42 protein-coding genes and 1 tRNA gene are annotated in these 52937 nt (G+C 35.7%); 29 read left to right on the forward strand and 14 right to left on the reverse strand.

The window, feature by feature from the left end; genetic code table 11:
* Positions 1 to 187: 187 nt before the first annotated feature.
* From leuS to AAKU52_RS12510, 3 genes are all read right to left on the reverse strand, one after another.
* On the reverse strand, positions 188 to 2995 hold the full coding sequence (gene leuS, locus AAKU52_RS12500) for a leucine--tRNA ligase (RefSeq protein ID WP_354333941.1): 2808 nt from the start codon (positions 2993 to 2995) through the stop codon (positions 188 to 190).
* Positions 2996 to 3061: 66 nt separating this feature from the next.
* A complete protein-coding gene (locus AAKU52_RS12505) occupies positions 3062 to 3490 on the reverse strand; it encodes a hypothetical protein (RefSeq protein WP_354333943.1) in 429 nt (142 codons plus the stop codon).
* Between the two features lie 118 nt (positions 3491 to 3608).
* Positions 3609 to 4856, reverse strand: a complete 1248-nt coding sequence (locus tag AAKU52_RS12510) for a PAS domain S-box protein (protein WP_354333945.1) — start codon at positions 4854 to 4856, stop codon at positions 3609 to 3611.
* Between the two features lie 584 nt (positions 4857 to 5440).
* On the opposite strand from AAKU52_RS12510, the gene AAKU52_RS12515 reads away from it, so the two are divergent.
* From AAKU52_RS12515 to AAKU52_RS12590, 16 genes are all read left to right on the forward strand, one after another.
* Entirely contained in the window at positions 5441 to 6034 is a 594-nt protein-coding gene (locus AAKU52_RS12515) for an RNA polymerase sigma factor (RefSeq protein WP_354333948.1), read from the forward strand.
* 89 nt (positions 6035 to 6123) lie between these two features.
* Complete coding sequence (locus tag AAKU52_RS12520) at positions 6124 to 7389, forward strand: FecR family protein (RefSeq protein ID WP_354333950.1); 1266 nt, start codon at positions 6124 to 6126, stop codon at positions 7387 to 7389.
* Positions 7390 to 7634: 245 nt separating this feature from the next.
* On the forward strand, positions 7635 to 10949 hold the full coding sequence (locus AAKU52_RS12525; RefSeq protein WP_354333952.1) for a SusC/RagA family TonB-linked outer membrane protein: 3315 nt from the start codon (positions 7635 to 7637) through the stop codon (positions 10947 to 10949).
* Positions 10950 to 10959: 10 nt separating this feature from the next.
* Positions 10960 to 12759, forward strand: coding sequence for a RagB/SusD family nutrient uptake outer membrane protein (locus AAKU52_RS12530; protein ID WP_354333954.1), 1800 nt, complete (start codon positions 10960 to 10962; stop codon positions 12757 to 12759).
* A gap of 167 nt (positions 12760 to 12926) precedes the next feature.
* The gene (locus AAKU52_RS12535) at positions 12927 to 15902 is read left to right on the forward strand and encodes a PVC-type heme-binding CxxCH protein (RefSeq protein ID WP_354333956.1); all 2976 of its coding nucleotides are present in this window, start codon (positions 12927 to 12929) and stop codon (positions 15900 to 15902) included.
* A 30-nt stretch (positions 15903 to 15932) separates the two neighbouring features.
* Positions 15933 to 16811, forward strand: coding sequence for a sugar phosphate isomerase/epimerase family protein (locus tag AAKU52_RS12540; RefSeq protein WP_354333958.1), 879 nt, complete (start codon positions 15933 to 15935; stop codon positions 16809 to 16811).
* A 30-nt stretch (positions 16812 to 16841) separates the two neighbouring features.
* Entirely contained in the window at positions 16842 to 17789 is a 948-nt protein-coding gene (locus tag AAKU52_RS12545) for a ThuA domain-containing protein (RefSeq protein WP_354333960.1), read from the forward strand.
* 208 nt (positions 17790 to 17997) lie between these two features.
* The gene (locus AAKU52_RS12550; RefSeq protein ID WP_354333962.1) at positions 17998 to 18504 is read left to right on the forward strand and encodes a hypothetical protein; all 507 of its coding nucleotides are present in this window, start codon (positions 17998 to 18000) and stop codon (positions 18502 to 18504) included.
* 138 nt (positions 18505 to 18642) lie between these two features.
* The gene (locus tag AAKU52_RS12555; protein ID WP_354333964.1) at positions 18643 to 19521 is read left to right on the forward strand and encodes a cell division protein FtsX; all 879 of its coding nucleotides are present in this window, start codon (positions 18643 to 18645) and stop codon (positions 19519 to 19521) included.
* A complete protein-coding gene (locus tag AAKU52_RS12560; protein WP_354333967.1) occupies positions 19521 to 19745 on the forward strand; it encodes a DUF3098 domain-containing protein in 225 nt (74 codons plus the stop codon). Before AAKU52_RS12555 ends, AAKU52_RS12560 begins: the two co-directional genes overlap by 1 nt.
* 9 nt (positions 19746 to 19754) lie before the next feature.
* A complete protein-coding gene (locus tag AAKU52_RS12565; RefSeq protein WP_354333969.1) occupies positions 19755 to 20549 on the forward strand; it encodes an undecaprenyl-diphosphate phosphatase in 795 nt (264 codons plus the stop codon).
* A complete protein-coding gene (truB, locus tag AAKU52_RS12570; protein WP_354333971.1) occupies positions 20549 to 21274 on the forward strand; it encodes a tRNA pseudouridine(55) synthase TruB in 726 nt (241 codons plus the stop codon). The genes AAKU52_RS12565 and truB overlap by 1 nt, the downstream gene beginning before the upstream one ends.
* Positions 21244 to 22107: a YitT family protein gene (locus AAKU52_RS12575; RefSeq protein ID WP_354333973.1), complete on the forward strand. Its 864-nt coding sequence runs from the start codon at positions 21244 to 21246 to the stop codon at positions 22105 to 22107. The genes truB and AAKU52_RS12575 overlap by 31 nt, the downstream gene beginning before the upstream one ends.
* 9 nt (positions 22108 to 22116) lie before the next feature.
* Positions 22117 to 23052: a bifunctional riboflavin kinase/FAD synthetase gene (locus AAKU52_RS12580; RefSeq protein ID WP_354333976.1), complete on the forward strand. Its 936-nt coding sequence runs from the start codon at positions 22117 to 22119 to the stop codon at positions 23050 to 23052.
* Positions 23053 to 23114: 62 nt separating this feature from the next.
* Positions 23115 to 25343: a monovalent cation:proton antiporter family protein gene (locus AAKU52_RS12585; protein WP_354333978.1), complete on the forward strand. Its 2229-nt coding sequence runs from the start codon at positions 23115 to 23117 to the stop codon at positions 25341 to 25343.
* A 15-nt stretch (positions 25344 to 25358) separates the two neighbouring features.
* Positions 25359 to 26396 carry a DUF2157 domain-containing protein gene (locus AAKU52_RS12590; protein ID WP_354333980.1) on the forward strand — a complete coding sequence of 346 codons (1038 nt, stop codon included), beginning with the start codon at positions 25359 to 25361 and terminating at the stop codon, positions 26394 to 26396.
* Here the strand turns inward: AAKU52_RS12590 and AAKU52_RS12595 are convergent, their stop codons facing one another.
* Both AAKU52_RS12595 and uvrA read right to left on the reverse strand, forming a co-directional pair.
* A complete protein-coding gene (locus AAKU52_RS12595) occupies positions 26397 to 27020 on the reverse strand; it encodes a LysE family transporter (RefSeq protein WP_354333981.1) in 624 nt (207 codons plus the stop codon).
* A 14-nt stretch (positions 27021 to 27034) separates the two neighbouring features.
* Positions 27035 to 29836, reverse strand: a complete 2802-nt coding sequence (uvrA, locus tag AAKU52_RS12600; protein ID WP_354333983.1) for an excinuclease ABC subunit UvrA — start codon at positions 29834 to 29836, stop codon at positions 27035 to 27037.
* 262 nt (positions 29837 to 30098) lie between these two features.
* On the opposite strand from uvrA, the gene AAKU52_RS12605 reads away from it, so the two are divergent.
* The 4 genes from AAKU52_RS12605 to recA all read left to right on the forward strand — a co-directional run bounded on the left by AAKU52_RS12605 (position 30099) and on the right by recA (position 32840).
* The gene (locus AAKU52_RS12605; RefSeq protein ID WP_354333985.1) at positions 30099 to 30674 is read left to right on the forward strand and encodes an RNA polymerase sigma factor; all 576 of its coding nucleotides are present in this window, start codon (positions 30099 to 30101) and stop codon (positions 30672 to 30674) included.
* Between the two features lie 97 nt (positions 30675 to 30771).
* A complete protein-coding gene (locus AAKU52_RS12610) occupies positions 30772 to 30963 on the forward strand; it encodes a hypothetical protein (protein WP_354333987.1) in 192 nt (63 codons plus the stop codon).
* A gap of 59 nt (positions 30964 to 31022) precedes the next feature.
* Positions 31023 to 31682: an endonuclease III gene (gene nth, locus AAKU52_RS12615; protein ID WP_354333989.1), complete on the forward strand. Its 660-nt coding sequence runs from the start codon at positions 31023 to 31025 to the stop codon at positions 31680 to 31682.
* A gap of 141 nt (positions 31683 to 31823) precedes the next feature.
* On the forward strand, positions 31824 to 32840 hold the full coding sequence (recA, locus tag AAKU52_RS12620) for a recombinase RecA (protein WP_354333992.1): 1017 nt from the start codon (positions 31824 to 31826) through the stop codon (positions 32838 to 32840).
* Positions 32841 to 33092: 252 nt separating this feature from the next.
* Here recA and tsaD read toward each other — a convergent pair whose 3' ends face one another.
* Entirely contained in the window at positions 33093 to 34094 is a 1002-nt protein-coding gene (gene tsaD / locus AAKU52_RS12625) for a tRNA (adenosine(37)-N6)-threonylcarbamoyltransferase complex transferase subunit TsaD (protein WP_354333994.1), read from the reverse strand.
* A gap of 152 nt (positions 34095 to 34246) precedes the next feature.
* Between tsaD and AAKU52_RS12630 the strand changes: the two genes are divergently transcribed.
* The gene (locus AAKU52_RS12630; RefSeq protein WP_354333997.1) at positions 34247 to 38578 is read left to right on the forward strand and encodes a translocation/assembly module TamB domain-containing protein; all 4332 of its coding nucleotides are present in this window, start codon (positions 34247 to 34249) and stop codon (positions 38576 to 38578) included.
* Here the strand turns inward: AAKU52_RS12630 and AAKU52_RS12635 are convergent.
* The 3 genes from AAKU52_RS12635 to AAKU52_RS12645 form a co-directional block, all read right to left on the reverse strand.
* On the reverse strand, positions 38575 to 39786 hold the full coding sequence (locus AAKU52_RS12635) for a bifunctional 3,4-dihydroxy-2-butanone-4-phosphate synthase/GTP cyclohydrolase II (protein ID WP_354334000.1): 1212 nt from the start codon (positions 39784 to 39786) through the stop codon (positions 38575 to 38577). The two genes, AAKU52_RS12630 and AAKU52_RS12635, sit on opposite strands and share 4 nt — an antisense overlap.
* Before the next feature lie 133 nt (positions 39787 to 39919).
* Complete coding sequence (locus tag AAKU52_RS12640) at positions 39920 to 41353, reverse strand: LptF/LptG family permease (protein ID WP_354334002.1); 1434 nt, start codon at positions 41351 to 41353, stop codon at positions 39920 to 39922.
* Positions 41354 to 41383: 30 nt separating this feature from the next.
* A complete protein-coding gene (locus tag AAKU52_RS12645; RefSeq protein ID WP_354334004.1) occupies positions 41384 to 41764 on the reverse strand; it encodes an START-like domain-containing protein in 381 nt (126 codons plus the stop codon).
* A gap of 103 nt (positions 41765 to 41867) precedes the next feature.
* Between AAKU52_RS12645 and AAKU52_RS12650 the strand changes: the two genes are divergently transcribed.
* Positions 41868 to 41941 (forward strand) — tRNA-Met (locus tag AAKU52_RS12650).
* 261 nt (positions 41942 to 42202) lie between these two features.
* Complete coding sequence (locus AAKU52_RS12655; RefSeq protein ID WP_354334006.1) at positions 42203 to 42928, forward strand: SOS response-associated peptidase; 726 nt, start codon at positions 42203 to 42205, stop codon at positions 42926 to 42928.
* Positions 42929 to 42987: 59 nt separating this feature from the next.
* Here the strand turns inward: AAKU52_RS12655 and AAKU52_RS12660 are convergent, their stop codons facing one another.
* Positions 42988 to 44151 carry a lycopene cyclase family protein gene (locus tag AAKU52_RS12660; RefSeq protein WP_354334008.1) on the reverse strand — a complete coding sequence of 388 codons (1164 nt, stop codon included), beginning with the start codon at positions 44149 to 44151 and terminating at the stop codon, positions 42988 to 42990.
* 349 nt (positions 44152 to 44500) lie between these two features.
* Here AAKU52_RS12660 and AAKU52_RS12665 point away from each other — a divergent pair, with 349 nt between their 5' ends.
* The 5 genes from AAKU52_RS12665 to AAKU52_RS12685 all read left to right on the forward strand — a co-directional run bounded on the left by AAKU52_RS12665 (position 44501) and on the right by AAKU52_RS12685 (position 47682).
* Positions 44501 to 45094, forward strand: coding sequence for a pentapeptide repeat-containing protein (locus tag AAKU52_RS12665; protein WP_354334010.1), 594 nt, complete (start codon positions 44501 to 44503; stop codon positions 45092 to 45094).
* Positions 45095 to 45717: 623 nt separating this feature from the next.
* Positions 45718 to 46116, forward strand: a complete 399-nt coding sequence (locus AAKU52_RS12670; RefSeq protein WP_354334012.1) for a c-type cytochrome — start codon at positions 45718 to 45720, stop codon at positions 46114 to 46116.
* Positions 46117 to 46259: 143 nt separating this feature from the next.
* Positions 46260 to 46673, forward strand: a complete 414-nt coding sequence (locus AAKU52_RS12675; protein WP_502931030.1) for a DUF7133 domain-containing protein — start codon at positions 46260 to 46262, stop codon at positions 46671 to 46673.
* Between the two features lie 11 nt (positions 46674 to 46684).
* Positions 46685 to 47209: a HEAT repeat domain-containing protein gene (locus tag AAKU52_RS12680; protein WP_354334016.1), complete on the forward strand. Its 525-nt coding sequence runs from the start codon at positions 46685 to 46687 to the stop codon at positions 47207 to 47209.
* A 5-nt stretch (positions 47210 to 47214) separates the two neighbouring features.
* Complete coding sequence (locus AAKU52_RS12685) at positions 47215 to 47682, forward strand: hypothetical protein (RefSeq protein WP_354334018.1); 468 nt, start codon at positions 47215 to 47217, stop codon at positions 47680 to 47682.
* A 143-nt stretch (positions 47683 to 47825) separates the two neighbouring features.
* Here the strand turns inward: AAKU52_RS12685 and AAKU52_RS12690 are convergent, their stop codons facing one another.
* Positions 47826 to 48374 (reverse strand): lipocalin family protein, encoded by a 549-nt coding sequence (locus AAKU52_RS12690; protein ID WP_354334021.1) that lies wholly within the window; start codon positions 48372 to 48374, stop codon positions 47826 to 47828.
* A gap of 181 nt (positions 48375 to 48555) precedes the next feature.
* Here AAKU52_RS12690 and AAKU52_RS12695 point away from each other — a divergent pair, with 181 nt between their 5' ends.
* Positions 48556 to 48804, forward strand: coding sequence for a hypothetical protein (locus tag AAKU52_RS12695; RefSeq protein ID WP_354334023.1), 249 nt, complete (start codon positions 48556 to 48558; stop codon positions 48802 to 48804).
* A gap of 7 nt (positions 48805 to 48811) precedes the next feature.
* On the opposite strand, the gene AAKU52_RS12700 is transcribed toward AAKU52_RS12695, so the two are convergent.
* The 3 genes from AAKU52_RS12700 to AAKU52_RS12710 form a co-directional block, all read right to left on the reverse strand.
* Positions 48812 to 50113 (reverse strand): ABC1 kinase family protein, encoded by a 1302-nt coding sequence (locus AAKU52_RS12700; protein WP_354334024.1) that lies wholly within the window; start codon positions 50111 to 50113, stop codon positions 48812 to 48814.
* A 3-nt stretch (positions 50114 to 50116) separates the two neighbouring features.
* Positions 50117 to 50767, reverse strand: coding sequence for a TetR family transcriptional regulator C-terminal domain-containing protein (locus AAKU52_RS12705; RefSeq protein WP_354334026.1), 651 nt, complete (start codon positions 50765 to 50767; stop codon positions 50117 to 50119).
* A 167-nt stretch (positions 50768 to 50934) separates the two neighbouring features.
* The gene (locus AAKU52_RS12710; protein WP_354334029.1) at positions 50935 to 52683 is read right to left on the reverse strand and encodes a S8 family serine peptidase; all 1749 of its coding nucleotides are present in this window, start codon (positions 52681 to 52683) and stop codon (positions 50935 to 50937) included.
* Between the last annotated feature and the right edge of the window lie 254 nt (positions 52684 to 52937).

Raw genomic sequence — 52937 nt, forward strand, 5'->3', positions numbered from 1 at the left:
TAAAATACATAAAAATATCCTAAATAACAAAAAAAACAAGTGTAATTTATTGTTAATCAATTAGTTAAATCACATATTGCCTTGCAACGGTCTTATATTATAACTTTCTCCCATTCAAAATAACGGCAAAAAAATAGCAACAAGAGCTAACTTGTTGCTATTTAATATTTGTAGTGATATTGCTAATTTAAACCACCAGGTTTACAATTCTTCCTTTAACCACAATCACCTTTTTCGGCGTTTTACCGTCCAGGTATTTTTGCACCTGCTCATTGGCCAAAACAACAACTTCAATTTCTGCGGCTTCCATAGTAGAACTCAAACTCAGGTTTAACCTGGTTTTTCCGTTTACAGAAATTGGATAGCTGAATTCATCTTCCACTAAATGGTTTGGATTAAAAACAGGATATGCAGTGTAAGATAAACTACCTGCCTCTTTACCGAGTAAAGTCCAAAGCTCTTCGCAAATGTGGGGTGCATAAGGAGATAAAACAACGGTAAGATCAGTTAAAATGCTTTTATTGTTACATTTTAAGTCCGTTAACTCATTAACAGCAATCATAAAACTGGAAACAGAAGTATTGAAAGAAAAACGTTCCACATCGTCCTGCACTTTTTTAATGATTTTATGTAAAGCTTTTAATTCTGCTTTTGTAGGCTCTTGCGCTGAAACTGTAAATTGCCACTGGTCGTTATGGAATAAGCGCCAGAATTTACGAAGGAATTTGAATACACCCTCGATGCCGTTGGTGTTCCATGGTTTACTTTGTTCCAGCGGACCAAGAAACATTTCGTACATCCTTAAGGTATCTGCGCCATAGCTTTCAATGAGTACATCAGGGTTAACGACATTGAATTTAGACTTAGACATTTTTTCCACTTCCACACCGCAGATGTATTTGCCATTTTCAAGGATAAATTCTGCATCCTGAAATTCTGATCTGAACAATTTAAACTGAGGTATGTTCAGGATTTCATTTTCAACAATGTTAACATCCACATGCAGAGCAGACGTTTTGTATTGGTTTTTTAAGCCATAAGATACCAGGGTATTGGTGCCCCTGCCCTGTTCATCAACCACACGGTACACAAAATTACTTCTCCCTTGTATCATGCCCTGGTTAATCAGTTTTTTGAAAGGCTCTTCCTGCTGTACATGACCTAAATCTTTTAAAAACTTATTCCAGAAACGGCTATACAATAAATGACCGGTTGCATGTTCAGCACCACCAATATATAAATCTACATCCTTCCAATAATCAATCGCTTCTTTTGAGGCAAATTCATGTTTATTATGCGCATCCATATAGCGATACCAATACCAACTTGAACCTGCCCAACCTGGCATAGTGCTCAGTTCGTATTCATAATGCTGTGCATAGGTCCATTTTTCGGCCCTTCCCAATGGCGGTTCGCCTGTTTCTGTAGGCAGGTATTTATCAATTTCAGGAAGCATTAATGGCAATTCCTCTTCTTTGATTAAGTAAGGTAAACCATTTTTAAAGTATACAGGAATAGGTTCTCCCCAATAACGCTGGCGACCAAAAACAGCATCGCGCATGCGGTAATTGATTTTTGCTTTACCTACATTTTCCTCTTCCAACCAGGCGTTTAGTGTTGGTATTGCTTCACTATAAGCCATACCATTAATAAAGTCGGAGTTGATATATTTCCCTTCTTTAGTAGGATCGGCTTGGGTATCGAGGTTTTGCTGCGCATCCAGAATTTGCACTATTGGTAATTTAAAGTGCGTGGCAAAAGCCCAGTCACGAGGGTCTCCACTCGGCACACCCATCACGGCACCCGTTCCATAGCCTGCCAATACGTAGTCGGCAATCCATAAAGGCACTCTTTCACCGCTAACAGGGTTAATAACAAAACTTCCGGTAAAAGCACCAGATACAGTTTTGGTATCCGCCATGCGGTCTAATTCAGATTTTTTCCTGGTTTGGGCAATGTAGTTGAGTACCTCCTGTTGTTGCGCTGATGTTGTTAATGAAGCCACCAACTCATGTTCAGGTGCTAAAACTAAATAAGAAACCCCAAAAATTGTATCCACACGTGTGGTAAAAACTTCTATATAATCTGTGTTTATAGCGGCGGTAAGGGCAGATTGCTCGATGGTAAACCTAACACTGGCACCCACACTTTTACCAATCCAGTTACGCTGCATTTCTTTAACCGGCTCTGGCCAGTCAATGGAATTTAAACCTTGCAATAAACGTTCTGCATAGGCTGAGATGCGCATACTCCACTGCATCATTTTCTTTTGCTCTACGGGATGGCTTCCGCGTTCAGAATACCCATCTTTAACCTCATCATTTGCCAAAACGGTACCTAAAGCAGGGCACCAGTTTACGGTACTTTCTTTTAAATAGGTAAGACGGTATTTAAGTAGTTCAACTTGTTTATCTTCGAATGACATTGTGGCCCAATCGCTTGGCAAAAATGTTTTCACATCTTCGTCACATACGGCTTTTACACCTTCGTTACCATCGGTACCGAATTTTTCTACCAGGGTTGTAATGTCTTCTGCCTGATCAGTTTCCAGGTTATACCAGGAGTTGAAAAGCTGCATAAAAATCCACTGGGTCCATTTATAATATTCAGGGTCGCTGGTGCGTACCTCGCGCGACCAGTCAAAAGAAAAGCCGATCTGATCAAGCTGCCTCCTGTAGGTATTGATATTCGTTTCGGTAGTAATGGCAGGGTGCTGCCCTGTTTGAATGGCATATTGCTCTGCTGGCAAGCCAAAAGAGTCATATCCCATTGGGTGCAATACATTGTAACCTTTTAATCTTTTATATCGAGAAAATATATCTGATGCAATGTAACCCAAGGGATGGCCTACATGTAAACCAGCACCCGATGGGTAAGGGAACATGTCTAATATATAAAACTTTGGTTTCTCTGCATTTTTTTCTGCTTTGAAAGTTTGGTTTTTCGCCCAAAACCCCTGCCACTTTTTCTCTATGTCTTTAAATTGGTAATCCATTCCGCTTTCCTTATATCAGGCAAAAATAATGAAATATTTTACCAATTGACAATCTGATGTGAATCGCTAGCGCTTCAGGTAATAAGTTTCGGTTACCTTCGGACTAGATTTATCTACTGTAGCGGTAAACTGGAAGGTAGTTTCATTTAGCATATCAGCATTACAATAAAGCAGTTTGTCTGAAAGGCTGATGTTAAAACTCTGCCCCATTAAAACCACATAATTACCCATCACGCGGTTTCCAGAACCCAAGTTGATTTCCAGTTCATCGTTTTCATTATTCTTAAAATCGATGTAATCAGTATCGGTATAAGGAGTGGTTGATGAGGAAGCAACCGTAGTGCCATTGGCATCATAGGTTTTTTTCTCAATTTTATTTACTTTCCACCTGCCGGATATCTTCACTTTAAAGGTATCACTATCCTCCTTTTTACAGGCAGAAAATAATGCTACGGCTAAAAAAAGTGCTACTATAGCTAATAACTTTGTTTTCATATTCTATGATTTTGTTAACGTCTTTGTTACACGCTTATGTGGAATTTAACGGAAAACAAAACAATTTATTACAGAACATGACACAGATTGTATAAAAGGAATTTACTTTTACACACAATTAGTGAGGTAAATCAATGCTTCCCATCACCTTACCTATATCCCTGGTAAGGACATCTAATTCTTTTGAGCAAACGCCTATATGGCCATTAATTTCTTTCATCTCCTGTAAAGTTGCAGTATCTTCGCTTAAACTGACTAAGCTTAACAGCGATGCAACAGGCTTTCTTATGGCGTGTGAATTAGTCCAGGCCAACCTTTTAAGGAGTTTATACTGGCGCTTTATTTTATCCTCACTAAGCTTTCGTTCAGTAATAATATTCTGCACAGCTATATACCGAATAACCTGCCCCTCCTCATTATAAATGGCAGAAATAGTAAGCTCTACCCAATACTCCTTTCCTGCTTTTGTGTAGTTTAAAATCTCAAAAACCGAAAAATCATTCTGGCGCATAGCTTCCATGATCTTAGCCTGCATTTCGGGATCAGTTTTTCGTCCTTGAAGAAAGGCACTTGTTTGACCAACGACCTCAGCTAAGGTATAGCCCGTAAAATTAACAAAGGCCTGATTTACCCAAATAATCCGACCAAGGGTGTCAGTAATCATGACCATGTTGTATATCCTGTCAATCACTTCTGCTAACCTTTGCTTTTCTTCTAAGGATTGCTCGATGAGTTGAATGTTTCTTTCTAATTCCTCTTTAAGTGCTCTTTCTGTGGAAAACAATAATTTAAGCTGCCTTTCCTGCTCCAATTGTGTTGTTACATCCTGGGCCATAACCATAACACATTCCTTGTTATCGAATATTGTTTTATGTGAACTGATGTAAGCAGTTAGTTTAGCACCGTCCTTCTTGAAATGTTCCCAATTGCCAGAAATATTTACTGTATCAGCTATTTTATGAATAGATTCAATTATTTTTTCATGATCCTCTTCCTTGCGAATATCCAGAATAGTCATTGTTTTAAACTCCTCTTTAGAATAACCATATACCACTATTGCAGCATTATTCACATCAAGAAATTTTAAGGTGTTTCGATCGTAAATCCACATCGGTGTAGGATTTGAATAAAACAGATTTCTGTATTGTTTTATAGAATCAAGAAGTAATTGCTGTTGACTGTTTATAGCAACATATAAAAGAACAGCTGTAACTAAGACTAAAAAAACATCTTTAATTATTTCCAAAGTTTCCCTACCAAAAGGAAAAATAAACGTTAAAAGCGTAATTAAAGCACTTCCAAATAAAATCCAGGTTAGATTAAAAAGTAAATAGAGAATAACAATCTTAATAGGCTTTACCTGCATTAGTTTAATAATTTGTAATGGTGTTATTCAATAGCACAAGAATCATGCAGTTTATCAAAAATATAAGGTTACCTATTTCACAAAATCCGTTCAATTTCAGTTTAATTTTTGACAAAAAACTCTTAAACAAGAAAATAACAAAAAAAATTATTTGCAATTACATATAATGTATTTCAAGCAAAATATGCTATGCCTTAAGATTTAACAAAAAGCTATACAATTTCCCTAATCCTAACTCCTAATTAATTTCCTTAAATGAAAAGCCGGTTTCCGGCCGCAGATAGTTTTTCCATCTCCAGCGATCACCTCCCCGGAAAGTTTTGCCAGGGATTTTCACCCAGTCACTGAAACATCGGCTTAAATATATAAAAAAAGAATCACTTCAGGAGGATATAGATGATGCACTCGGTTGGTTTTGCGCGTATCTTTCAAAGCGATTTCGCTATTCTAACAACCCAGATAATAGCCGACCTAAGATAAAAATGCTATTTTTATAACTTATGGAGTAGGTTTTTTAATTACCAAGTAATGTCGAAATAATTATTCTTATATTGTAATGCCAAATATTACATAAATCATAAAAAATGACCAAACATTATGATGAAAAGGAACTGATTACCCGTATTATTAATAGTGACCGTAAAGCATTTTCTCTCCTGTATTCACACCATCTTAATAATCTTTATCGCTATATATATTTGTTTACAAAGTCAAGGGAAACAAGCGAAGAAATAGTGCAAAACGTATTTATAAAGATTTGGGAACACCGGGAAAATCTAAAAAACATTAATTCTTTTAAGGCTTATATTTATCGCTGTGCTAAAAACCAATTGTTAGATAAGATAAGGAGGAATCAAGCTGAAACAAAAATGTTTTTTTCAATAAAACCAGATACTGAAGAGAGTGAAGAAAAATCAGATAATAACATTATATATAGTCAATATTACCAAATAGTTCAGGATGCTATAAAACTTCTTCCTGAAAAAAGAAAGAGGATTGTTGAACTTAGAACACAAGAGGACCTTACATTAGATGAAATTGCAGAAAAACTATCTATTTCCAAATTTGTGGTTAAAAAGCAATTGTATGCAGGACTGCATTTTGTAAGAGAATATCTTCAAAAATACGGAGAACTTTCCTCTGTTCTTATACCTTTTCTTAGTCTTTTTTATTATTAAAACTTTTTAAGAGTTTTTAATCTACTAAATTTTTAAAAAAAAGTTAAAACAGAGGGGTTCTTCTATGCTGTTCGTTCGTCTTATATTTAATGATGGATGAAATAGTGCTTAAAACGTTTCTAAAAAAGTTCGCTGACAATCGTCATACAGAACATGAACATAAGGTGTTTATTAATTGGCTTAATACTGCTGATATTGAACAGGTAAAAAAGACGTTTGATCTATATCAAATTATTTTTGAAATACAGGCTAATAAAAAGGATGTTCAGTATCCACAGTTAGTAGTGAATATTGAAAAAAGACTTAATGAATTAGATTGTGAAAACGTTCGACCAGAATATTCTTTCCGCTTATGGCAAAGCTTCAAAAGTATAGCTTCCATTGCAGCTATACTTGTTCTTATCACTATTCTTGGTATATATTTTAATTTTAATAGAAATCTTAATAAGCCGGTTATAGTTGAAAACAGGAAAGAAGCTCCTGCTATTGAAATAGCTCCTGGTAGAAATAAGGCAATCTTAACGCTTTCTAATGGCTCCAGAATCAATTTAGACAATGCAAAGAATGGACTTCTAGTCTCTCAAACAGGCTTAAACATCCGAAAATCTGTTGCAGGACAGATTATATATGAAAAATCCCGATTTCCTCTCCAAAATTCAAGACCTGCATACAATGTGGTCACAACGCCAAGAGGAGGGCAATATCAGATAATTTTGCCTGATGGTAGCAAGGTTTGGCTTAATGCGGCTTCATCTTTAAAATTTCCTACTTCTTTTTCGAACAAGGAACGTATAGTGGAGTTAAGAGGGGAAGCTTATTTTGAAATTTCAAAAGTTATGTCCTCGTCATTCAGAGGACTGAAAGGAAGCCGTATTCCATTTAAAGTAATCTCTGGAAAGCAAACTTTAGAAGTTTTTGGAACGCATTTTAACATAAATGCTTATCCTGATGAATTAACAATAAATACAACTTTATTAGAAGGAAGTGTAAAAATATCGCAAAATAAAACGCTCCATTCAACATTTTTAAAGCCAGGTCAACAAGCAAAAGTTGGGGCTAACGTACAAGTATCAAATGTTGATGTAAATGAAGCTATAGCATGGAAGAATGGATATTTCATTTTTTCACATGAAAATATTCAAAGCATTATGCGAAAGATTTCACGATGGTACGATGTAGAAATTGAATATGAGGGTAAAATAACAAAAGAAGGATTTGTTGGATCGGTATCGCGGTTTGAAAAAGTTTCTCAAGTACTTGAAATGTTGCAGTTGACTGGTTCTGTACATTTTAAAATTGAAGACATGTCCAACAAAGATGAACTAGTAGAGAGGAGGATTATAGTTCTGCCTTAAATTTTGATTTTATAGATAAGGCAGGTTTCTAAAAAACGACATTGTTCTGTGATATAACCAAAATAAATTTTAAACCAAATTCTAACCAAATTTATTAATGTATGAAAATTTTTACTCAAGTTAGGTGTAAGCTTAGTGCATATGTCCTAAAAAAAAATCTAGTTGTGAATTTGAAGTTTCCCAGATTCATTTCCACTAATAAAATAGGCCCTTTTATTCGAATTAATTTCATTTTTATTTTTTTGATGACCACCCTTCACCAGATCAGTTATGCAGTAGATGGCGAAAGGGTAACTCTTTTAAAAAAGAATGCTTCTCTTGAATATGTTTTTGAAGAAATTAAAAAGCAAACAGGATACAAATTCCTGTATACGGATGAGATGATGAAAGAAACAAAACCGCTTGATGTAAATTTTGAAAATTATACACTACATGAAGCACTTAAACAAAGTTTTGTAAATCAACCCTTATTTTATACCATTAACTATAAGACAGTCATCATAAAAAGAAAGCCTCTAACTATTAAAAAGGATGTGCCACCTCTTACAATTACTGGGAAAATAACTGACAATACCGGAGGTGCTCTTCCAGGGGTAAGCGTTAAACTTAAAGGGGCATCAATAGGGGCAACTACAGATATCTATGGTAATTATACGCTAAATGCTCTAGAGAACAATCCTGTTTTGGTATTTACTTATATTGGGTTTGTAACTCAGGAGGTTGTGGTGAATGGAAGAGCAGTGATTGATGTAGTTTTAGCAGCAGATGTGCAGAAGTTGGATGAAGTAGTGGTTGTGGGTTATGGTACACAAAAGAAAGAGACCTTAACAGGCTCTGTTACTACCGTTAAAGGCTCTGAAATAATAAAATCTCCTGTTACAAATGTAAGCAATAGTTTATCAGGACGTTTAGCCGGTGTTACTGTTGTTACACGGGGTGGAGAGCCAGGAAATGATGGATCTACTATAAGGATTAGGGGATCTAATACCCTCGGGAATAATGGTGCTTTAGTTGTTGTTGATGGTATTCCTGGACGTTCATTGGATAGGATTGATCCTAATAGTATAGAATCTATTACTGTGCTTAAAGACGCTTCAGCAGCTATTTATGGATCTCAGGCAGCAAATGGAGTAATCCTAATTACTACGAAACGTGGAAAAATCAGTAAGCCTAAAGTAGTAGTTAATTTAAATAGTGGATTTAATCAGCCTACGAGAATTCCTAAAATGACTAATGCGGCTCAATATGCTACAGCTTTAAATGAACTAGACTTTTACGCAGGTTATCAACCCAGGTATACAACTGAAGATATTCAGAAGTATTCGGATGGCTCTGACCCATGGGGACATCCCAATACAAATTGGTTCGATGCCGTTCTTAAGAGCTGGTCTAATCAAACGCAAGGGAATATCAACATATCAGGTGGCGGTGAATTTATGAGGTATTTTATTTCTTTAGGAGCTAAAACTCAAGATGCAAATTATAAAAACAGTGCTACTAAATATAAACAATATGACTTTCGTACAAATTTAGACGTGGATGTTACTAAAGATAAGAACATAACTTTTGGATTCGATGTAGTTGGGCGTTTGGAAAACAGTAATTTCCCAGGACGGGGTGGTAGTGGAGGTGCCATATTAGGTGCATTACAAAGGGGTAAACCTACCATGCCTGCTTATTGGCCTAATGGATTGCCTGGCCCTGATGTTGAAAGAGGAGAAAACCCTGTGGCGTTAGCTACAAACCTAACAGGTTTTACTGATAATAAGTATTACGTTTTAAATACCAATTTTAAATTAAACATAAATGTACCATGGATTAAAGGGCTTTCTTTAACTGGAAACGCTTCAATTGATAAGGGTATCCGATTTAATAAAAACTTTCAACAACCATGGTATCTATATGCATGGGATGGAATTTCCTATGACGCAAATAACATACCTGTTTTGGTAAAAGGCATGAAAGGCATAGCTGATCCCAACTTGAATGAATACATGGAGGATAACTATGATTATCTGCTTAATGGACTTATTAACTATAAGAAAACAATTCTTACTGATCATAATATTAGCTTTTTAGCAGGAATTGAAACCAGAACTGGGGGTAGCAATAACTTCAGCGCATACCGGAGATATTTCGTTTCAACTGCTCTACCTCAGTTAAATGCAGGCGGATCCAATGCATTGAATAATAGTGGTACCGCTTATAGTAATGCCCGGTTTAATTATTTTGGCAGGGTTAATTATAATTTTAAAGAAAAGTACCTAGCAGAATTTGTATGGAGGGTTGACGGATCATATATTTTTCCTGAAGCCGGACGATTTGGTTTTTTCCCGGGTATTTCGGTAGGGTGGCGATTGTCAGAAGAAAATTTCTGGAAAAACAATCTAGGTTCCATCAGTGATAATATTAAGTTACGTGCATCATATGGGGAAACTGGTAATGATCGTATAGATCCGTGGCAATACCTTTCCACTTACGGTTTTAATAGCACTAACTATATATTTGATATTAGTAACGAGGCACGTACACTAAGTGAAACTCGAATACCTAATCCAAATGTAACCTGGGAAGTGGCGAAGCAGATGAATGTGGGTATAGATGCAGGTTTTTTTAAGAATAAGTTATCTATAACTGTTGATTATTTCGATTATAAACGTTCAAACATATTGTGGGTAAGAAATGCATCTGTTCCAACAAGTACAGGGTTAACATTACCAAGAGAAAATATTGGAAGGGTTAGCAATAAAGGTTTTGATTTTGATGTTGCATACAACAATCCGATAGGCGATTTTAAATATACGATTGGTGTAAATGGAGGGTATGCAAAGAATGAAATTACATTTTGGGATGAATCTCCAGGAGCACCTGTTTATCAACAATCAACAGGACATCCAATTCCAAGTAATCCAAATAATCCAGATAATGATCTGTATTATCAGGCGCTAGGTATATTTAGGGATCAAGCAGCATTAGATAAGTATCCCCATTGGCCAAAAGCACGTCCGGGTGATGTAATTTTCGAAGATGTTAACGGGGATGGTAAAATTAATGCCCAAGATAGGGTTAGAAATGATAAAAACGAAGTACCTACTCTTACAGGCGGATTGAATTTAGGCTTGCAATACAAGCAATTTGATCTTTCTGTGCTTTTTCAGGGTAATGCCGGTGCTGTTCGATACCTTAGATTTGAGGCTTCCGGTAATTTTGGGAATTATCTTTTATCTGACTATGAGGATCGTTGGACACCCCAGAATATTGATGGCACTAAGCCTAGAATATTTGATCGTATCGATCAATACTATAGGTCAGAAAGAAGTACATATTTATTGCAAAAAACTGATTTTATCAGACTTAAAAATGTGGAACTGGGGTATAATTTATCAGCCAATCTCCTCAAAAGTTTGAATATTCAAAACTTTAGAGTTTTTGCTAGCGGATTTAATCTTTTAACCTATAGTCCAGGCTTAAAAGATTTAGATCCGGAGGATAATAATCAAGGAGGTATAAATTATCCTCTTCAGAGAATAGTAAATTTTGGTGTATCAATTACTTTATAAATTATTTATAATGAAAAAGAAACTATATATAATTTCAGTAACGCTGATTTTGTTAAACATAAGTTCATGTAATAAAGATTCTCTTGACTTAAAGCCTTTAGATCAGTATGATTTGGAATCAGTTTGGAATGGTACTGATGCTTCCCTTATTCAGTCTTTCATAAACAATATTTACTTAGGATTACCTGACGGCTTCATAGGAGACAGATTCATAACCTCAAGTTATGTAGATGAGACTATGCTTGTGTTTAATCGCAATACCAGTTCTATTAACCAAAGCCTTATAAGTCCTAGTTCTTTTCACGGCTTTGATAATAATGAAGGTTCGAGCGACAATTATGTATGGGAGAACGCTTATAGAAATATTCGGGCTTGTAATGTTTTCTTTGATAATATTGAAACTTCATCAGCAGTTACTGCTGTACAAAAAGATCTGTTAAAGGGTGAAGTACATTTTTTGAGAGCCTATTTGTATCAAATGCTGGTATCTGTGTACGGGGGAGTCCCTATAATTACAAAAGGGTATAAGCTTAATGAAGATTATAAAGTACTACGTAACACTTATGCAGAATGTATTAAATTTATTGTTGAGGAATGTGATCAGGCTGTGACTTCTTTGCCGTTAAGAGCTGCTCAAAAAGGTCGCGCTTCAAAAGGCGCTGCCTTAGCGCTAAAATCAAGAGTCTATTTAGATGCTGCTAGTGATTTACATAATTCCAAGGCTTCATGGGCAGGTAGCTATGCTCATCCTGAACTGGTTGGTTATGTAAGTGGCGACAGAACTGCTCGTTGGCAGTCTGCTAAAGATGCTGCAAAGGCAGTTATGGACTTGGGCCTTTATAGCCTTTACAAGCCAGATCCTCAACCAGGTGATGATATCGCTAAAAACTATGCTGATATTTTTTTGCTAAACGAGACTTCTGAGGATATTTTTGTTAAATATTATCTGTCAAAAATTGGTATAAATAATATTGCTCGTTATAACGCCCCGAATGGATTTCACTGCTATGGAGGTAATACTCCTATAGGGCAATTGGTTGATGCTTATGAAATGAAGGATGGTAGCAAATTTTCCTGGAACAACCCTGTTAATGCAGCTAAGCCATATTTAGATCGTGAGCCACGATTCTATGCTTCAATTTTGTATGACGGTGCATATTTGAGGCCACGTCCAGTAGATATCCAAGGTAGTGATCCCTTAGGTATTGTCCAGACCGGAAAATTTGAAAAGTGGAATTCAACTACAAATAAAATTGATATTATTCCTGGTCTGGATACCAGGCAAAGTGCTATAGAGAGCTGGAATGGAACTTATACGGGATACTATTTAATGAAATTCATGAACCGGTCTGTTAATGGTCAGTTTGATTGGCAGGATAATCCTTGGCGATTTATTCGATTTACTGAAATATTAATGAATTATGCCGAAGCATGTTTAGAACTTGGGCAGGAGGAAGAAGCCACCAAGTATATTAATATGATTCGAAAGAGAGCAGGGTTACCTGGCGTAACTACAAGTGGGCAAGCACTTGTTGAAAGTTACCGGCATGAACGACGTATAGAATTAGCTTTTGAAAATAATAGATTTTTTGACATACGCCGCTGGATGATAGGTGCACAGGCATATACAGATGTTCAGGGTATTGATATTGTCTATAAGCTTAATACCGATAAAATTACAACAACGCCAACTTATAAAGTTATTCCATCAGTTATTGCAAGGGCCTGGAATCCCAGCTTCTATTTTCTTCCTATTAAATTAGATGAATTAAATAAGAATAATAAACTCATTCAGAATCCTTTATATTAATTTTTATTTAAAGGATTAGACTATTTACTAAAAATAAGAAAAAAATGAAAATCGACGTGAAAAAATGTTTATTAGCAATTAAAATTGTTATGGTACTGTTTCCGATAGTATTAGTTCTAAAAGCATGTAATTCAGCATCAAGTCAACAAATGCGGAGTAATAAGTATATGATTGATACACCACTTACTGATAAGCAGAAACATTTGCCTGAAAATGCATTGAAGAGTCTTTTAGTTGCCCCAGGACTAAAAGTGCAAACCATGGCGACTGAACCTATGTTAATAAACCCAACGAATATAGATGTTGACGAACGTGGAAGAGTGTGGGTAACTGAGGCATATAATTATCGGTTCGAAATTAACAAGAATAAACCAAGGCCAGAAGGTGACCGAATCTTAATATTAGAAGACAAGGATGGAGATGGGGTTATGGAAACAAGTAAAGTTTTTTATCAGGGGCCTGAAATGAATGCTCCTTTGGGTATTTGTGTTTTAGGAAACAGGGTACTTGTTTCACAAAGTCCGTATGTCTGGGCTTTTTATGACGATAATGGGGATGATAAAGCTGATCGGAAAGAAATACTGTTTCAAGGAATAGGGGGAGAACAGCATGATCATGGCATGCATACTTTTGTTTTTGGTCCGGACGGTAAATTATATTTTAATTTTGGAAACTCAGGGTTAACACTTAAGGATAAGAATAACAAGGTAGTATTAGACCAGGATGGTGATGAAATTGGTCCCAAAAAGTACAAAGATGGTATGTTGTTCCGCTCTGATCCTGATGGCTCTAATGTTGAGTGTCTTGGATATAACTTTAGAAATCCTTACGAACCTGCTGTAGACAGTTACGGGAACATATGGCAAAGTGATAATGACGACGACGGAAATAAAGGCGTTAGAATTAACTATATTATTGAATATGGTAATTTTGGATTTAAAGATGAAATGACTGGAGCTACCTGGAGTACAAACCGTGTAAATCTTGAAGATTCTATACCTGTGCGGCACTGGCATCAAAATGATCCTGGTGTAATACCTAATCTTTTGCAAACAGGCTCCGGTTCTCCAACTGGTATGGTAATTTATGAGGGTTCTTTGTTGCCAAAGCAATTTCAGGATCAAATAATTCATGCAGAGCCTGGTCATAATGTTGTTCGTTCTTATCCTGTTAAAAAGAATGCTGCAGGTTTTAGTGCAGGGATTATAAACATTTTAACTGACGATAAAGATCAATGGTTTCGTCCTTCCGATGTTTGCGTGGCTCCGGATGGATCCCTAATTATTGCAGATTGGTATGATCCCGGTGTTGGTGGGCATAGAATTGGAGATCTGCAACGTGGCCGTATTTACCGTGTTACATCAGAGGCTTCAAGTTCTACCTATAAAATGCTCGTTCAGGATTACGATACTCCAGAAGGCGCCATTAATGCCTTGCAAAATCCTAATCTTGCTGTTCGTCACCATGCTTTTATCGCTTTACAGGAAATGGGTACAAAAGCAATTCATGGTTTAGAAAAATTATGGCGTTCGTCTCCTAATCCGCGGATGCGGGCAAGAGCCTTATGGGTGCTGTCAAAATCGCCAAATGCAAAGAAATATTTATCTGAAGCTATTAAAGATCTCAATCCTGATTTAAGAATAACCGGATTAAGAGCAGCTAGGCAAGTGAATATTAATGTAATTAATTATGTAAAAGAATTAATAAATGATAGCGATCCGCAAGTGCGAAGAGCGTGTGCAATTGCTCTTAGACATAATAAAACACCTGAGGCTGCAAATTTATGGGCATCACTTGCCGCCCAGAATGATGGGAATGACAGATGGTATTTAGAGGCTTTAGGTATTGGTGCAGATAAGCAATGGGACAGTTTTTTAGCTGCTTATTTAAAAAAAGTAAAAAGTCCTTTATTAACTGCCGGAGGAAGGGATATTATATGGCGTGCCCGTACTGACAATACGCTCCCTTTTCTTGCACAACTTGCTTCTGATGCAAATGTTCCCATGAGGTCTCGCCTAAGATATTTCCGTGCATTTGATTTTATTTCAGGATCAGAGAAGACAAGAACCTTATTAAGGTTATTGGAAGAAAATAATAGTAAAGATATTGAAATGAGTACAATAGTTTTAAGATTATTGGATGCTAAAGATGCGGCTAATTCGCCGGTTGTTGCCATTGCAATTAAGAATGTTTTAAACGCTTATTCCGGTACTCAAGAATATTTAAACTTGTTAAGACAATATGGCATTACAACTGAGGGGGCTAAACTTTTGGATATGGTGATAGCAAAAGGAAAAGATCCTATAGGGGTTGATGCGGCAAGACTGATATTTGAGTCGAAGGATGGGCAGCGTTTTCGGGATATAATAAGTACCAAGGAACCTAGTAAAACTCTTAATGTTTTAGCTGCACTTGGAATTGTAGGAAATACTGAGTCAGTAGAAATATTATCAGGTGTAGCTTTATCTGAGTCCTATAGTCAAGCATTTCGTCAAAAAGCTATCGAAGTGCTTGGGAAGAGTCGTGCAGGGGAAGATCGAGTTATGGAATTGCTTCGAGGTAAAAAATTGCCTGCAGATTTGATTCCACCTGTTGTTTCTGGACTAAGTGAAACTCGTACAAAAGCTGTATATGAAGAGGCAAAAACTTTTTTATCCAGCGCATCAAAAGCAAAGCCCGAAAAGAAAGCTTTAATAATAAACTTCAAGGAACTGCTTGCTTTAACAGGTAGTGCTGCAAAAGGAAAGGGTGTATTTAATAAAACTTGTTCTGCATGCCATCAAGCGAATGGACAGGGCTATGATTTTGGCCCAAATTTATCCGAAATAGCATCTAAATTACCTAAAGAGGGGCTTTTTGATGCTATTATTAACCCTTCTGCGGGTATTAATTTTGGTTATGAAACCTGGCAGATTGATATGAAGGATGGATCAAATCTTCAAGGAATCATTTCCAACAGAACGAAGACGGATATAGAACTGAAATATCCCGGAGGTGCAACTCAGAAGATTAAAACTAATGATGTTAAAATGCTTAAAGAATTACCTGGATCCATGATGCCAGAAGGATTGCATGAGATATTGTCAAAACAGGAACTAGTAGATCTGGTTCAATACCTTTCTTTGTTAAAGAAAAAGGAATAATAATTCTTATAATCAATTTAATTAAAAAGGATGATTGATCATTATTTAAACAAAAAACAAATGAATTTCGGTATAAACACATTTCTATTTACCTCTCCTTTTACTAACGATAGCATTTCCTTATTTCCTAAATTTAAAAAGTGGGGTTTCGATTCGGTAGAAATAGCACTCGAAGATGTTTCACATATAGATCCTTCATTTATAAAAAAAGCATTAGATCAAAACGGGCTAAATTGTAATTCTATTTGCGCTGCAATGGGGCCGGGGCGTGACTTGCGGGGTACAAATGAAGAACAGAATATTGCAATAGAATACATTAAAAGTGTTTTAAATATCATGCCTGAATTGGGTTGCCCAATTTTGATCGGCCCGCTTTACTCTACAGTGGGCAGGGCGGAACCGGTTGAAAAAGAACAATATAAAATTCAGTGGAATACAGTAGTAGAACATTTAAAAATGCTATCCGAATATGCAGAAAAATCAGGGCTGAAGCTTGCTATTGAACCCCTAAACCGCTATGAAACTGATTTTATTAATACTTGTGAGCAGGGATTAAAAATGATTAACGATGTCGCTAGTGATGCACTTATGCTGCATCTGGACACCTATCATATGAATATTGAGGAAAAAGATCAGTCGAAAGCTATTTTAAATGCAGGAATCAAACTTGGACATTTTCATGCTTGCGGTTCTGACAGGGGTACACCTGGAGGAGATCAGATAAATTGGAAAAATATCCGTGCTGCGCTTAAAAAGGTTAATTATTCAGGGAGTGTTGTAATTGAATCATTTACTACTGATGTTAAAGTGATTGCCAAGGCTGCCTCTATATGGCGTGACTTTGAACCTTCACAGGAGGATATTGCAATCAAGGGCCTAGAATTTTTAAAATCTTTTTTCAAAAATTAGCTTATGCATTATAACATTAATTCAATAATTATGGACAGACATTTTAATATTATTATAGCAGTTATAGCTTTTTTTAGCTGCTCAGTGTTTACAGCACAAAGTGAAGTAAATCATAAATCAACAAATTATAACAATACTAAGGCGCAAAAAAAGAAGATAGTTTTTGTAGCTGGAAAAGATAGTCACGGCCGGGGCGAACACGAATTTAAGGCAGGATGTTATTTATTAGCAAGACTATTGAATGAGAGCAGACCCGATATAGATGCAGTTGTGACGGAAAATGGCTGGCCCGAAGACCTCACTATATTTGACGGAGCAAACGTTATTGTAATGTATAGTGATGGTGCGAATGAACATATGGTTATTCCACATTTAGAAGAAGTTGATAAACTAGTAAAGAAGGGAATTGGGATTGTGGCTATGCATTATTCGATTGAAGTTCCTAAAGGAAAGGCAGGTAATTATTTTTATAACTGGATCGGCGGTTATTTCGAAGCCTATTATTCCGTTAATCCTTTTTTTATACCCGAAATGGTCAAGTTGCCTAAACATCAAATTACTAACGGCGTCAAACCTTTTAAAATAAGGGATGAATGGTATTACCATTTGCGTTTTGCAAATACAAAAAAGATCACTCCTATATTAAGTACATATCCTCGACTCACAACACTGCTGCCGGAAGAAAACAGCATTCGTGGTAATAATGAGTTTGTAAGAAAGGATCTTCAGGACGGAAAGATTCAAACTATGGCATGGGCTTTTAAGAGAACAGATGGTGGAAGAAGTTTTGGTTTTTCAGGTGGCCACACTCATTCTAATTGGGTTAATGATGATTTTCGGAAATTAATCTTAAACGCAATTGTATGGACCGCAAAATTGAAAGTTCCTGATAGTGGTATTGTTACCAAGACGCCATCTGCAGCTGAAATGGAATATTTACTTAAAGCTCCAAGACCTCCGAGAACAACACATGGTTAGAAGAAGGGTCCCCCGCATGTTAGTTTGGAACCTCTGCAGGAAGACCTATTTAAGGTTTTGTGCCAATTCTTCAATGGCAAGACATTAGATGGCTGAGATAGCGATTTTAAATTCGATTTCCCTGCAAATTAGTTTGAGGAATGAACTAAAAATATAATTTAACCTTATATTTGAAAGGTAACCTATAATATTCATTAAACGCTCTCCAATGACACGTTTCAAAAACACCATTTATGTTGCGCTTTTTTTTGCAATTTCGATGAGTATATTTAATGCTGTTTATTTTGATATTAAATACGCATTATTATCATTCCCCATCTCTTTACTGGTTTTTGGTTTCCCAATTTATTATTTTACCAAATCAACAGTTTTCACCAGGCATGCAGAAATAGATACTGCCGGAAAGGCCATTCTTTATGCTGGTCCAGCTAATCATTTTTTAAATGGATTAAGTATAGGTGGGAAGCTTTATTTATTAGATGACAAAATTCAGTTCCAATCTCACCAATTCAACATTCAAAATGATAGTCATGTGTTGAAATTGGATCAAATAGGTTCAGTAAAAAGTTACAAATCACTCGGTATTATACCAAATGGACTTTCGATCACCACTATAAATGGAGAAACACAACAATATGTGGTCAATAACATCAGGTACTGGAAAAATGAAATCGAACGATTGTCGCAACAGAAAAAGAATGAAAACAATCTTTAAATTCTTAATCACTTTCAATTTATAAACTAATTTACTTAAACTTTCGTTGTACTTTTATGATTAAAAGGCGGGTAAAGGCAAGTAATTTATTTTAGTTGCTTTTATTTTTTTATTTTCGCAAAACATAAATACAAATATATGGAAGAATTTGAAGTTAGCGATGCTTCTAAGAAGACAAAGACGATATATATATCTACGATATTTAGTATTACATTAGTTCTGTTAATGCTAGGGATGTTGGGTCTGATTTTGGTGCATGCCAAAAACCTTTCCAATTACGTGAAGGAAAACATTGTACTTAACATTATTGTTGATGAGGGCACTAAGGAAGCTGATGTATTGCAGTTTCAAAAAGAATTGAATGGAAATATAGCTGTCAAAAACACTCAATATGTGAATAAAGAAATTGCCGCTAAAAACCTAACCCAGGATCTTGGAGAAGATTTCGTCAATTTCCTCGGCTACAATCCTTTATTGTCAACTATTGATGTTTATTTAAAAGCAGATTATGCAAATAATGAAAGTATTGATGCCCTAAAAGCGGAGATCAGCAAAAACCCAGCAGTAAAAGAGGTGATTTACCAGAGTTCTTTAATTGATATGGTAAACCAGAACATCAATACCATTGGTTTGATCATTTTAGCTTTTGCAGCTATTTTATTGGTTATTTCTATTGCTTTGATCAACAACACCATTCGACTGGCAATTTACTCACAGCGCTTTTTAATTAAAAGCATGCAATTGGTGGGTGCCACTAAAAACTTTATCCGCAAGCCTTTCATTTTATTAGCTGCCTTGCATGGTTTAATCGCTGCATTTATTGCCGTCATTATTTTATTAGGGATATTGTATTATGCACAAAAACAAATACCAGAAATCATCATCTTAAGAAATTACACGGAGTTTGGCTTCGTTTTATTGTTTATGGTTGGTCTGGGGATTTTCATCACTGCAATTAGCACGGCTATGGCCGTAAACAAATATTTACGTTTAAAAATTTACGATCTTTACAGATAATGACAGAGAAAAAAACTGTGCCTGCAAATCAGGATAGAAAAAGCGAATTGGTTTTTACCAGAAAAAATTACCAACTGCTCATCATTGCCATTGCTATTGTTGTTTTGGGATTTATTTTAATGGTCGGTGAAACAAATATCTACGACTTTAGAAAAACCTTTATTGCACCAATGGTCGTACTTTTTGGTTTCGGATTTGGTGTTTATGCCATTTTAAAGAAATAAGCGTAATTCATGAATTATATTCAAGCCCTAATTCTTGCTATAATAGAAGGATTAACAGAATTTCTACCGGTATCTTCTACCGGACACATGGTAATTGCCAGCTCTTTAATGGGTATTGGTAAAGATGAATTTGTTAAGTTATTTGAAGTTGCTATACAGTTAGGCGCTATTTTAGCCGTAGTAGTTTTATATTGGAAAAAGTTTATTGATTTCAGTAAATGGCAATTTTACCTAAAACTATTTATCGCCGTTATACCAGCCTTGTTTTTTGGTTTTTTATTGAATGATTTCATCGACAACACCCTTGGCGACCCGATATTTATTGCGGTTGTTTTATTATTAGGTGGTATTGTTTTATTGTTTATCGACAAGTTCTTTAAAAATCAAAGTATTAACAATGAACAAGAGATGAGCAATTTAACTGCATTTAAGATTGGTTGCTTCCAGGTTTTAGCCGTTGCTTTACCTGGCTTAAGCAGAAGTGCGGCAACCATTATCGGCGGTATGCAGCAAAAATTAACCCGACACGCAGCGGCAGAGTTTTCGTTTTTCCTTGCCGTGCCCACGATGTGTGCAGCAACAGGATATAAATTATTGAAAGGTTACCACCTGCTGGATGCCGAGAATATTAAGTTGTTACTTTTTGGAAATTTGGTCGCCTTTATTGTTGCCATCATTGCTATCAAGTCATTTATAGGATTTTTGTCAAAACACGGCTTTCGTGTTTTTGGCTGGTATAGAATAATAATTGGTGTGGTTATTTTAGTGTTATATTTCGCTGAAATACCATTGACCGTTGGATAATGAAAGATAGAGATTTTAATTTTGTAGAGGGTGAGTTTTTGCTGATTAACAAACCTTATAAATGGACTAGCTTTGATGTGGTGGGCAAAATCAGGAACTCCTTGAAACCCTTAAAAATCAAAGTGGGTCATGCAGGCACCCTTGACCCGCTGGCTACTGGCTTGCTGATTATATGCACAGGCAAATTGACCAAGCAGATTGATACTTTTCAAGCACAGGAAAAAGAATATACGGGTACCATGGTACTTGGTGCTACTACTCCTTCTTTTGATATGGAAACGGTAATTGATCAGGAGTTTAACTTGGACGGCCTTTTAGAAGAACAGATTCATGCAGCTACAGTGCCTTTTACAGGTGACATACAGCAGTATCCACCTGCGCATTCTGCTGTTAAAGTTAACGGAGAACGTTTGTATGTAAAGGCAAGAAGAGGCGAAGAAACTGAATTGCGCTTACGCTTTGTTTCTGTTCCAGTGTTCCAAATTACCAGGATTGAGTTGCCGGAAGTAGATTTCAGAATCGTGTGCAGTAAGGGAACGTATATCAGGTCACTGATTTCAGATTTCGGAAAAGAACTGAACAATGGAGCCTATTTATCAAAGCTGACGAGGACTCGAAGTGGCAATTTTCGTTTAGAGGATGCGCTGGAGGTTGCAGATTTGGTGTCGTACCTTAAAAACAAGAAAGAAGAGCAATGCGTAGACAACCTAAATCCAGTAAGTTAAACTTCTTAAAGAACATTTTCTTAATTGCTTGTGGTGTTGGTTCTGCATGCTTTGGGTTGAAAAGCTTTTTGCTGCCCAGCGGTTTTATTGATGGTGGTGTTACTGGAATATCCCTATTAGTAAGAAACTTAACAGGAATTGAGCTCCCCTACCTCATCGTACTCATTAATATTCCATTTGTTATATTGGGTTACAAGCAAATTGGCAAACTTTTCGCCATTAAAACTGCACTCGCCATTGTAGTATTAGCGCTATTATTAATCGTAGCTCCCTTCCCCCCCATTACCCATGATAAATTGCTTATTGCTTTCTTTGGCGGCTTCTTTTTAGGTGGTGGAATTGGTTTATCAATGCGTGGTGGTGGTGTAATTGATGGCACAGAGGTTCTAGCTTTATTTATAAGTAAGAAAAGTTCCCTCACAGTAGGAAATATTATTTTGATCCTTAATGTTATCATTTTTTCTTTTGCAGCTGCTTTTTTAAATATCGAAACCGCCCTCTATGCTATTTTAACCTATTTATCGGCTTCAAATACCGTAGATTACATTGTTAATGGTATCGAACAATATACAGGAGTAACTATTATTTCTGAAAAGAATGAAAACATTAAAAAGTTCATTATTCATCAAATGAAGCGTGGGGTAACTATTTATAAAGGTGAAGGTGGTTATGGTATAAAAAAAGACATTGACATACTTTATACTGTAGTAACCAAACTTGAAATGAGCAAATTACAAACTGCAATCAGATCAATAGATCCCGATGCTTTTGTAATACAACAACAAATTGCTGACATTAAAGGTGGTGTTGTAAAACGCCAGTCCTTACATTAATTTAAGATCTTGAAAATATATCATCACCTTTCTGAATTCAAAAAATTAAACAATGCTGTGGTCACCATTGGAACCTTTGATGGCGTACACTATGGCCATCAAAAGATTGTCAAACGCTTATGCGAACTGGCAAAAACAACTGGTGGGGAAAGTGTAATTTTAACTTTCTTCCCTCATCCAAGGTTAATCCTTGACCCAGAGAATCAGGATTTAAAAATGATTAACACCATTTCAGAAAAAGCAGTAATATTAGCTGACTTAGGGGTTGATCATTTAATCATTATCCCTTTTACCAGGGATTTTTCCAACTTAAGTGCAAAAGAATATATTAATAATGTATTGGTAAATACCCTAGGCACTAAATATATTATTGTTGGTTATGACCATCGTTTTGGAAAAGACAGAAAAGGCGGCATGCCAGAACTGGAAGAATACGCCAAGGTTTACGATTATAAAATTGAAGTAATTAAGGAACAAGACATCAATGATGTTGCGGTTAGTTCTACAAAAATACGGCAAGCATTATTAGAAGGCAACGTAGCACTAGCTGCACAATACCTGGGCTATCATTTTTCTTTAGAAGGACGGGTAATTAAAGGTGATAAAATTGGCCGCACTATTGGCTTTCCTACGGCAAACATATTTATAGAAGAAACCTATAAATTGATTCCTTCGGATGGCATTTATGCCGTTACCGTTAAAATGGAGAACGATCTTTATAAGGGTATGGCCTATATAGGACAGCGCCCAACCATAAATGGAATGACCCGGAATATTGAAGTGAACATTTTTGACTTTAACCAGGAAATTTATGGTCAGGTTATTAAAATGTCTTTTCTTCAGTTTCTGCGACATGATGTTAAATTTACAGGACTGGAAACGTTAAAAGAACAGTTACAAAAAGACAAGGAAAATACCTTGAATTACTTCAGTAAACTGGTCTAAAACAGCAGTTTATTCGTATATTTAACAAAATGAGGGATGGACTTTTAATTTAAAGCAACTTAATGATACACCTTCCAGTACTCATTTCAGACTTAGGACTTATACTTGCCGCTGCAGGGATTACGACACTATTATTTAAAAAAATAAAGCAACCCTTAGTTCTTGGGTATATTCTTGCAGGTTTACTTGTTGGACCTCATGTTGATTTTATTCCTACCGTTTCTGACAATAAAAGCATCACGATATGGGCTGAAATTGGTGTTATATTTTTATTATTTAACCTGGGTTTGGAATTCAGTTTCAAAAAACTAGTAAAGGTTGGTGGATCTTCATCCATCACGGCCATCGTAGAGGTTATATCAATGTTACTGATTGGTTTTGCTGCTGGAAAATTAATGGGCTGGTCTACCATGGACAGCATCTTTTTAGGAGGTATACTTTCTGTTTCCTCCACTACCATCATTATCAGGGCTTTTGAAGAACTCGGCGTTAAGCATAAAAAATTCGCCGGATTAGTATTTGGGGTCTTAATTGTGGAAGACCTTGTCGCCATTTTATTATTAGTACTCCTTTCCACACTTGCTGTGAGCCAACAATTTGCGGGTGCTGAAATGTTAAATTCCATCTTAAAATTAGCATTTTTTCTGGTACTCTGGTTTATTGGAGGTATATTTTTAGTGCCTACTTTTCTTAAAGCAACAAAGAAACTGATGAACGATGAAACCATGCTGATCGTTTCAATAGCGCTGTGTTTATTAATGGTGATGTTGGCAGTTAAGGTTGGTTTTTCTGCAGCATTGGGGGCTTTTATTATGGGATCCATTTTAGCAGAAACTACACAAGCTGAACGTATTGAACATTTAACCAAATCTGTAAAAGACCTTTTTGCTGCAATTTTCTTTGTATCAGTTGGCATGCTGATAGATCCAAAGGTGTTGGTAGATTATATAGGCCCGATAGCAATTATTACTTTGGCCACTGTATTTGGTAAATTTTTAAGTTCTGGTTTAGGCGCTCTACTTTCAGGGCAACCACTGAAAACAGCTGTTCAATCTGGATTAAGTTTGGCTCAAATTGGCGAATTTTCTTTTATCATTGCTACTTTGGGCCTCTCGTTAAAAGTAACCAGCGATTTCCTTTATCCTATTGCCGTTGCAGTGTCTGCTATAACAACTTTTACTACACCATACCTGATAAAATCTTCTGAACCTATTTACCTGTTTATAGAGCGCAATTTACCTGAGAAATGGACTGCAGGTATCAACAGATATAGTTCCGGTACAGCAGGGATAACAACTTTGAGTGATTGGAAAATCTTTCTTAAAGCGTATACTTTTAACACCATAATTCATTCGGTGATCTTGATTGCCCTTGTTTTTATAGGCTCAAAATGGTTACAGCCACTTATAGAAAACAATCTTATAAATGGTGATAAAGGCACAATCGTTAGTTTGTTATTAACTTTTATAATCATGATGCCTATTTTATGGGCCCTTGCTATCCGAAGACTGGCAAGAAAATCTTATAGTAATTTATGGCTCAATAAGAAATACACCCGTGGTCCACTTATAGCTTTAGAAGCTTTACGCATTGGTCTTGCTGTATTTTATGTAGGTTTCCTTATTTTTCAATTCTATAACACCATGATTTCGATTAGCATTGCTTCTTTGCTGATATTGCTGGTAATGATTATATTTTCTCGTAAACTCCAGGCATTTTACAGTCGCCTGGAAAGTCGCTTTCTGAATAACCTCAATGAAAGAGAAGCATTAAAAGTAAAACCGGAAATTTTACCCTGGGACACTCATCTTGTTGAATTAACAATTGCTCCAGAATCAAAGCTTGTAGGCAAATCACTGGTGGAACTTTCCATCAGAGAAAAATATGGTGTAAATATAGCGATGATTGAGCGTGGTAAAATTAGTATTCCTACGCCAGGAAGAGATGAAAGACTCTATCCTTATGACAAGATTTTGGTGATTGGTACAGACGACCAGCTGGCCTCTGTTCAAGAGCTTTTCGATGGCGTAACAGAAGAAACTGAAGAACCTAGCTTTCCAAAGCAAGACATGACCTTGCAAAAAATAGTTATCAACAGCAAATCACCGGTATACGGTTTCAGCATACGTAATTCAGGGATACGTGAAATTACACAGGGTTTGGTGGTAGGAATTGAACGTAATGGGAAAAGAATTTTAAATCCAGATTCAAATTTAGTGTTTGAAAATGATGATGTTGTTTATATAGTTGGCAACAATAAGAAAATACCGGAACTGCTTAAGAAAGTTTAATCTAATAGGAGTTAAATGAAGCTAGACCAAGAAAAAAGCGAGTTTTTAGATGAAATGCTTAACCAATGGCAAGAACAAAACTTGTTAACGGCAGAAGAGGTAAAGAAACTACAAGGAACTTATGAGACTAAAACCTTCGACTGGCGCCGTTTAGCACAGTATTCATTTTGGATTGCTATGGCCTGTGGCGTAATTTCTCTAGGTGCCTTGTTGGTTGACAAAGCTATTTTAATCTATCTCGAAAAGCTGTTTGATACGCCGGATAGCCTTATTAGCATTTTTTCTGCTGTTGCTGCAGGCATATTGTATTACATAGGATTTAAAAGAAGCAAGACCCATCAAATGCAAATATTTAGCAATGATGCTATAATTTTTACTGCAGTTATGCTTACTGCAAATTCGATAGCCTATTTAGGCAAGGCTCTTGGCAACAACAATTCACACTTTTCCCTGCTTATATTATGTTCGGTATTGATTTATGGCATATTAGCTTTTATATTCAAATCCAGGTTAATATGGGCTTTTGTAATCCTGTCCTTTGGTGTTTGGTTCGGGACAGAAACGGGCTATTTATCAAGGTGGAACTGGTATTTCTTGGGCTTAAATTTCCCACTTCGTTTTGTATTTTTCGGTATAGCCCTTATTGCATTCGCCTTATTTTTCAAAAACCATAAGAAGTTTGGCCTATTTTACAACACCACTTATATTGGTGGTATGATTTATCTCTTTGTTTCCCTATGGCTTATTTCTGTATTTGGTAATTATGGTTCAATTGAGGAATGGTATAAAGTAAGCCAAATCAGTTTGTTTTACTGGGCACTGCTGTCTGCCGCTGCATGTATGGTTAGCATTTTTTCAGGGCTGAAATATCGTGATGATGTTGCTAGGGAATTCGGAATAACGTTTCTCTTTTTAAATTTATATACCCGGTATTTTGAATACTTTTGGGACAGCTGGCATAAAGCATTGTTCTTTTGTGTATTGGCCGCTTCCTTCTGGATTATTGGAAAAAAAGCAGAAAGAATCTGGAATTTAGAATTCTTAAAAAAGTAATTACGCTTTAATAAAGTGCACATAAACAACTTTAACGATGTGATAGGAGGATAAGCTGAAAAACAAAATAGCAATACTCTTATTGATCAAATAGCTGCTTATATCAAACTTTTCCTTAATATAACCTGCAAATCGGGCAAAACCATATAAAGTAAGTACTGCGCCAATACCTGAACCCAAACTAAAAATACTTAAAGAAAGGTAACCTGTAGCCACCCATTCATGAGAAATGACATAGGTACCTACAAATAACCAATAGGGAACTTGCATAGGGTTTAATACACCGAGTAACAAGCCATATTTGATACTGTCTTTATGAGAATAATCTTCTTTAGGCAATTGCTTACGTGATTTCCAAGTAAAAATACCCAGAATAAGAAACAAAAACACCATCGCCACATCTATGAAATTGTCGAGTTCAATGCTTAATGATAACCATTGAACAAAACGCATGACCACCATAGTAAAGATGATTTCCACAAAACCAAAAGCACATATAAAGTAAAGTGCTTGCTTGAAACCTCTATTTATAGTTATTTGTACGACCGTGAGGTTAATATTACCAGGAGGAATGTAACCTATTGCATTCAGGATTACCCCTAGTAAGAATGTTAAAAAAAGCATGGACGAAGATACAATTATTTCAAATGTGCTTTTAAATACTTTGCAGTATAGGAATTCCCCTCGGAAACAAGGTCTTCGGGTGTGCCTTGAAATACCAATCCACCACCCAGATCGCCACCTTCAGGGCCAATATCAATCACCCAATCGGCAGATTTAATCATGTCCATGTTATGCTCAATAACTAAAATGGTATTACCTTGTTCTATCAATGTATTTAAAGCGATAAGTAGTTTTTTTATGTCGTGAAAATGCAATCCGGTTGTAGGTTCATCAAAAATGAACATTGTTTTATTGGCATTATTTCCTTTAATCAGAAAGGATGCCAATTTGATTCTTTGCGCTTCCCCGCCCGACAAAGTATTAGAGGATTGACCTAAATGCACGTAGCCCAGTCCCACATCAACCAGCGGTTTGAGTTTATTCAATATTTTAGGCTCCTTTTTAAAGAAATCAACGGCATCTTCAATAGTTAATTCGAGGATTTGAGAAACATTTTTATCGAGATAAGTGATGTCTAATACTTGCTGTTTGAATCTTTTACCACCACAAGCTTCACAAGGCAAATAGATGTCTGCCATAAATTGCATTTCTATTTTAACCTCACCCTCTCCCTGGCAAACATCACAACGACCACCTTCAACATTAAAAGAAAATGCTGAAGGTTTTAACCCTGAGGCTTTTGAAGCAGGTAACGCAGCGAAAAGAGCCCTAATATCATCCCACGCTTTAACATAGGTAACAGGATTAGAACGGGAAGACCTTCCAATTGGATTTTGATCTACCATTTCTACCTGGCTAACCAGGTCAAGGTTTCCAAAAATACCATCATAAGCACCGGTTTGCTCACCTGCATAATTACCAATTGCTTTCTGTAAAGCCGGGTATAGAATTTTTTTAATTAAACTAGTTTTTCCAGAACCCGAAACACCACTTACCACTGTAAAAATACCAAGGGGAAATTTAACATCAATATTTTTCAGGTTATTTTCCCTTGCTCCTTTTAAAAGGACATGGTCATGCCAAGGCCGTCTTTTAATTGGAACAGCAATACTTTCCTTTCCGGACAAGTATCTTCCGGTAAGACTCTTTTTATCTTTTAAGATTTGCTCGAAGGTTCCGTTAAAGACTAAATTACCGCCATGAGTACCTGCTTCCGGACCAATATCAATGATATAGTCTGCAGCTTTCATCATTTCTTCTTCATGTTCTACTACAATTACGGTATTGCCTACATTTCTTAAGCTTTCTAATACGCCAATTAATTTATGGGTATCCCGGGGATGTAAACCAATACTTGGCTCATCTAACACATAAATAGAACCCACTAAACTACTGCCAAGAGAAGTTGCCAGGTTTATTCTTTGAGACTCCCCACCAGACAAAGTGTTGGAGAGGCGATTTAAAGTTAAATAGCCCAAGCCAACATTATTAAGGTATTCTACACGGTTTGAGACTTCAGCAAGTAAGCGCTTAGCAATCTTTTGATCGGTTTTAGAAAGGGTCAAATTGTCAAAGAAACCTAATATGGTAGAAAGAGGCATTAATACAAAATCGATAATGGATTTATCTGCAATCTTAACATAAGAAGCATCCTTGCGTAAGCGCGAGCCTTTACAATCCGGACAAATCGTTTTCCCACGGTAACGGGAGAGCATCACCCGGTATTGAATTTTAAAAGTTTGCGTTTCAAGCTCCTTAAAAAAGGTATCAAGCCCATCGAAATGTTTGTTGCCAGTCCACAGTAATTTTTGTTGTTTCTCTGTTAACTCATGATATGGCCTGTGGATAGGGAAATCAAATTTATCGGCTGTTTTAATCAGTTTATTCAACCATTCGCGCATTTTTTCACCGCGCCATGGAGCGATAGCACTATCATAAACACTTTTGCTTTTATCAGGAATTACCAGATCTTCATCAATTCCAATAACATGTCCATAACCCTCGCACCTTTTACAGGCACCATAAGGATTATTAAAACTGAAAAAATTAGGCGTAGGAATTTCAAAGTCGATGCCATCCAATTCAAAGCGGTCGCAGAAATGAGTGGTTGTACCTTCATTCTCTACATAACAATCCCCTTTACCTTCAAAAAAAGCTGTTTGTGCAGAATCAGCAATCCTGCCAAGAGTTTCTTCTTCATCATTAATTACGATACGGTCTATTAAAATCATGACCGTACTTTCACTAACGAGCTCCTCATCAACAAAATCTTCATCTTCCAATATGGCTTCAATTTTACTGATTTTACCAGCAATAAACACCCTTAAAAAACCTTTTTGTAATAAAACTGCAAGTTCTTCTTTGATGGTTCTGTTGTTATGCGGAAACAGTGGACAATAAATGGTTACCGTACTATCTGTTGCCAGTTTAGAGATATAGTCAACCACTGTGCTAACCGAATCTTTTTTTACAATTTTACCTGAAACCGGGGAATAAGTTTTTCCTATTCTAGAAAACAGGAGCTTCAGATAATCATAAACCTCGGTAGAAGTACCAACGGTAGACCGTGGGTTTGAAGTAATTACTTTTTGCTCAATGGCAATTGCCGGGGCAATACCTTTTATATAATCAACATCAGGCTTGTTCATTCTGCCCATAAATTGCCGGGCATAAGAAGAAAGACTCTCCACATACCTACGCTGTCCTTCAGCATATAGGGTGTCAAAAGCTAGTGAAGATTTTCCTGATCCGGACATTCCGGTAATGACTACAAGCTTATTTTTGGGAATAGCTACATCAATATTTTTGAGATTGTGTACTCTGGCACCCTTTATGATAATATTTTTATGTGAATCTTTCTCTGTTTCCTTGCTCATTACTATTGGATAGAATTACAAATATACCACGAATTATATAGACATGGCATTTTCTGAGAACGTAAAAATAAGGCAGTCAGCACACTTTTATTATTTTTTAACATTTTTATTGTTGTATTCTAATAAAAAAATGCTTCTTTTGAAAGAATTAAGAACAAGAATTGATCCATCACACCTTATACATAAATAGGAGAAACATTATCGATTAAAAAACTACTAAATATTATTAAGCAAACCGCAAGAATTTAGTATAAGTACTCCTATGAATTTACAATTAAATAGTGATCAGGAATTGGTGAAGTTATACCTTAATGGAAGAGAATCTGTTTTGGAAGAACTTCTTCGCAGACATAAAACCAAAATATATACATCTATTTATTTATTGGTTAAAGATCAATATTTGGCAGAGGATATATTTCAAGAGGCCTTTATTAAGGTAATTAATACCCTGAGATCTGGAAAATACAATGAAGAAGGTAAATTTCTACCTTGGGTAATGCGTATAGCGCACAACCTGGTAATCGATTTCTTCAGAAGGGAAAAACGTGGGCCTGTAATTACCAGTTCTGACGATACGGATATACTGAACATGCTTCAGATTTTTGATGAAAGTGCAGAAGAGAAACTCCTGAAAGAGCAAACTTATGCAGACTTAAGGCAGATGATCCATTTGTTACCTGATGAGCAGAAAGAAGTTTTAATTATGCGTCATTATGCAGACCTGAGTTTTAAAGAAATTGCAGACCTTACAGATGTGAGTATAAACACCGCTTTGGGAAGAATGAGGTATGCTTTGAGCAATTTAAGAAGAATGATGAAAGTAAAAGAGGTGAGTTAAAAACACTCCCTTAAAAATTTTTTCAAAATTGTTGTTTAGGTTAAAATAAATTGAAAACTGCTGCGTTAAATAGATAAAACAAATCAGTATTATACTTATGGTAACAACCTCTACTTCAAACTACAACATCAATCACTTTCAACCAAAATCTGAACAGCTGAATACTGATCTTTTTGAAGAAAATGATCTCTTCTTTTACGAAAACCTAAAGAAGGAACTGGATTCGCTCCTTAAAGACCCAAGTGATGAGGTGATTAACAGAATTTTAGCCTACGCTAAAGCAAAGTAATTTAATTTAAGCTGCCTTAAACAGGCAGCTTTTTTATTACCCGTATTGTATATTTGCAGATGCTCAAAAAAGAACGTTACAGACAATTTGTTGCTCATTTTTCTGCTAAGCAACCTAACGCTGAAACAGAATTACATTACCACAATCCTTTTCAATTGTTAATTGCTGTGATTTTATCTGCACAATGCACCGACAAAAGAATAAACCTCGTTACCCCTGCCCTTTTCCAAAGGTTCCCAACACCGAAAGCACTAGCGGAAGTTAGTCCTGATGAGGTATTTGACTATATTAGATCAGTAAGCTATCCGAATAACAAAGCAAAACACTTGGTAGGTATGGCCACCATGCTTTTCAACGATTTTAATAGTGAAATACCTTCTGATATTATCGAACTGCAGAAATTACCAGGCGTTGGCAGAAAAACGGCCAATGTAATTGCTTCTGTCATTTACAATGCCCCAGCCATGGCTGTGGATACCCACGTATTTAGAGTAGCAAACCGAATAGGCTTAACCAATGGAAAAACACCTTTGGCAGTAGAACTCGATTTGGTTAAACATTTACCAAAACACACCATACATATTGCCCACCACTGGCTTATTTTACATGGTAGGTATATTTGTGTAGCCCGCTCGCCAAAATGCAGCATTTGCGAAATTTCAAGCATTTGCCGGTATTACGAGCGACAAGTTAAAGCTAAAATTATTAGTGATTATTAAAAAACTAAATTATAATTTGTGCATTAGTTTTTTTATAACCAAATATATGCATACTTTTGCTAAAATAGTTAGCAATAAACTTCAATTAAATAGTTATTATAAAGAATAAATATTTTATATTTACGAACAAAATTTAATAAAATGAACCCAAACGCAGACAAATTAAAAGCATTACAACTTACCCTTGATAAACTAGAGAAATCTTATGGCAAAGGAGCCGTAATGAAGTTAGGCGACAAGGCTATTGAGGCTATTGAATCTATTTCAACGGGTTCGATAGGTTTAGATATAGCCTTAGGCATTGGAGGAGTACCAAAAGGTCGTGTAATTGAAATATATGGCCCTGAGTCATCTGGTAAAACAACTTTGGCTACACATATTATTGCTGAAGCACAAAAGGCAGGTGGCGTAGCTGCATTTATTGATGCGGAACATGCTTTTGATAAATTCTACGCTAAGAAATTGGGTGTAGATGTGGAGAACCTCTTGATCTCACAACCAGACAATGGCGAGCAGGCATTAGAGATTGCAGATAATTTGATTCGTTCTGGAGCAATTGATGTAATTGTAATTGACTCTGTTGCGGCCCTTGTACCAAAGGCAGAGATTGAAGGTGAAATGGGTGAATCTAAAATGGGGCTACAAGCAAGACTGATGTCTCAGGCATTGCGTAAGCTGACGGGCACAATTTCAAAAACCGGATGCTGCTGTATTTTCATCAATCAATTACGGGAGAAAATCGGGGTAATGTTTGGAAATCCTGAAACTACAACTGGTGGTAACGCGTTGAAGTTTTATGCTTCGGTAAGGTTAGACATCCGCAGAACATCACAAATTAAAGATTCTGATGAAGTCTCAGGTAACAGGATCAAAGTTAAAGTTGTTAAGAATAAAGTAGCACCACCTTTCCGTATTGCTGAGTTTGACATTATGTTTAACCAGGGAATATCTAAAGTTGGAGAAATCATTGATATTGGAGTTGATTTTAACATCATCAAAAAAGCAGGATCATGGTTCTCCTATGGAGACACCAAATTAGGACAGGGAAGAGATGCTGTTAAACAATTATTACTGGACAATCCAGAATTATCTGATGAGATAGAAGCAAAAATCAGAGCAGAAGTTTCTGGCGAGAAATTAGAAGAGAAGGTGAAATAAGACTACGATTAACATACAAAAAGGAAGCCGCATGATGCGGCTTCCTTTTTGTATTAGGATAGTTTCATGTATTTTGCATCTACATAAATGGCAACAATAACAGTGGCTAAAATAGCAATCAATAACACTGCCATACCCAGGTAATTTTTCTTTTTGTCTTGTCGCATTAACCATATAAGAAATATGGTAAAGGGCACAAGCATAAGCCCAATAAAAAGAAAGCTCATTGAATTCATATAATATCAGAATTAGTTAAAAAATCATTCTTGCAGCAGGAGAAACATCCTGACCAACAAAATCTTTGTTTAAATACTTACGGTAACCAGCAATAGCAATCATGGCTGCATTGTCTGTGCAATAATCAAATGCCGGGATAAAAACATTCCAATTCATTTCCTGTGCCAAAACTTGTAAGCCCTCTCTTAAACCTGAATTGGCAGATACGCCACCTGCAATGGCAATATTCTTGATTCCATGTTCTTTGGCAGCTCTTTTTAATTTATTCAGCAATATAAGAACAATACTATATTGTACAGAAGCGCAAATATCATTCAAATGATTATTAATGAAGTCGGGATTCAACTTTTCCTGATCCCTGATAAAATAAAGTACTGCAGTTTTGAACCCGCTGAAACTAAAGTTTAACCCTTTAATTTGAGGCTCAGGAAATTTATATGCTAAAGGATTACCTTCTTTTGCATGTTGATCAATTAACGGACCTCCAGGATATGGAAGTTTCAAAAGCTTAGCTGTTTTATCAAAGGCCTCACCTGCTGCATCATCCAGCGTTTCTCCAATAATTTCCATCGCATCGAAAGCCTTAACAAGCACAATTTGAGTATGACCACCAGAGACCGTTAAACACAAAAAGGGGAACTGTGGTTTAGGATCATCAATAAAATGTGCCAATATATGTGCATGCATATGGTTCACCGCAATTAAAGGCAAATTTAGTGCTAAAGCAAAAGATTTAGCAAAAGAAACACCAACCAATAGAGAGCCCAATAAACCGGGTCCTTTTGTAAATGCTACGGCATTTAATTCATTTTTATTAACTTTAGCATCCGTTAACGCTTGTTGAATTACCGGAACAATATTTTGCTGATGTACCCTTGAAGCTAGCTCTGGGATTACACCACCATAATTTTCATGAATAGTTTGGTTTGCAATAACATTGGCTGTAATTTTACCGTTGTTACAAATAGCAACTGAAGTTTCATCACAAGAGGATTCGATAGCAAGTATTACAGACACGTTTATATAATTTAAGCTACAAAAATATCAAAAAACTATTACAAATACTTCTTTGGTTTATTGCATCAATTTTGTTGTTGCTCTGCATAGTATTATTTGCGCTTCAATATAAGCCAGTGCAAACCTATGTAGCAAAAAAAGCAGCGGCATATTTGTCAAAAGAACTTCATACCACCGTCTCTTTAAGCGGCATTTATATCAAACCTTTTAAATCTGTAGTGATTGAAAACCTGATGGTTTTAGATCATCAAAAAGATACTTTACTCAACACACCCAAATTTTTAGTTGATCTTAATCAGTTTTCTTTGAAACAGCGCATCATAGATGTGAGTACAGCTCAAATCAATGACGGTTATTTTTTCCTGAAATCTTATAAAGATGGCTCTACTAACATTGATTTTATCATTAAATATTTCAGTTCAAACGCAGCCCCTTCAGTAAAAAAGAAAAAAAAGCCATTTGACCTTTCCATCCAAAAGATTATTATCAACAACCTACGCTTTCAATATAAAAATCAACAAGTTGATACCATTATTAAAGGAGTGAATTTCGATGACGTTTACCTCACTGATTTAAATGGGATATTTGAAGGACTGAACACAACTGAACATTTGATACAAACCAACGTTAAGAATTTAAAATTTAAAGAGAAAAGTGGTTTTGAATTAAAAAACCTAAGTGCTTTTACTACGGTAGATACGAACAAGATCGAATTGAAGCAGTTATTGCTGGAAACTAATCAAAGCAAGATAAAAGACTATTACCAGATGACCTTTGAAAAGTTTAGTGATTTTAAAGATTATTTTAATAAAGTGCGTATGAAAGCGAACTTTAAAGATAGTCACCTTGACTCAAAAGACATTGCCTATTTTACTTCAGCGCTTGAAAAGATGAACCTGAACATTGATATTGATGGCCAAGTGAGTGGTTTTGTGAACAACCTTAGGGCAAAACAGCTTTCCATTAAAGCGGGTAAGGCAACTTATATAAAAGGCGACTTTATTTTAAAAGGCTTGCCAAATTTAAGTGAAACCTTTATGGATCTGAAAATTGATATGGCAGGATCAAACAAAAGAGACTTGGATGAGTTGCTGAGCAATACAACAGGAAAAAAAATGAAAAGTATTCCAGTCATCATCAACAAATTTGGAAACTTCAACTTTAATGGAACTTTCACTGGCTTTCAGAATGACTTTATAGCTTATGGTGAGTTTAAAACTAAATTAGGCCGTATAGTTTCGGATGTTAACATGAAGATCGATAAAGCTGGTGTACCGTCTTATTCTGGAAACGTAAAAACTTACGACTTTAACATTGGACAATTATTAGATCAAAAAACCCTGTATAGGGTAACTTCTGCTGTAAACATTAAAGGGCGCGGGACAGAAATCGATAAGTTAACTGAAAAAATTAATGGCGATATTCAATACATAGATTTCAACAATTACAGGTATCACAATGTTAAAATTGATGGGGTATTTGAGAAAAAGTTCTTTGATGGAAGTTTAAAAATCAATGATAAAAACGTTCAGCTTGAATTTAATGGCGGTGTAAATTTAAATCCGGCATTGCCTGTTTTTAATTTTAATGCAACAATAAAAAATGCAAAGCTAAAGGCGTTGCTTTTATATAAAGATTCCATGAAAATTGATGCTAAATTTAACACCAATTTTTCAGGAAATAATTTAAATAATATACAAGGAAATCTTTCAATCAATAAAATTCAGCTTAATAATGCAAAAGGAATTTACATTATAGATTCGGTTAAATTAATGGCAAATGGTATTGGAATAGATAGAACATTAAGAATTGAATCTGATGTTTTAGATGCAAGCATAAAGGGGCAATATGATTTAAACACTATGCCTTCCTATTACAAGGCCCTCGCTAAAACCTATATTCCATCCTTAAAAACTGATATTGTAAAATATGGGGTACAAAATTTTGATTTCAACCTGAAGATCAAAAGATTTGCCCCCATTGCCGAACTCGTGGCACCTGGTTTGGAAATTGAAGATGAAGCGATTTTGATTGGTGATTTTGATTCTAGAAAAAAGATAGCCACATTGAATGGTTTCGTCAAAAAACTAACCTTTAAGGGGGTAACTATTAATAATATTATTATTGATGAGAACACAACGGATGCGCAACTCCATACGATCATTACTTCTGATCGGGTAGACCTTAATGATAGCCTTTTCATCAAAAATGTAAACATTTCCAATATCATCAGGAACGATAGTCTCTTACTCAATGTAAAACTATCAGATGCAGATGAAATGAACCAACTCGATTTAAATGGTCTTGTTGAGTTTGCCACAAACAATACCGCCAGAATTAGCATCTTACCTTCTCTATTGACCATTAATAGGGAAGAATGGAAAATAGAGGAGAAAGTTCAAATGAATTTTAACCAGGGAAAAACTGAAATAACGAATTTCGACCTGAGTAATGGAAAACAACTGATGACAATTGATGGAATAATATCAGATGATCCTAAAGATATATTAAGCATAGGCTTTAAAGATTTTCAGTTAACAACCTTAAATCCTTTTGCTAAAGGCTTTGGTGTTAAGCTAGCAGGGAATTTAAATGGTAACACCAGTATTCGTAGCTTACTCAAATCCACGAGGATTAATGATGACATTAAGATTGATTCAATGACCTTTAATGACACCTATATTGGCACGCTAACAGACACTTCATCGTTCGACAGAAGTGATAACACGGTTAATATTTACACTCGTATACTTGCCAATGACAAGGAAACATTAAAAATGGATGGTAAGTTGGATCTTAAAGAAAAATTGGTTGATGTAACCGTGCGATTAGACAATAGTGAACTTGCCATTTTAGAACCTTTTGTGAAAAATCTGGTGAGTGACCTAAAAGGGAATATAAGCACAGATTTACGTATAAATGGCCCTTTTGATAAACCACAAATCAATGGCGAATTAGCACTCAATAAAGCCATGCTTACGGTCAATTACCTAAAAACAAGGTACACCATATCAGATAGAGTTTCAATAAGAAACAGTGTAATCCGAATTAATAATTTAGGTCTTGAGGATGCAGATGGCAATAAGGCGACAGGAAGTGGTACTGTCGATTTAAATAACCTCAGCTATCCTGACCTGGACATTGAAGTTAAGGCGCTTGACTTTATGGCTTTAAACACGACCGCAAAAGATAATTCGATATATTATGGCCAAGCTTATGCAACTGGGACTTTCGTGTTTAAAGGCCCCACCAATAAAATGTTTATTGGTATTGATGCTAAAACAGAGAAAGGTACCATTTTTAACCTACCTTTAAACAGTTCTGAAACGGTGATGAATAAGGATTTTATCACTTTTCTGAGCAAAGACACTACTAAGGTTATTAAAAAAGAAACAAGCTTTGATGGCTTGACCATGAGTTTTAAACTTATTGTAGATCCCAACAGCACAGCAAATATTTTCACCACCCTAGGTAAGCTGAGTGGAAAAGGCAACGCAAACTTAAATCTGGAGATTAATAGTTTGGGCGATTTTGAAATGACCGGTGATTATATTATAGAATCTGGGAATTTTGATTTCACAGCACAAGAGGTGATTAACAAAAAATTCACTATCCGGCAAGGTGGTAGTATACGGTGGACAGGCAACCCATCGGCAGCCCAAATTCAATTAAAAGCTATTTATTCTTTAAGAGCGAATTTAGATGATCTTTTTAAGGCCGCAAACAGAGAAACGACCAACAATTCGAATGAACGCGTATTAACCGAGGTAGAAATGGGACTTACAGGTTTATTGTTAAAGCCGGATATCAAGTTAGACATCTTCTTCCCTTCTAATCCAGCCATTAAAGATGACCTCCAGGCTTACTTTAATGACCCTAATAATTTAAACCTACAGGCCTTTAGTTTAATCATCCGTCGGAGTTTTGCTCCTGGAACGGGGAAAGAAGCTTTGGGCCGACAATTAACTTCAGGTGTAACAAGTACAGCTACAGAATTACTGTTTAACCAGTTTAATAATGTCTTGTCATCATTAGACCTCGACTTTGTGGATATCAATATCAGGTCTTTTAGTGAGGCAAATGCTTCTTTTAAATTCTTTAATGACCGTATTATTCTAAATGCAGGTATCGTAGACAAAAAAAGTACAAACGATCTTTCGCCTATAGGTTTCTCTAAAAACAATGTAGGAAGTGAGGTGGAAATTTTAGCTTTAATTAAGAAAGACGGAACCCTAGTAGGTAAATTAGCAAACAAACCACCTACACAGCAAAGTATTTTTATCAATTCCGGCATCAATCAAAATAACAACGTAACTTCCTTAGGCCTAATCTACATGCAGCAATTTGACAACTTCAGAGAGCTTTTACAGAAAATTACTGGGCAGTACAAAAGAAACCTAATAAAGAAACAGAAAGAAAAAGAGGCTAAAAAAGCAAAACAGCTACCTGTTAAGGAAGCTGTTTTAAAAGAAAAAAACGGTTAACCTTTCATAATTTGGTGACCCATTTTATCTCTTTTTGTTTTTAAATAGGATTCATTATGAATATTACTCTTAATTTCAATAGCGATATTTTCTACAATCTCTAAACCATAGCCTATCAGTCCGGCTCTTTTTGTAGGGTTGTTTGACATCAACTTCATTTTAGTAACCCCCTTTGCTCTTAAAATCTGGGCACCTACACCATAATCTCTTTCATCACCTTTGAAGCCGAGTTCAATATTAGCTTCTACAGTGTCAAAACCAACATCTTGTAAATTATAAGAACGCAATTTATTAACAAGGCCAATCCCTCTACCCTCCTGGTTCATGTAAACGACGATACCTTTACCCGATTCCTGGATCATTTCTAAAGATTTATGTAATTGGGGACCACAGTCGCATCTGCAAGAACCAAAAATATCTCCTGTAACACAAGAACTATGCACGCGAACCAATACAGGTTCTTCTTCAGTCCATTCACCTTTAGTGATGGCTAAATGGGTTGCATCGCTATCTAATTGTGTATAAGCAGTCATCTTAAAATCACCCCATTGTGTTGGAAGATTAATAGTAACCTCTTCTCTAATTAAACTCTCGTTACTTAAACGGTAAGATATGAGATCTTTTATGGAAATAATTTTCAGCTGATGCTGAGCTGCAATTTTAATGAGGTCAGGCAAACGCGCCATCTCTCCATCATCTTTCATGATCTCTACTAATACACCTGCCGGTTCCAATCCAGCCAACCTAGCCAAATCAATACTAGCTTCGGTATGTCCGGAACGCCTGAGCACTCCACCATGTTTGGCTCTCAATGGAAAGATATGACCAGGTTTACCTAGTTCATTCGGATCGGTATTAGGATTAACTAGGGCCTGGATAGTTTTAGACCTATCTGTGGCTGATATTCCTGTGGTGCAACCATGCCCCACCAAATCAACAGAAACAGTAAAATTAGTTTCGTAAGCAGCGGTATTCTTGCCTACCATTAGCTCTAGTCCTAACTCATCACAACGCTCCTCAGTTAAGGGAACACAAATAAGACCTCTTCCGTAAGTAGCCATGAAATTCACTAGCTCAGGAGTTATTTTTTCTGCTGCAGCGACAAAATCGCCCTCGTTTTCCCTATCTTCATCATCAACTACAATAATCAGCTTACCCGCTTTTATATCTAGAATAGCTTCTTCTATTGTGTTTAGTTTAATTTCCATTTTTAGAATTTCTTGTCCTTAGTCTATGTTTATTTGAACCAAAAGATACATTACAAAGTTACAACCTTCGGCGGTAATTTCAGGTTTAAAATATCATTAACAGGTAATCATATTGCAATACAATTTCTATAGCTTATTTATTGATCTTTTTCTTTTGAAAGAGTTTTACTATTAACGTTTTATAATAACTAGCATCAAATAAAGCAGAATCAACAGTGGCTTTATAGGTTAAAAAGGCCCCTAATGGACTTAACACAATGACGGCCATCCAAATACCCAAAACGGGACTAATAGTACCCTGTATAGCAGATTTTTCTGAAACCGTAGAGATAATATGATAAATTAAAAAGAACACTACCGCCATTACTACGGGCAAGCCAAGGCCGCCTTTTCTTATAATCGCACCTAAAGGAGCACCTATAAAAAACAAGAGCAAACAGGATACCGCTAAGGTAAATTTACGTTGATATTCAATTTGTATTTTTATCAGGCCTCTAACCCTATCTTTGTGTTCAACAACCTTACCTGCAACTGATTGCTGTATAGAGGTTGCCTGGTCTGAGGCAGACTGCAATAAGGATAGTTCCTGATCTTTTGGTAATACATTAAGGATACTTCCCTTAATAATTTTAACCGGAGCTTTAATTTTAGTATAACCCTTTGTAACATTGTTTTGCTTATAATAAGATCCTATACTTAACTTGGCAAGTCGATTTACACTATCAATCAGATTTGATAGCGAGTCACCCTTTTTAACTAAGCCTTTCAAGTTAAGCATCTGGGTGTTAGACCTAAAACTATTTTCGTCGGTGCGGCTCATTTCAAAACTAGAAAAATCAAACTTTTGTTCCGTTTGCTTAAAACGCATGCGATAAAGTTCTTGTCGTGGGTTGTAATAGGAATTTTTGCCCGATGATTCCTCATACCTTACCCCATCATTTAGTTTTAAAACCAGGTATTTATTATTATCGGTTTTATACATTTTACCGTTTTTTGCCATAATGATTTTGGCTATGCTGTTAGCACCGGTATGATCATAGATCATTATTCCCTCCAACGTTATGCCGTCATCATCTTTCCTATCTACTCTTATGGAATAGCCGGGAATACTGTTGTTAAAAACGCCTTCTTTTATTAGGAAAGACAATTTTTTATTACGCACATCCCATAATAAGGAGCCAAATTTAAGGTTGGCCTTCGGTAACATGTAATCAGAGAATAAAAAAGAACAACAAGAGAGCAATAAAATCACAATAAAAAGTGGTCGCATTGCCTTTTGCAAGGATACTCCGGCAGATTTAATGGCTACGAGTTCATAATTTTCACCTAAGGTTCCAAAGGTCATAATGGAGGACAGGAGGATGGACAACGGGAGTGCCATAGAGACATTTGCCGCAGAAGCATAAACCATTAACTCCAGAATAACATACCATTCAAATCCCTTTCCTATTAAATCATCAACATATTTAAAAAGGAAAAACATGAGCAAAATAAACATCACAATAAAAAATGTGGCGATAAATGGCTTAATGAATGCTTTGACTAAAAGTAAGTGTATCTTTTTCAATATACAAAGATAGTCAATGACAAGGAATATTTATGCGCCAATTACACCTAACAGATAGGTGATCTGATTGTCCCATATAGAGGTGCGTTCAGCAAGTGTTTCATCCGTAGCAAAATCAGTGATATTTAATGCCACATCATTGGTGAGCTCATCTTGCACAATTTCCATTTCAAAATAGCAATGAGGTTCATCATCAAGCCACTTAAACTTGACCATCTTATTTTCTTTGAAGCTCAATAATTTCGCCTTTTGTACTTCATCATCCCAGGTAAACGTAAATACCTGATCGCGAAAAATCACATCATCAGCAAACCACTGTGACAAGCCGTTAGGTTCACTAATGAAGCTAAACAATATACGTGGAGATGATTTTAATTCGTATTCTAACGTAAACTTTTTCTTTTCTGCCATCTGTAAATCCTTATATTTTGAATTTATTTGATAATTTTTATCATTTGTTCCTAAAGAAAGGTAAATTTTTCTATATTTGCAACTCTTTAAAAAAGAAGATTACGGCGGGGTAGCTCAGATGGTTAGAGCGCAGGATTCATAACCCTGAGGTCGGCAGTTCGATTCTGCTCCCCGCTACTAAAAAAAGCTCACTGAAAAGTGGGCTTTTTTGCGTTTAAAGTGAATTTGAGATGTTTTTTGAAGTCTCTTAAGAGATACTGATTTTGATCAAGACTATCTAACACATGGTAAAAACACCCTAAACTGAAGCTATTTAATATCGCGGTTTAGGTTAATCAACCTACCAAAAAATAGCTATGTTAAGTTAGGCACTTCCACCTTTAAAGGCTTCCATCGGCAAAATTCTATAATTTAGACAAGAAAAACAAAGCTTATTTTATGTGCGCACGATACACCCTTACCGCTGAAGAAAAAGAACTGTTACATGAAAGCAACTATAAACTTTTCGGAGAATACAATCCCGACAGCAACGTGGCGATAACAGATTTTGGTTTTGTAGTAACATCCGACCAACCGACTCTCGTTCAAAAAATGCATTTTGGAATTGTGCCTCATGATGCTAAAACAAAGACGATTGGATTTGATACCTGGAATATCCGAAGTGAGGAGGTAGTAGCTAAGAAAACTTTTGAGCCCCTAATGAGACACAGAAAAACATGTTTGGTAATTATGGACGGCTTTTATGAATGGCAGGAGGAAGCTGATGGCGACAAACAGCCCTGGAAATTTATCGTACCTGGCCGCAAAACGTTTTGTTGTGCAGGATTATGGAGCCGCTGGGTTGACCCATTAACTGGCGAGATTTACGATAGTTTTGGTATCATGACTTGTAAAGCAAACCACACTGTGGGAGAAATTCACAAAAAGAAACGAATGCCAGTTATCCTGCATAAATCTGACGAAAATACCTGGCTAAGTAAAAAATTATCCATTGATGAACTGCTGTCTCTCTGCGCTCCGTTTCCGGACAACAAAATGCAACGTTACATAGTCAGTAAGAAAATGAACAAGGTTTCAACAAAGAAAGCACCAAATAAAGGGCTTGGACTCTCCTTACCGCTAAATAATGATAAACAGCGGAAACAACCGGATTTGTTTAGCTAGATACATGGCAGCTGATTAATTCTAATCTATAGTATTGGCTCAATAATATTTTATATTAATTAGAACAATCCAGCCTTCATTAGTTTTAATGTACGCTTCACGAAAGCCAGCGCAAATTCTTTTTTTTGAAGTGTTGTAAACAAAAGCAATTCTTCAGCGAAAGACGTATCATTATCCAGAAATTTTAATATTTGAGCGGCATTATTTTTTTTAAACATGGTAGAGAAAATCTCTTCTCCAGAAATTCGCCCACTATTTAAAAGGTATAATAGAATGCCATCATAAAGATTAAACCTTCGCGAATAAGTAGCCGAAATATATGGATCTCCATACTTTTGCAATCGCTCAACAATAGCAGCGGTGTGTTTCTGTATAAATCGAAATGTATAACCTGTAGAACCCTTTGTAAAACCACCGGCTGTACCCAAATAAATAATGCGACCGTCTTTTCCCTGAATGGGATGATCTGACATAGGAATGACTCCATTTTCCTGTTCAACTACCTTGTAATTTTCATAAATCAATTGCTCACTAATGTATTGATTAAGAGCAGCAGTATAAGTTTCTGGTGCCAGCAATTGCTCAGAAAAAACCGTATATTCTATAAGAGCTCGATTTGCAGCCAAGGGCAGAACATAAATAAATGAAGTGCCATGCTGCTGAGACGTATTAAAATCCATTATTTTCGCTGATTCAGGATCAAATATGGGGCTTTCAGTTTCTATTACCCATCCTTGGAAATGTTGCAGCAGATATTGGTAACTTTCGGGTCTTTTCTCTTGAGGCTTTGGAATACTAGAGAACACATAATCGGCAGTATAGAGAATTCCATCTATCACTAAACCAGCCTGTTCTTCGTCATTAAATAACCTTTCAACATCACCCACCAAAATAGTAATATGACTGCTATTTGCTAACTGTTCAGAAGCATATTTATAAAAGTCTGCTCCACGAATCATTTTATAGCTGTATGGATGGATGTTTAATTGCAGATCCGTGTAAGTACTTGAAAAGGAGAGATGATTCCATTTTCGGTGCACAACAGGTTCAAAAATATCGGGATGCTCTTCCCAGAAACACCAAGTCCTGTCATTATTTTTTTTAACCTCTTTATCTACCACCAATACTCTTTTATTAGAGGCTTTAAGGTATGGCAAAAGGCGCACTGCCAAGCTTAAGCCCGAGCACCCCCCACCTGCAATAATATAGTCAAAGTTTTTCATGTAGATAATTGATCAACGGGTAACCCTATTTTAAATTGTAAGTCACCACAAAATAGCAAGACAATGTTAACAGTTTGCTAAACTATAAAAGAAATATTTGCAAACCGATTTATTTAAGATTTAAATCAAAGAATACATCTAATCGGTTTATTTCAGAATGATAGTAAATAGGATTTATCTTAAACAAGGCTATAATTCTTTTAAGTCACGGCTTTAATGATTTGATTTTAGAAAAACAACTTTGGAAACAAACCTTTCGTTAGATACCTTTGTCTCGTGAAAAAGCCATATAAAAAGAAAGAAGGAATCTGGATTCTCTTTAAAAAAATAACTTACTAACCCAGTTTTCATGAACAATTCCAACGACAATACCTTACATCAAGACAAAGTCTTTGCGGGAGTAAATTACACAGAAAAAACATTAATGAATCGCGAATTTGTAAAATGTGAATTTATTAACTGTGACTTCTCCAATAGCGATTTAAGCGACAATGATTTTGTTGATTGTCATTTTAAACAATGCAATTTCTCACTCACATTGCTCAGGGGTACAGGCATGAAGGATGTGACTTTTACTGGTTGCAAAATTCTAGGTATTGATTTTTCTAAATGTAACAAATTTATGTTTTCATTTGTTTTTGAAAGCAGCTACTTGGACTATTCTACCTTCTTTGGCACTAAGCTCAGGAAAACTAAATTTTTAAATTGCACATTGAAAGAAACTGATTTTGAAGGCGCAGATTTAACGGCTAGTGTATTCGACAACTGCGACCTTACAGGAACCAGCTTTATTAGGTCTATATTGGAAAAAACAGATTTCCGCACCTCCAGAAACTTTAACATAGACCCTTCAGAAAACAACATAAAACGCGCAAAGTTTTCAACTCTCAACCTGGCTGGATTGCTTCATAAATACAACCTTGATATTGATTATGAAAACTAAAGGGCATATCCACTTTTTCTTGAAATAAGAGTAAAAAATAGAAAAACTAAGAGAACTGCAATCGATTTGTACTATATCAATTGAAATATTAAAACTTTCAATTATAGCGTTTATTTTTTTATCCGTATCATATAAATCACCATAAATTAATCACACAAGAATAGAACGTTAGAAGCTTACTGTCATCGGAAATCAGCCCAACTTGAGGAGGATAAATTTATAATTAAAATTAAACTGTTTTTCTGTAAATAACCTGATCATCTTTTTTCTGATTATCGCCACAGCCCCTATTAAACAAATATTATCCGCAATCGGTTGCACTTAACCTAAATTTGTCTATTTTTGTTATTCTAAACATAAGTAAAATGTTAAATTAGCTATCAGGAGTCAATACAACAGCAATAAATGTGATTTTGATCCATGCGATCAAAAATATAATTTTCATGTTCAATTACCAATAAGCAGCTGCTTTTTTCCCTGAATATTAATTGAGGAAAACCTGAGAAAAGACTATTACGATCGAACCTTATTTAAATAATATGGCATAGATGAAATAAAAGCAGATAACCCGTTAAATAAAGAATTATTTTAAAATCAACTACTAAAAAATAACCAAACAAAAGATGAAAAGAAACTTAATGATTCCGCTAATCGTTATTGCAATTTTAGCATGGACACCAGCTTTTATATTTGGACAAACAAAGCAAAAAAAGGCAACCACTATTGTAAAAAAAGCAGTTCCGAAAACCGTAGTCACTGCTGCACAAATTGAAGAAGGAAAGGGACTTCTCGCTAAATCAGATTGTATGGCCTGTCATAAAACGGATGTCAAACTTATAGGCCCGGCCTATAGCGATGTTGCTAAAAAGTATCCTTCCAATGAAGCTAATTATAATTTGCTGGCCTCTAAAATAATTAAAGGTGGTAGTGGTGTATGGGGACAAATACCTATGTCGCCCCACGCTGCTATCAATATAGCCGATGCAAAAAAAATAGTTAAATATATTCTATCGTTGAATTAAGAATACCTACATAAATGAAAATATTCAGCTTAAAAATATTGGCTATATTGGGATTATCTATGCTCATCTATACCTGCAAAGTTTCTCAAAACACTATAAATTGAGATGCTGCGGGTAAAATAGTAGTAAATACAGCGCCTTCTATCGCATATCTTTCTCCACAGGAGAGTATGAAATCCATTCACCTGCAAAAGGGTTACAGGCTGGAATTGGTTGCCAGCGAACCCATGATCCACGAGCCTGTAGCTAAAGCATGGGATGGCAATGGCAGAATGTATGTAGCAGAAATGAACACCTACATGCAGGATGCAGAGGGTACGGGAGAAATGAATCCTGTTTGTACCATAAAAAGATTAGAAGATACCAACGCTGATGGCAAGATGGATAAGGCCATAGTATTCATCGACAGCCTCCTGTTACCCCGCATGATTCTGGCATTAAATGACCCACTGTTAGTTAATGAAACCAATTCTAACCATATTTATAGCTACCGGGATACGAATGGTGATGGTGTTGCTGATGAGAAAAAATTGCTTACGAAAAAGAAGAATTTATAGCATCTACAGATATGAATTTCAGACCAGTAAACACTGCAACTGGGCCTGATGGCTGTTTATACATCGTTGATATGTACCGTGGTATCATTCAGGAAGGTAACTGGACAAAGAAAGGCACTTACCTGCGCAATCAAATCGACCAAAAGAAATTTGATAAGAACATTGGTCGTGGAAGAATCTATAGAGTGGTGTACGAAGGTATAAAACCAGACAAAAAAGCACCTAAAATGCTGGACTTATCTACTGATAAATTAGTTCCTAATTTAACACATGCAAATGGCTGGTGGAGAGATAATGCTCAAAAATTGATTGTGATTCGCGGTGATAAATCAGTTGTTCCAGCTTTAAAAAGAATGCTACTTAATACCACAACTAATCAACTTGGCCGTATCCATGCTTTATGGACATTAAATGGATTGAAAGCATTGGACAATGAAACCTTAATTCAGGCAATGAAAGATATAGATCCGGAGCTGCGAAAAACAGCTTTATGGGCTAGTGATGAACGGGTAAGAAAAGGAGACAAGAAATTGTAGATTATTTGGATTCGTTTAAGAACGACCCAAGTGCCGACGTCCGTTTTCAATTGGCCTTAATATTACGCTTTAATAAATCAGAAAAAGCTCAGGCAATCATCAAAGAACTGTTAATCCGTAATCCTGGCAATCAGGTAATGGCAGCATCGCAGAAAAAATACCAAAACAGTCTTGATGCTAAGGAATTGTTAACAAGGAATGCGAATATATTTTATACGATCTTTATGGGTGGCTTTTATGATAACCTGATCGTTAAACATTTGCCTGGAGATGCGACTTTGGAAGGTTATCTAAAAGCACCTGAAAATTCTACCGCTGGGCAGGCACTTACAAATGCTAAAAACCTCCCTGGCCCGGAGGTATTACAAGCTACACTCATTATTCCAATAATTCTTATCCTAGCATTTAGCGGATTAGTAATTTATATGAGGTCACAAAAAACCAAACAAGTTATTAACCTAATCACAACATAAAATCAAGATAAAGCTAAAGACCATTTTATAAGTTGCTTTACCTGCTTATCATTTCATTAATTACCATCTTAAAAATAATACAAGAGGGTTGAATCTTAAACCCTCTTGTATTTTATTGAAATCACAAAAAAGCAAAACAACCATCAATTTTTATCATGTTTATTCCAGACAAGAGCATCAATATCATAACCCAAGTCTTTAGCTTGTTGCATATAAGCAGATTTGATGTTTTCAGGAATCGTTTTTGTCCGAGATAAAATCCACAAATAATCAAGATTGTTACCTACTACCAAAGCATATTGGTACTCACTATCTAAAGCAATGATATTGTATGCAGCATAGAAGGGACCAAAAAAAGACACTTTTAGTCTAGCCACAGTAGGGTCTTTTATAAACTTCGCCTTCCCAATACTTTGTTCCCATTCCATTTTTTTGTAATTATAACCACGGTTATCCACCTTGATTGAACCATTGTCATTTATGGAATAAGTAGCTGTAACATTATCCAGGTTCTTTTCATACTTAAAGTCAAGTCTGGCAATTTCATACCATTTTCCAAGATATTCATCCTTATTGAAAGGAGATATTGCAGTTGCACCTTTAGGTAGTGACAGTGTACTACAGGAAATTATTACTAATGAGGCAACACAACTGCCAATAGCTAGCATTACATTTAATTTTTTAGTTTTCATACTGGCTAAAGCATAATATGCAACTGAATGTTTTCAATTATACTATTGATTATGAAACTATTTTCACTTCTTTAATTTAAATTAACATTTTATAAAAAACCTGAGATACATTGATCAATAAAAAATAATAAAACAATTGTGATAGAATTTTGATTATATAACTACATAAAATAATTTAAACATGGAAAAACCAAATTCGCATCCTAAACCTTCAGAAGATATACAATTAAACATTGAAACTGTAACCCCTGATACTGAAAAAGAGGGTTTAGCTAATGACCAAAAGAACAAGAAAGAGGGAATAGATCCTGTTTCTACTCTTAAAGAAAAAGAGTCTATTGAAGTTCCACCATCTGATAAAAATATTGATAATGAGGATGATAAAGATGAACCCGATGCAGGATCAAAAATAGAAACAGTAAGTCCATAGAAAAGTTTTATGCTACATGAGGCTTATATTTCGTGGTATTGACTGTGGCTTTAAGCTCTTGTAATATGTTATACAAACCAAAATTTGTTCTATTTACATAAATAAAATGTTTCACGCCCCTGGCCTGTTTGAATTCTGGCATTTTAGCGATCTTCTCCCCATAGGCATAGAGCTGATTAAAAAACTCAGGCTGACTAAAATCAAATGAATTACTCGTGTATGGTTTGGCGAACAGCTCAATCATTTCCCGGTAAGCTTTATAATAAAATTCAACTTGTGCAGCAGTATCTTCGGCATGAATCATATCTAGCTGACGAAATGCTGCCAATGTTTCTTCTTTATCATTGATCACATTCGTAGAAATAAGAGAAAAGAATGGAATATAAAAATCATCTGGCAATTCCTTTATACAACCGAAATCAATTACACCCAGTTTTTCATCAGGCGTAATCATAAAATTTCCAGGATGCGGATCTGCATGCACTGCACGAAGTTCGTGCTGCTGAAAATTATAAAAATCCCACAATGCCTGGCCAATTTTATTTTTCAACTCCTGCGTGGGATTAGTTTTCAAAAATTCACGTAGGTGAAGCCCTTCAATCCAGTCCATGGTGATAGTTCTTTTACCAGAAAGTGCCGGATAATATTTTGGGAATACAATATTCGCAATGCTTTTACAAGCCTCAGTGATCTCTATAGACCGCTTTACTTCTAAAACATAATCTGTTTCCTCCAGCAGACGTTCTTCAACTTCTTTGATATAAATATTTAGTTCCTTCTCACTCATCCCTAATAATCGGAAAGCAAAAGGCTTTACCAATTTTAAGTCGGAAGATATGCTATCCCCTACCCCCGGGTATTGGATTTTTACAGCCAATTTTTTACCGTTTAGTTCTGCTTCATGTACCTGCCCTATAGAGGCCGCATTGGACGATGAAAGTTTAAATTTATCGTAAATCTGTTCAGGAGGTTTACCAAAATTCTTAGTGAAAGTTCTAACAATCAGTGGCCCAGACAATGGAGGAGCGTTATATTGAGATTGTGTAAACTTGTCAACATATGGTTTAGGCAAAATGTTCTTATCCATGCTCAACATTTGAGCAATTTTTAAAGCACTTCCTTTGAGCTCACTTAGCGATTTATAAATATCTGTTGCATTATTTTCATTCAGTTCATCTCTACCTAGACCAGGATTAAATAATTTTTTGGAGTAATGCTTTATGTAATTTCCACCAATTTGTATTCCAGTTTTTACGAATTTAGCAGATCTTTCTGTTTTAGTAACTGGAATTGAATCTTGTTCTCTCATTTTTTAAAATTTCATCCTTTCTTTAAAGTTTCCATTTCTGGATAAGAACTTTCCATATTCAAATAAATTATCAATCGGCGACCTTTGGAAAAGATCAAACGTAACATTTATTCCTTTCTCAATCGCTTCATCAGTTTTTTCAAAACCATCACTGTCATCATGTATCCAAAAATTTACGATGAAAGCAAATTGAACCCAAAGCGCATCTTTATATCTTTTAGCAAAAAACTTTCTCTCTGCAAGTTCACCACTTTCTAAGCCTTCGTTAATTATATTCTCAGCAAAATTCTCAAAAACAGTTTGGACGCCCGATAGAACTGGAGGAGTAGAAAAATTCTTATGCCCCTTCAGACTATAAATTACAAAACTTCTTTGCTTTTTCAATACTTCAACATAACTGTAAAAAAAAGCAAGAATCTTATCACGCGAAGAATATTGACTCCAAACTTCCTGTTCTTCTATTGCAGCTATAGTATCTACCGTTGATTCTAACCAGATTGCTTTTTCAATACTATCAAAAGAAGCGTAAAACTCATAGAATTCAGCTTCTGTGATCTTTATTTTTTTTGCAAAATTATATGCTGATTTTGGCTTTTCATCATGTGTTAATACATAATCCACATAGCCTTTCTTGATTTGTTCAGACGTTGCCATTTTCAATTTATTTAAGACGTAAAAGTACAAATGCAAAGTACTAAATATAGTAATTTGAGCGTAAAATATTGGAAAAGAAATAATTATAAAATTAGTTCATCAATTAACTCTAATTGAATAACTTCAAGGTAAACTTAAAAATTAAATCGATTGTTTCAATTTTACAGCTAATATTTCTCGGCCAATTTCAATGCATTAAAAAGGTTAACTATACCTGCACTACCACATAAATTAGAAAATGGAACTTTAATAGTACTCCCCATATCGTCCTTTAATTTAACTTTTTGAGATACTTTTACAGCAGATTTGATAATTATTTCTCTTAATTCTTCAGCTTTCAAATTTGGATAATAACTTAAGATTACGGCTGCCAAACCAGATACAACAGGTGCAGCCATACTTGTCCCATCCAATACTTCATAGTGTGAGTCTGGCACTGTAGAATTGATTTTCAATCCTGGCGCAAATACATCTACATTATATTTTCCATAGTTAGAGAAAGAGGTCTTTAAATTAGCGTCGTTACTATAAGAACTCGCACCTGTCTCTATCCAATTTCTTGCATGGGGAAGATTGAATTTAGCCGTATCTAATTCTATCTTCTTATTTGATCTCCTCGTTGCATTAACTTTATAATGTCTTTGTACTGCCGACTTAGGCTTTTCTTTTAATTCGTTAACTTTAAGAAGTAGCTTTTGTTTTTTCTGATAAGCTCTTGTCTCTGAGCCATCATAATATTTATTCGGATAATTATCTACACGATCAACATTCTGATTATCATTACCAGCCGCATGTACCAGTAATACATTCTTGGCCTCAGCATACTTAACAGCGGCATCAACAATTGGTTTATCCCATTTAAATTCTTTCCCAAAGCTCATATTGATAATTCTTGCCCCGTTATCAACGGCGTACCTAATGCCATTAGCCACATCCTTATCACGCTCATCACCATCTGGTACAACCCTTATTGCCATAATAGACACATTAGCAGCTATACCTATTATACCTAATGAATTATTTCTATTAGCAGCTATAATTCCAGAAACATGGGTTCCATGTTCCGCATTCGGTCCCTTAACATCATTATTACCATAAAAACGTTCTTTAGAATTATCATAATCATCACCAACCAATTCCTTTCTTTGATCATAAGCCGGATTGAGATTATACCTTAACATCACATCATACTGTTTATAAGCATCCTTAATTTCTTTATAAAACGCATTAAAACTGCCACTTTCCTTACTACCAGAACGGATAATTTTTTTAACACGTTCCTCCATTTCATTATCGGCCTTATAATTTTCAATATCAGAAAAAGACGGAATAACTTTTTTATTGACTAATGCAACAGAATCTAAAACCTTATTAATAGCATTCAAGACTCTAAAATTCTGATCAGCATCATCATATTTTTTTCCAAATTCAGTCGTCACTTTATTATAAAGGGCATACTGCTCTTCCCCTATACTATCCAATTTAGTAGATTTAATCGTGGATTTATATTTCGGGTTATACTTTCGGTAAATTCTAACCAGCTCAAGATTATCATAAGCCAGATTGCCCTTTTTAGAGCCTATAAAATTCCAGCCATGCACATCATCGATATATCCATTTTGATCATCATCAATATCATTACCTGGAATTTCTTTTTGATTTACCCAAATAAGACCCTTCAAATCTTCATGGGTAGTTTCAACTCCACCATCAATTACCGCTACAACTACTTTAGTTTTTGGGGTTCTATTTTTTAACAACTGTGTATAAGCTTTCTCCGTACTGATACCAAAGTAACCATCCTTAGCCAAATCCAGGTTATACCAATTTGGTGGTAGTATAACATCCTTCTTCTGAGCAAAGACAGAGAGATTAATAGAGATAAAAAATATTATAAATACAATTCTAAGGTTCATAAAGTAGTATTATTATAAGTAGCAGCTAATTACAATGATACGTTATTTATTATTTAGGGTTGATGCCATTTAGTTTTTTTAACATTTAGATTTCATGATCCGAAGCATGCGAAAAAAGTATGGGAATATAAAAATTACTACCCGGGGGCAACCCTAAAAAAATAAATGATTGGTAATAAGAATTGGATTTAAACAAGAAAAGCCTGCAGTTTAGACTACAGGCTTTCTTTAAGATTTGGCACCGACCTACTCTC

Source organism: Pedobacter sp. CG_S7 (genome assembly GCF_040544395.1).
In the GTDB taxonomy this organism is placed as follows: domain Bacteria; phylum Bacteroidota; class Bacteroidia; order Sphingobacteriales; family Sphingobacteriaceae; genus Pedobacter.

Coding starts and splice junctions, on each gene's coding strand:
- leuS (WP_354333941.1), bottom strand. CDS start 2,995: ATGGATTACCAATTTAAAGACATAGAGAAAAAGTGGCAGGGGTTTTGG.
- AAKU52_RS12505 (WP_354333943.1), bottom strand. CDS start 3,490: ATGAAAACAAAGTTATTAGCTATAGTAGCACTTTTTTTAGCCGTAGCA.
- AAKU52_RS12510 (WP_354333945.1), bottom strand. CDS start 4,856: ATGCAGGTAAAGCCTATTAAGATTGTTATTCTCTATTTACTTTTTAAT.
- AAKU52_RS12515 (WP_354333948.1), top strand. CDS start 5,441: ATGACCAAACATTATGATGAAAAGGAACTGATTACCCGTATTATTAAT.
- AAKU52_RS12520 (WP_354333950.1), top strand. CDS start 6,124: ATGATGGATGAAATAGTGCTTAAAACGTTTCTAAAAAAGTTCGCTGAC.
- AAKU52_RS12525 (WP_354333952.1), top strand. CDS start 7,635: ATGACCACCCTTCACCAGATCAGTTATGCAGTAGATGGCGAAAGGGTA.
- AAKU52_RS12530 (WP_354333954.1), top strand. CDS start 10,960: ATGAAAAAGAAACTATATATAATTTCAGTAACGCTGATTTTGTTAAAC.
- AAKU52_RS12535 (WP_354333956.1), top strand. CDS start 12,927: ATGATTGATACACCACTTACTGATAAGCAGAAACATTTGCCTGAAAAT.
- AAKU52_RS12540 (WP_354333958.1), top strand. CDS start 15,933: ATGATTGATCATTATTTAAACAAAAAACAAATGAATTTCGGTATAAAC.
- AAKU52_RS12545 (WP_354333960.1), top strand. CDS start 16,842: ATGGACAGACATTTTAATATTATTATAGCAGTTATAGCTTTTTTTAGC.
- AAKU52_RS12550 (WP_354333962.1), top strand. CDS start 17,998: ATGACACGTTTCAAAAACACCATTTATGTTGCGCTTTTTTTTGCAATT.
- AAKU52_RS12555 (WP_354333964.1), top strand. CDS start 18,643: ATGGAAGAATTTGAAGTTAGCGATGCTTCTAAGAAGACAAAGACGATA.
- AAKU52_RS12560 (WP_354333967.1), top strand. CDS start 19,521: ATGACAGAGAAAAAAACTGTGCCTGCAAATCAGGATAGAAAAAGCGAA.
- AAKU52_RS12565 (WP_354333969.1), top strand. CDS start 19,755: ATGAATTATATTCAAGCCCTAATTCTTGCTATAATAGAAGGATTAACA.
- truB (WP_354333971.1), top strand. CDS start 20,549: ATGAAAGATAGAGATTTTAATTTTGTAGAGGGTGAGTTTTTGCTGATT.
- AAKU52_RS12575 (WP_354333973.1), top strand. CDS start 21,244: ATGCGTAGACAACCTAAATCCAGTAAGTTAAACTTCTTAAAGAACATT.
- AAKU52_RS12585 (WP_354333978.1), top strand. CDS start 23,115: ATGATACACCTTCCAGTACTCATTTCAGACTTAGGACTTATACTTGCC.
- AAKU52_RS12590 (WP_354333980.1), top strand. CDS start 25,359: ATGAAGCTAGACCAAGAAAAAAGCGAGTTTTTAGATGAAATGCTTAAC.
- AAKU52_RS12595 (WP_354333981.1), bottom strand. CDS start 27,020: ATGCTTTTTTTAACATTCTTACTAGGGGTAATCCTGAATGCAATAGGT.
- uvrA (WP_354333983.1), bottom strand. CDS start 29,836: ATGAGCAAGGAAACAGAGAAAGATTCACATAAAAATATTATCATAAAG.
- AAKU52_RS12605 (WP_354333985.1), top strand. CDS start 30,099: ATGAATTTACAATTAAATAGTGATCAGGAATTGGTGAAGTTATACCTT.
- AAKU52_RS12610 (WP_354333987.1), top strand. CDS start 30,772: ATGGTAACAACCTCTACTTCAAACTACAACATCAATCACTTTCAACCA.
- nth (WP_354333989.1), top strand. CDS start 31,023: ATGCTCAAAAAAGAACGTTACAGACAATTTGTTGCTCATTTTTCTGCT.
- recA (WP_354333992.1), top strand. CDS start 31,824: ATGAACCCAAACGCAGACAAATTAAAAGCATTACAACTTACCCTTGAT.
- AAKU52_RS12635 (WP_354334000.1), bottom strand. CDS start 39,786: ATGGAAATTAAACTAAACACAATAGAAGAAGCTATTCTAGATATAAAA.
- AAKU52_RS12645 (WP_354334004.1), bottom strand. CDS start 41,764: ATGGCAGAAAAGAAAAAGTTTACGTTAGAATACGAATTAAAATCATCT.
- AAKU52_RS12655 (WP_354334006.1), top strand. CDS start 42,203: ATGTGCGCACGATACACCCTTACCGCTGAAGAAAAAGAACTGTTACAT.
- AAKU52_RS12660 (WP_354334008.1), bottom strand. CDS start 44,151: ATGAAAAACTTTGACTATATTATTGCAGGTGGGGGGTGCTCGGGCTTA.
- AAKU52_RS12665 (WP_354334010.1), top strand. CDS start 44,501: ATGAACAATTCCAACGACAATACCTTACATCAAGACAAAGTCTTTGCG.
- AAKU52_RS12670 (WP_354334012.1), top strand. CDS start 45,718: ATGAAAAGAAACTTAATGATTCCGCTAATCGTTATTGCAATTTTAGCA.
- AAKU52_RS12680 (WP_354334016.1), top strand. CDS start 46,685: ATGAATTTCAGACCAGTAAACACTGCAACTGGGCCTGATGGCTGTTTA.
- AAKU52_RS12690 (WP_354334021.1), bottom strand. CDS start 48,374: ATGAAAACTAAAAAATTAAATGTAATGCTAGCTATTGGCAGTTGTGTT.
- AAKU52_RS12695 (WP_354334023.1), top strand. CDS start 48,556: ATGGAAAAACCAAATTCGCATCCTAAACCTTCAGAAGATATACAATTA.
- AAKU52_RS12700 (WP_354334024.1), bottom strand. CDS start 50,113: ATGAGAGAACAAGATTCAATTCCAGTTACTAAAACAGAAAGATCTGCT.
- AAKU52_RS12705 (WP_354334026.1), bottom strand. CDS start 50,767: ATGGCAACGTCTGAACAAATCAAGAAAGGCTATGTGGATTATGTATTA.
- AAKU52_RS12710 (WP_354334029.1), bottom strand. CDS start 52,683: ATGAACCTTAGAATTGTATTTATAATATTTTTTATCTCTATTAATCTC.